53 protein-coding genes, 1 tRNA gene and 1 pseudogene (1 of these 55 running past the window's edge) are annotated in these 56,894 nt (G+C 70.0%); 34 read left to right on the forward strand and 21 right to left on the reverse strand.

Annotated elements, in window-relative coordinates; translation table 11 throughout:
* Positions 1–656, forward strand: the 3' portion of a protein-coding gene (locus OHA64_RS32345; protein ID WP_405619122.1) for a styrene monooxygenase/indole monooxygenase family protein. It extends 598 nt beyond the left edge of the window; the window shows 656 of its 1,254 coding nt (coding positions 599–1,254); the start codon falls outside the window, past its left edge; the stop codon is at positions 654–656.
* A 334-nt stretch (positions 657–990) separates the two neighbouring features.
* Here OHA64_RS32345 and OHA64_RS32350 read toward each other — a convergent pair whose 3' ends face one another.
* The 8 genes from OHA64_RS32350 to OHA64_RS32385 form a co-directional block, all read right to left on the reverse strand.
* Positions 991–2,013, reverse strand: a complete 1,023-nt coding sequence (locus OHA64_RS32350; protein ID WP_405624212.1) for an NlpC/P60 family protein — start codon at positions 2,011–2,013, stop codon at positions 991–993.
* Between the two features lie 212 nt (positions 2,014–2,225).
* Positions 2,226–2,519, reverse strand: coding sequence for a hypothetical protein (locus OHA64_RS32355; RefSeq protein ID WP_405619124.1), 294 nt, complete (start codon positions 2,517–2,519; stop codon positions 2,226–2,228).
* Between the two features lie 57 nt (positions 2,520–2,576).
* Positions 2,577–3,230 carry a TetR/AcrR family transcriptional regulator gene (locus OHA64_RS32360; RefSeq protein WP_405619126.1) on the reverse strand — a complete coding sequence of 218 codons (654 nt, stop codon included), beginning with the start codon at positions 3,228–3,230 and terminating at the stop codon, positions 2,577–2,579.
* Between the two features lie 76 nt (positions 3,231–3,306).
* Positions 3,307–4,245, reverse strand: coding sequence for a diiron oxygenase (locus tag OHA64_RS32365; protein WP_405619128.1), 939 nt, complete (start codon positions 4,243–4,245; stop codon positions 3,307–3,309).
* 178 nt (positions 4,246–4,423) lie between these two features.
* The gene (locus OHA64_RS32370; RefSeq protein WP_405619130.1) at positions 4,424–5,881 is read right to left on the reverse strand and encodes a peptidoglycan D,D-transpeptidase FtsI family protein; all 1,458 of its coding nucleotides are present in this window, start codon (positions 5,879–5,881) and stop codon (positions 4,424–4,426) included.
* Positions 5,878–7,260 carry an FtsW/RodA/SpoVE family cell cycle protein gene (locus OHA64_RS32375; RefSeq protein ID WP_405619132.1) on the reverse strand — a complete coding sequence of 461 codons (1,383 nt, stop codon included), beginning with the start codon at positions 7,258–7,260 and terminating at the stop codon, positions 5,878–5,880. Before OHA64_RS32375 ends, OHA64_RS32370 begins: the two co-directional genes overlap by 4 nt.
* A gap of 43 nt (positions 7,261–7,303) precedes the next feature.
* Entirely contained in the window at positions 7,304–8,008 is a 705-nt protein-coding gene (locus OHA64_RS32380; protein ID WP_405619134.1) for an SH3 domain-containing protein, read from the reverse strand.
* Between the two features lie 241 nt (positions 8,009–8,249).
* A complete protein-coding gene (locus OHA64_RS32385) occupies positions 8,250–8,756 on the reverse strand; it encodes a dual specificity protein phosphatase family protein (RefSeq protein WP_405619136.1) in 507 nt (168 codons plus the stop codon).
* Positions 8,757–8,891: 135 nt separating this feature from the next.
* On the opposite strand from OHA64_RS32385, the gene OHA64_RS32390 reads away from it, so the two are divergent.
* The gene (locus OHA64_RS32390; RefSeq protein WP_405619138.1) at positions 8,892–9,698 is read left to right on the forward strand and encodes a nuclease-related domain-containing protein; all 807 of its coding nucleotides are present in this window, start codon (positions 8,892–8,894) and stop codon (positions 9,696–9,698) included.
* A gap of 729 nt (positions 9,699–10,427) precedes the next feature.
* Here the strand turns inward: OHA64_RS32390 and ligD are convergent.
* Complete coding sequence (gene ligD, locus OHA64_RS32395; protein WP_405619140.1) at positions 10,428–11,309, reverse strand: non-homologous end-joining DNA ligase; 882 nt, start codon at positions 11,307–11,309, stop codon at positions 10,428–10,430.
* A 72-nt stretch (positions 11,310–11,381) separates the two neighbouring features.
* Between ligD and OHA64_RS32400 the strand changes: the two genes are divergently transcribed.
* On the forward strand, positions 11,382–12,443 hold the full coding sequence (locus OHA64_RS32400; RefSeq protein ID WP_405619142.1) for a Ku protein: 1,062 nt from the start codon (positions 11,382–11,384) through the stop codon (positions 12,441–12,443).
* A gap of 239 nt (positions 12,444–12,682) precedes the next feature.
* Here the strand turns inward: OHA64_RS32400 and OHA64_RS32405 are convergent, their stop codons facing one another.
* The 4 genes from OHA64_RS32405 to OHA64_RS32420 all read right to left on the reverse strand — a co-directional run bounded on the left by OHA64_RS32405 (position 12,683) and on the right by OHA64_RS32420 (position 16,182).
* The gene (locus tag OHA64_RS32405; protein ID WP_405619144.1) at positions 12,683–13,183 is read right to left on the reverse strand and encodes a peptidylprolyl isomerase; all 501 of its coding nucleotides are present in this window, start codon (positions 13,181–13,183) and stop codon (positions 12,683–12,685) included.
* A 145-nt stretch (positions 13,184–13,328) separates the two neighbouring features.
* The gene (locus OHA64_RS32410) at positions 13,329–14,654 is read right to left on the reverse strand and encodes an acyltransferase (protein WP_405619146.1); all 1,326 of its coding nucleotides are present in this window, start codon (positions 14,652–14,654) and stop codon (positions 13,329–13,331) included.
* 235 nt (positions 14,655–14,889) lie between these two features.
* Positions 14,890–15,546, reverse strand: a complete 657-nt coding sequence (locus tag OHA64_RS32415; RefSeq protein ID WP_405619148.1) for a DUF3105 domain-containing protein — start codon at positions 15,544–15,546, stop codon at positions 14,890–14,892.
* A 93-nt stretch (positions 15,547–15,639) separates the two neighbouring features.
* Positions 15,640–16,182, reverse strand: a complete 543-nt coding sequence (locus OHA64_RS32420) for a hypothetical protein (RefSeq protein WP_405619150.1) — start codon at positions 16,180–16,182, stop codon at positions 15,640–15,642.
* A gap of 146 nt (positions 16,183–16,328) precedes the next feature.
* Here OHA64_RS32420 and OHA64_RS32425 point away from each other — a divergent pair, with 146 nt between their 5' ends.
* Positions 16,329–17,063, forward strand: coding sequence for a ferritin-like domain-containing protein (locus OHA64_RS32425; RefSeq protein WP_405619152.1), 735 nt, complete (start codon positions 16,329–16,331; stop codon positions 17,061–17,063).
* A gap of 117 nt (positions 17,064–17,180) precedes the next feature.
* On the opposite strand, the pseudogene OHA64_RS32430 reads toward OHA64_RS32425, so the two are convergent.
* From OHA64_RS32430 to OHA64_RS32440, 3 genes and pseudogenes are all read right to left on the reverse strand, one after another.
* Positions 17,181–17,363: pseudogene (locus OHA64_RS32430) on the reverse strand (helix-turn-helix domain-containing protein); the annotation flags it as partial.
* A gap of 358 nt (positions 17,364–17,721) precedes the next feature.
* Complete coding sequence (locus OHA64_RS32435) at positions 17,722–18,414, reverse strand: hypothetical protein (RefSeq protein ID WP_405619154.1); 693 nt, start codon at positions 18,412–18,414, stop codon at positions 17,722–17,724.
* A 315-nt stretch (positions 18,415–18,729) separates the two neighbouring features.
* Positions 18,730–18,801, reverse strand: a tRNA-Arg gene (locus tag OHA64_RS32440).
* Positions 18,802–19,091: 290 nt separating this feature from the next.
* On the opposite strand from OHA64_RS32440, the gene OHA64_RS32445 reads away from it, so the two are divergent.
* From OHA64_RS32445 to OHA64_RS32565, 25 genes are all read left to right on the forward strand, one after another.
* A complete protein-coding gene (locus OHA64_RS32445) occupies positions 19,092–19,637 on the forward strand; it encodes a response regulator (protein WP_405624213.1) in 546 nt (181 codons plus the stop codon).
* Positions 19,638–19,948: 311 nt separating this feature from the next.
* Entirely contained in the window at positions 19,949–21,127 is a 1,179-nt protein-coding gene (gene nrtL / locus OHA64_RS32450; protein ID WP_405619156.1) for an ArgS-related anticodon-binding protein NrtL, read from the forward strand.
* Positions 21,128–21,176: 49 nt separating this feature from the next.
* Positions 21,177–22,568, forward strand: a complete 1,392-nt coding sequence (gene lysA / locus OHA64_RS32455; protein WP_405619158.1) for a diaminopimelate decarboxylase — start codon at positions 21,177–21,179, stop codon at positions 22,566–22,568.
* Positions 22,569–22,765: 197 nt separating this feature from the next.
* Positions 22,766–24,055 carry a homoserine dehydrogenase gene (locus OHA64_RS32460; protein ID WP_405624214.1) on the forward strand — a complete coding sequence of 430 codons (1,290 nt, stop codon included), beginning with the start codon at positions 22,766–22,768 and terminating at the stop codon, positions 24,053–24,055.
* 6 nt (positions 24,056–24,061) lie between these two features.
* A complete protein-coding gene (gene thrC / locus OHA64_RS32465; RefSeq protein WP_405619160.1) occupies positions 24,062–25,120 on the forward strand; it encodes a threonine synthase in 1,059 nt (352 codons plus the stop codon).
* 313 nt (positions 25,121–25,433) lie between these two features.
* Positions 25,434–26,363, forward strand: a complete 930-nt coding sequence (gene thrB / locus OHA64_RS32470; RefSeq protein ID WP_405619162.1) for a homoserine kinase — start codon at positions 25,434–25,436, stop codon at positions 26,361–26,363.
* Between the two features lie 423 nt (positions 26,364–26,786).
* Positions 26,787–28,850 carry a transcription termination factor Rho gene (rho, locus tag OHA64_RS32475; protein WP_405619164.1) on the forward strand — a complete coding sequence of 688 codons (2,064 nt, stop codon included), beginning with the start codon at positions 26,787–26,789 and terminating at the stop codon, positions 28,848–28,850.
* 371 nt (positions 28,851–29,221) lie between these two features.
* Entirely contained in the window at positions 29,222–30,355 is a 1,134-nt protein-coding gene (locus OHA64_RS32480) for an LCP family protein (RefSeq protein WP_405619166.1), read from the forward strand.
* 160 nt (positions 30,356–30,515) lie between these two features.
* Positions 30,516–30,737: a 50S ribosomal protein L31 gene (gene rpmE, locus OHA64_RS32485; protein WP_405619168.1), complete on the forward strand. Its 222-nt coding sequence runs from the start codon at positions 30,516–30,518 to the stop codon at positions 30,735–30,737.
* Positions 30,738–30,843: 106 nt separating this feature from the next.
* Positions 30,844–31,920: a peptide chain release factor 1 gene (gene prfA / locus OHA64_RS32490; protein ID WP_405619170.1), complete on the forward strand. Its 1,077-nt coding sequence runs from the start codon at positions 30,844–30,846 to the stop codon at positions 31,918–31,920.
* Positions 31,921–32,026: 106 nt separating this feature from the next.
* The gene (gene prmC, locus OHA64_RS32495) at positions 32,027–32,866 is read left to right on the forward strand and encodes a peptide chain release factor N(5)-glutamine methyltransferase (RefSeq protein ID WP_405619172.1); all 840 of its coding nucleotides are present in this window, start codon (positions 32,027–32,029) and stop codon (positions 32,864–32,866) included.
* A gap of 76 nt (positions 32,867–32,942) precedes the next feature.
* The gene (locus tag OHA64_RS32500; RefSeq protein ID WP_405619174.1) at positions 32,943–33,590 is read left to right on the forward strand and encodes an L-threonylcarbamoyladenylate synthase; all 648 of its coding nucleotides are present in this window, start codon (positions 32,943–32,945) and stop codon (positions 33,588–33,590) included.
* Positions 33,587–34,258 carry a protein-tyrosine-phosphatase gene (locus OHA64_RS32505; RefSeq protein ID WP_405619176.1) on the forward strand — a complete coding sequence of 224 codons (672 nt, stop codon included), beginning with the start codon at positions 33,587–33,589 and terminating at the stop codon, positions 34,256–34,258. Before OHA64_RS32500 ends, OHA64_RS32505 begins: the two co-directional genes overlap by 4 nt.
* Positions 34,259–34,413: 155 nt before the next feature.
* Positions 34,414–35,655, forward strand: a complete 1,242-nt coding sequence (gene glyA, locus OHA64_RS32510; RefSeq protein ID WP_405619178.1) for a serine hydroxymethyltransferase — start codon at positions 34,414–34,416, stop codon at positions 35,653–35,655.
* 129 nt (positions 35,656–35,784) lie between these two features.
* On the forward strand, positions 35,785–37,122 hold the full coding sequence (locus tag OHA64_RS32515) for an MraY family glycosyltransferase (RefSeq protein WP_405619180.1): 1,338 nt from the start codon (positions 35,785–35,787) through the stop codon (positions 37,120–37,122).
* Positions 37,123–37,411: 289 nt separating this feature from the next.
* Positions 37,412–37,825 carry a hypothetical protein gene (locus OHA64_RS32520; RefSeq protein WP_405619182.1) on the forward strand — a complete coding sequence of 138 codons (414 nt, stop codon included), beginning with the start codon at positions 37,412–37,414 and terminating at the stop codon, positions 37,823–37,825.
* A 225-nt stretch (positions 37,826–38,050) separates the two neighbouring features.
* Positions 38,051–38,872, forward strand: coding sequence for a F0F1 ATP synthase subunit A (gene atpB / locus OHA64_RS32525; RefSeq protein ID WP_405619184.1), 822 nt, complete (start codon positions 38,051–38,053; stop codon positions 38,870–38,872).
* Positions 38,873–38,946: 74 nt separating this feature from the next.
* Entirely contained in the window at positions 38,947–39,177 is a 231-nt protein-coding gene (atpE, locus tag OHA64_RS32530) for an ATP synthase F0 subunit C (protein ID WP_405619186.1), read from the forward strand.
* A 41-nt stretch (positions 39,178–39,218) separates the two neighbouring features.
* Positions 39,219–39,764, forward strand: coding sequence for a F0F1 ATP synthase subunit B (locus OHA64_RS32535; RefSeq protein ID WP_405619188.1), 546 nt, complete (start codon positions 39,219–39,221; stop codon positions 39,762–39,764).
* Positions 39,761–40,576: a F0F1 ATP synthase subunit delta gene (locus OHA64_RS32540; RefSeq protein ID WP_405619190.1), complete on the forward strand. Its 816-nt coding sequence runs from the start codon at positions 39,761–39,763 to the stop codon at positions 40,574–40,576. Before OHA64_RS32535 ends, OHA64_RS32540 begins: the two co-directional genes overlap by 4 nt.
* A gap of 124 nt (positions 40,577–40,700) precedes the next feature.
* Positions 40,701–42,290: a F0F1 ATP synthase subunit alpha gene (atpA, locus tag OHA64_RS32545; protein ID WP_405619192.1), complete on the forward strand. Its 1,590-nt coding sequence runs from the start codon at positions 40,701–40,703 to the stop codon at positions 42,288–42,290.
* Between the two features lie 21 nt (positions 42,291–42,311).
* On the forward strand, positions 42,312–43,229 hold the full coding sequence (locus OHA64_RS32550; RefSeq protein WP_405619194.1) for a F0F1 ATP synthase subunit gamma: 918 nt from the start codon (positions 42,312–42,314) through the stop codon (positions 43,227–43,229).
* Complete coding sequence (atpD, locus tag OHA64_RS32555) at positions 43,229–44,665, forward strand: F0F1 ATP synthase subunit beta (protein WP_405619196.1); 1,437 nt, start codon at positions 43,229–43,231, stop codon at positions 44,663–44,665. The genes OHA64_RS32550 and atpD overlap by 1 nt, the downstream gene beginning before the upstream one ends.
* 130 nt (positions 44,666–44,795) lie before the next feature.
* Complete coding sequence (locus tag OHA64_RS32560; protein ID WP_405619198.1) at positions 44,796–45,170, forward strand: F0F1 ATP synthase subunit epsilon; 375 nt, start codon at positions 44,796–44,798, stop codon at positions 45,168–45,170.
* A gap of 145 nt (positions 45,171–45,315) precedes the next feature.
* A complete protein-coding gene (locus OHA64_RS32565) occupies positions 45,316–45,762 on the forward strand; it encodes a DUF2550 domain-containing protein (RefSeq protein WP_405619200.1) in 447 nt (148 codons plus the stop codon).
* Between the two features lie 84 nt (positions 45,763–45,846).
* Here OHA64_RS32565 and OHA64_RS32570 read toward each other — a convergent pair whose 3' ends face one another.
* The 3 genes from OHA64_RS32570 to OHA64_RS32580 form a co-directional block, all read right to left on the reverse strand.
* The gene (locus OHA64_RS32570; protein WP_405619202.1) at positions 45,847–47,670 is read right to left on the reverse strand and encodes a glycosyl hydrolase family 18 protein; all 1,824 of its coding nucleotides are present in this window, start codon (positions 47,668–47,670) and stop codon (positions 45,847–45,849) included.
* Positions 47,671–47,786: 116 nt separating this feature from the next.
* Entirely contained in the window at positions 47,787–48,428 is a 642-nt protein-coding gene (locus tag OHA64_RS32575) for a response regulator (protein ID WP_405619204.1), read from the reverse strand.
* Positions 48,429–48,441: 13 nt separating this feature from the next.
* Complete coding sequence (locus tag OHA64_RS32580) at positions 48,442–49,758, reverse strand: sensor histidine kinase (protein WP_405619206.1); 1,317 nt, start codon at positions 49,756–49,758, stop codon at positions 48,442–48,444.
* A gap of 89 nt (positions 49,759–49,847) precedes the next feature.
* Between OHA64_RS32580 and OHA64_RS32585 the strand changes: the two genes are divergently transcribed.
* Together OHA64_RS32585 and OHA64_RS32590 are read left to right on the forward strand one after the other, a co-directional pair.
* Positions 49,848–50,435, forward strand: coding sequence for a hypothetical protein (locus OHA64_RS32585; RefSeq protein WP_405619208.1), 588 nt, complete (start codon positions 49,848–49,850; stop codon positions 50,433–50,435).
* Positions 50,432–50,629: a DUF5708 family protein gene (locus OHA64_RS32590; protein WP_405619210.1), complete on the forward strand. Its 198-nt coding sequence runs from the start codon at positions 50,432–50,434 to the stop codon at positions 50,627–50,629. The genes OHA64_RS32585 and OHA64_RS32590 overlap by 4 nt, the downstream gene beginning before the upstream one ends.
* A gap of 29 nt (positions 50,630–50,658) precedes the next feature.
* Here the strand turns inward: OHA64_RS32590 and OHA64_RS32595 are convergent, their stop codons facing one another.
* Positions 50,659–51,231 carry a cob(I)yrinic acid a,c-diamide adenosyltransferase gene (locus tag OHA64_RS32595; RefSeq protein ID WP_405619212.1) on the reverse strand — a complete coding sequence of 191 codons (573 nt, stop codon included), beginning with the start codon at positions 51,229–51,231 and terminating at the stop codon, positions 50,659–50,661.
* Between the two features lie 498 nt (positions 51,232–51,729).
* On the opposite strand from OHA64_RS32595, the gene OHA64_RS32600 reads away from it, so the two are divergent.
* The 3 genes from OHA64_RS32600 (at position 51,730) to OHA64_RS32610 (ending at position 55,946) form a co-directional block, all read left to right on the forward strand.
* A complete protein-coding gene (locus tag OHA64_RS32600) occupies positions 51,730–52,578 on the forward strand; it encodes a 3-hydroxyacyl-CoA dehydrogenase family protein (RefSeq protein WP_405619214.1) in 849 nt (282 codons plus the stop codon).
* Positions 52,579–52,751: 173 nt separating this feature from the next.
* The gene (locus tag OHA64_RS32605) at positions 52,752–53,075 is read left to right on the forward strand and encodes an STAS domain-containing protein (RefSeq protein ID WP_031040714.1); all 324 of its coding nucleotides are present in this window, start codon (positions 52,752–52,754) and stop codon (positions 53,073–53,075) included.
* A 267-nt stretch (positions 53,076–53,342) separates the two neighbouring features.
* Positions 53,343–55,946 carry an ATP-binding protein gene (locus OHA64_RS32610; RefSeq protein WP_405619216.1) on the forward strand — a complete coding sequence of 868 codons (2,604 nt, stop codon included), beginning with the start codon at positions 53,343–53,345 and terminating at the stop codon, positions 55,944–55,946.
* A 69-nt stretch (positions 55,947–56,015) separates the two neighbouring features.
* On the opposite strand, the gene nucS is transcribed toward OHA64_RS32610, so the two are convergent.
* Positions 56,016–56,687, reverse strand: coding sequence for an endonuclease NucS (gene nucS / locus OHA64_RS32615; protein ID WP_356763840.1), 672 nt, complete (start codon positions 56,685–56,687; stop codon positions 56,016–56,018).
* Positions 56,688–56,894: the final 207 nt, after the last annotated feature.

The raw sequence follows: 56,894 nt of genomic DNA on the forward strand, positions 1-56,894 counted from the left end.
TGGTCCCCGGGGTCGGCGAGCTGTTCGTCATGCCGACGCTCACCACCTCCGGACGCGCGGACATCCTCTTCTGGGAGGGCATACCCGGCGGCCCGCTGGACGTCTTCAACGGCGTCAAGGACCCGGCGCAGCACCTCTCCCTGACCCTGGAACTCATGGAGAAGTTCGTTCCCTGGGAGTACGCGCGGACCACGAAGGTCGAACTGACCGACGCCGGTGGTGTGCTGGCCGGCCGCTACGCCCCCACCGTCCGCAACCCGGTCGGCCGGCTCCCCGGCGGCGGCCTCGTCCTCGGCGTCGCCGACGTGGTCGTCGCCAACGACCCGATCACCGGACAGGGCTCCAACTCGGCGTCCAAGTGCGCCGCCGCGTATCTCGCGTCCATCCTCGAACACGGGGAGAAGGAGTTCGACGAGGCCTGGATGCGCGGTACCTTCGACCGGTACTGGGAGACGGCCCAGCATGTGACCAAGTGGACCAACGCGATGCTGGCTCCGCCGCCGGAGCACATCCTGAACCTGATCGGCGCGGCGGGCCAACTGCCCCCGGTCGCCGACCGGTTCGCCAACGGGTTCAACGATCCTGCGGACTTCGAGAACTTCTTCTATGAGCCGGAGAAGACGGGTGCGTATCTGGCCTCGGTCACCGGAGCCTGACAAGCTCCTGACCAGCGATCCGGCAGTGGTCATTGGTCGTTGTTGGCCGTTGTCGGCTGGCCTCGGACGGCCCACGGACGGCCCCGGCCGTGAGTGACTGCTGCCGTTGACGTGAGTCCTGACGGCGAAGGCCCCCAGCCTTGATCCGCTGGGGGCCTTCGCTGTTGGGGCGCGGTTGGATCCGGACCTCCGACATCCACCTTGTACGGGCGGACCTGATCGGCATCCGGGATGACCAGTTCACCCCGGCTGGGGCGGCAGCCCAGCTCAGCCACGCAGGTGTAGTCACGACGCCGAACTCCACGAGCCGCATGCTCACGACTCGGCACCCGCCCTAGTCGCCCTTGGGTCGCGGCGGGTCGTCCGGGCGTACGGCGCCCAGGATCGGGTTCGAGGCGATGGGGGAGAGCTTGACCCTGGTGCCCGGGCGGGGCGCCTGGACCACCTGGCCCTTGCCCACGTACATCGCCACGTGGGTGGCCTCGGGGAAGTAGATCACCAGGTCGCCGGGCCGCAGTCGGTTCAGGGGGATCCTCGGCAGCCGGGCCCACTGCTCCTGGCTGGTGCGCGGGATGGGGACCCCGGCGCTCCGCCATGCCTCGGACGTCAGGCCCGAGCAGTCGTACGACTTCGGGCCCTCCGCGCCCCACTCGTACGGCTTCCCGAGCTGCCCTACGGCGTACCGCACGGCCCTGTCTCCCTTGCCCGACGGCTTGTCGTCGTCATTGAGGGTGCCGGAGGACATGAGCTTCTCCTGCGCCTTGTCGACACCGTCCTTCTCGAACTCGGCGAGCGCGGTGAGCTGCTGCGGGGTGAGGGAGGACAGGAGCCCCTCGACGCTCCTGAGGCGTTTGCCGACGTCGTCGCGGACCTTCTGCTGCCGTGCGGCGAGGGTGAGTTGGTCGTCCAGGGCCTTGCGGGCCTGGCGGGCCAGGTCGTCGGCCTTCTTCTCGCTGCCGACCAGGCGGCCCACCGTCTCGGACCGCTCCCGGGCCAACTGGCCGATCACATGGCCCTGGTCGAGGGCGTGCTGGGGATCGCGGGCGAGGAGGAGGCGGACGTACGGGGAGAGGCCGGTGGTGCTCTGGTACTGCTGCCGGGCCAGCCGGCCCGCCGCGCCCCGGCTGTCGTGCAGGGAGAGCCGGGCCAGGGCGAGAGCGTTCTCCAGCCGCTCGGTCTCGGCGCGCTGCCTCGTCAGCTGTTCCTCGGTGGTGTTGTACGTCTCGGTGGCCTTCTCCGCCTCCCGGTAAAGGCGCTGAAGGTCCGTCAGCAGCTCGGGCAGGGAGCGGTTGCCGGGTCGGGCGGGGTCCGGTACGGCTGTCGCGGGCAGCGGGGCGAGGACGGTTCCGGCCGCCATCGCCGCCGTCGCGGCCATACATACCAGACGTAGAAACCTTTCTGACACGCCATCACCTCCGGTGCGCGGTACGCGGCCCTTCCGCGGAGCTCCGCATCGCGAGCATGTGACGTGTTCCGGAGGTTCGCGCGCGGGGTGTGGGCGGTTCGGCGCAACGCGGTCACCCGTCGGTGTCGCACCGCTTGCCGCCCGGCGTGCCGTCTGGTGTGGCGTCAGGCCCGGTCTCCGGTCGGGCCGCCGGAGTCCGGTTTCGACCAGGGCCACCTCAGCCTGCTGTCCTGCTTCCCCTCCGGGTCGTGCACGTACTTCCAGCCCTGGGGAAGGCCGAGGCGTTTGCTGTGGCCGCGCGGGGTCCTCTGGTAGACGAGCACGGTGGGCGGGCCGCCGGCGGCGTCCGGGACGGGGATGCGGTACGTCTTGGGCGGGTGCCCGGTCGGACCCAGCAGGACGGGCAGGACCCGGCCGTCCATGGGGCCGCCCTCGAAGGGGGTGTCTTCGCTCTTCACCGCACCAGTGTCAGCCATCCGCCCCGCACCGGTGTCAGCCATCCGCTCCGCGCGGGGTCAGCCGTCCGCCAGCAGGTCCTCGACCAGTGCCGAGGTCTGCGGGTCGCGGCGCGCGGTCACCGAGAGCACCGCCACGAACTGTTCCACCAGCCAGTCCCGCAGTTCGTCGGCGGGCGGCTGCTTGTCCTCGTCCAGCCAGATGAGCGAGGCCGCCTCCACCGCGGTGATCCACATCCGGACGGTCATCCGCAGCCGCGAGCCGGGCTCCGTGACCCGCAGATGGCTGAGGATGTGCTCGGCCGCTGCCCTTCGTACGCCGTCCACGATGGCGGTCGTACGGGAGGTCTCGACGACGCTGCCGCCCTGGAGCAGGGCGCTGAATCCGGCGTCGTGCTGGTCGACGAAGGTGAGGTAGCGGTCCAGGGCGTGGGCGAGGCGGTCGAGGAGGAGGCCCTCGCGGGGCTCGTCGAAGCACTGCCGGAGTTCCTCGGCGGCGGACCTGAGGGCGGCTTCGTAGAGTTGCTGCTTGCCGCCCGGGAAGTACCGGTACACCAGGGGCCGCGAGACCCCGGCCGCCTCCGCCACGTCGTCGAGCGAGACCTCCTCGGGCGCCCGGTGGGCGAAGAGGGACAGCGCGGCGTCGAGGAGCTGACTGCGGCGCTCCTCGACGCTCAGACGGCGATAGGCGGGGGTGGGGGCGGAGGGGGTCATGACGGGCAGCGTAACCGGTGACGCCGCGTCACTACCCGGACGAACAGGCCACTACCTGGCCAAAATGACGGTTCCCCTAGGCCAGCAGCCCGGACGACCGCCACAGCCGCCGCCCCACGCCCCGCAGCACCCCGATGTCGTCCAGGAAGTCGGTGAGGCGCTTGGCTCCCGTCTGCATGATCTCCCGGCGGTGGTCGCTCGCCCGCACCTGTGCCAGGGCCTCCCGCCGGTCCAGGCCCACATTCGTGTAGACCTCGGGATTGACGAACGCCACGGAGAAGACCCGTGCGAACTCGCCGGACGTGACGCGGGTGAACCCCTGCGACCACCTCGGCGCGGTCACCATCTGGCGGCGCAACTCCTCGCGGGCGTACCGCACATGGCGCGCCTCCTCCACCACGTGGATGCGGGTCACCCCCCGGATCAGGGGCTGGACCCGCTCGTCGGGGAAGGTCAGCCGCTGCATCCAGTCGAGGACCTCCTCGCCGAGCAGGGTGGCGGTGAAGGAACCCGGGGTGGTGGAGATGGTCTTGAAGAGCCGTCCCAGGTGCTGATGGGCCCGGCTCACCGGGTACCAGGGCGTGCCGCCCCGCGCGATCAGCCGGGCGAACATCCTGGAGTGCCGGCACTCGTCCTCGATCTCGGTGAGCGCGTACCGCACGTGGGCGCTCGTCGCCGCCTTGTCGTAGATGTGGCGTACCAGCAGTTGCATCAGGATGATCTCGAACCAGATGCCGAGCGAGGCGAGCGCCGCGGCCTCGTGCTGGGAGAGCAGGATCCGCTGCTCCTCGCTCATCCGCCGCCACAGCGGGGTGTCGTACAGCGAGACCAGTTCCGGCGGCCAGAACCACTTGCCCTCCTCGAAGGGCGCCTCCCAGTCGAGCTCCTGGTCCGGATCGAAGGAGTGCTTGGCGGAAGAGGCGAGCAGCCGCTCGGCCACCTGCTCCCGGTCCTTGAGCAGGCCGAGCGCGTCACGCAGGCCGGCGAGCGCGTCGGCTTCCGTCAGGGTCGTCATGGCTGGGTCACCTCGTTACCGGGGGTCACATCGTCCGGGTCTTATGAGACTGCCTGTCAGCAAGCTCGTCAATCCCCTGCGCGTGACTTCCGCGCGCGACGTGCCGACCCCGCGCGCGACGAGTCGATCCCCGGGCCGCTCCCTGTCCGGCAGCGCCGACGGCGGTACCGGCGGATGCCTACGACGGGTTCAGCACCGCCTCCATCACCGCCCGCGCGATCGGCGCGGCCATCCCGCCGCCCGTGATGTCCCCCCGGGCCTCCGACGCGTCCTCCACCACCACCGCCACCGCGACCTTCGGTTCGAGGTCGGTGTCGGCCTGCGCCCAGGACACGAACCAGGCATACGGCATACCGGAGTTGAGGAGGCCGTGCTGGGCGGTGCCGGTCTTGCCGCCGACGATGGCGCCCGGGATGGCGGCGTTGGTGCCGGTGCCCTCCGTCACCACCTGGGTCATCAGCTCCTTCAGACGGGCCGCCGTCGACGGTTGCATCGCCTGCCGGACGGTGCGGGACCCGGCCGTCCCCACCGTCGACCCGCCCGCCCGGAGCGTCCGCTCCACCAGATACGGCTCCCGCACCAGCCCCCGGTTGGCCACGGCCCCGGCGACCATCGCCATCTGCAACGGCGTGGCCCGGGTGTTGTACTGGCCGATCGACGACAGCGCCAGCTGCGCCCTGTCCAGCGTCGTGTCGAAGGTGCTGCGCGCCACCGGGAACGGAACCCGCAGCCCCGTGTTGAAGCCGAAGGCCTGCGCGGTGGCCGCCATGTCCCGCACGCCCACATCCACGCCGAGCTTCGCGAACACCGTGTTGCACGACCACTTGAAGGCCTCCCGCAGCGAGAGGTCGACGCAGCCGTCGGACTCGTTCGTCAGCCTGGTCGTCGTCCCGGGCAGGGTGTAGGGGGCCGGTGAGCGGGTCGGCTCGTCGAGGTCCGTGATCACACCCGCGTCCAGTGCGGCGGCCGCGGTGACCACCTTGAAGGTCGAACCCGGCGGATACGTCTGCCGCGCCGCCCGGTTGAGCATCGGCTTGTCCGCGTCACGGTTGAGCCGGTCCCAGGACCGGGCCACTCCCGCGTCGTTCCCGGACAGCGCCGCGGGGTCGTACGACGGGCTCGAGACCAGCGCCAGAATCCGCCCGCTCGACGGCTCGATCGCCGCCACCGCGCCCTTGCGTCCGGCCAGCCCCCGGTACGCCGCCCGCTGCGCGGCCCGGTCGAGGGTCGTCACGACGTCGCCCCCCGGGTTCCGCGCGCGCGTGACGTCGTTCCACAGCGGGAACGGCGACAACATCGGATCCGCGCCGGACAGGACACCGTCCTGCGTGTGCTCCAGGAGACTCGTCCCGTACTCCTGCGAGGCGAAGCCGGTCACGGGCGCGAACATCGGGCCGTCGGTGTACGTCCGTTCGTAGCGGAGCTGCTCCTTGGTGTCCCGGGATCCGGTGACCGGCTTGCCGCCGACCAGGATGTCGCCGCGCGGCTGGCCGTAACGGGCGATGTCCAGGCGGCGGTTGGCCGCGTTCTCGTTGTAGGGGCGGGCCTGGAAGACCTGCACGCGGGTGGCGTTGACCAGGAGCGCCAGCAGCAGCAGGGCGCAGAAGACGGCGGCGTGCCGGATGTGCCGGATCAAGGGATCACCCGCTCGGGGTCCTCGTTCTCGGCACGGCCGCGGGCCGAGTCGCTCACCCGGATCAGCAGGGCCACGATCGCCCAGTTGGTGACGACCGAGGAGCCGCCCTGGGCCAGGAACGGCATCGCCATGCCGGTCAGCGGGATCAGGCCGGTCACCCCGCCGGCGATCACGAACACCTGGAGCGCCACGATCGACGCCAGCCCGACCGCGAGCAGCCGGCCGAAGGGGTCGCGCAGGCACAGGCCCGCCCGGTAGCCGCGCTCCACCAGCAGGCCGTACAGCAGGAAGATCGCGGACAGGCCCGTCAGGCCCAGTTCCTCGCCCGCCGTGGCCAGGATGAAGTCCGACTTCACGGCGAAGCCGATGAGGACGGAGTGGCCGAGTCCGAGGCCGGTGCCGGTCACCCCGCCCGCCGCGAACGCGAACAGGGACTGTGCGAGCTGGTTCGGCCCCTGGCCCGCCTCGATCGAGGCGAACGGGTCCAGCCAGTCCTCCACCCTGACGTGCACATGTGGTTCCAGCCAGCTGACGGCGACCGCGCCGAGCGAGGCCAGCAGCAGACCGACCGCGATCCAGCCGGTGCGGCCGGTGGCGACGTACAACAGGACGACGAACAGGCCGAAGAACAACAGCGAGGTCCCGAGGTCGCGTTCCAGTACGAGCACGCCGACACTCACCAGCCAGACGGCGACGATCGGGCCGAGGACCCGGCCGGTCGGCAGCTGGATCCTTCTGAAGCGCCAGATCTGGCGCCCGGCGTACGCCAGCGCGTTGCGGTTGGCCGCCAGATACGCGGCGAAGAACACCGCGAGCAGCACCTTCGCGAACTCGCCCGGCTGGATGGAGAATCCGGCGATCCGGATCCAGATGCGGGCGCCGTTCACCGCCGGGAAGAAGATCGGCAGGGTGAGCAGGGCGAGGGCGGCGGTCACGCAGACGTACGCGTAGCGCTGGAGGACGCGGTGGTCGCGCAGCAGGAGCACGACCACGATGAACAGGGCCACACCGAGGGTGGACCACACCAGTTGGGTGGGCGCCGCCCGGTCGCCGGGCGTCTCCAGGTCGAGGCGGTAGATCAGGACCAGGCCGAGGCCGTTGAGCAGCACGCCGATCGGCAGCAGCAGCGGGTCGGCGCAGGGCGCGCGCAGCCGTACCGCGCAGTGCGCGAGCAGCGCGAGCACGCCGAGCCCGGCGCCGTAGCCTGCGGCGCCGGGCGGGACGGTGCCGTTCCTGGCGAAACCGACCGCGCAGTAGCCGTACACGGACAGCGTCACGGCGAGGACGATGAGGGCCAGTTCGATGCCGCGACGCCGGGGGAGGAGTACGGCGGGCAGGGGTGGGTCCGCTGTCCGCACGGTGGTTCCGGCCTTGATCATGTCCGGAACCTACCCAAATGGCGCTGCTTGTCTTCCTTCGCCATCAGCACCAGCGTGGCGCGGACCCGACGTTGTCGATGTACCGGGCCGCGCCCCAGGCCCAGGTGCCGTCCGTGAGGAGGTACCAGAGCGGGTTGCCGTCGACGGTCTCGCCGCCGGTCTTGCAGAAGATCGAGACGATCTCGCCCTTGTGGGCGTACCGGATGATCTGGCCGCCACGGTCGGGACGGGCACGCAGGGCGAGCGTGCTGGCTGTGACCCGGCCCTTGTACAGGGACTGGGTGTTGTTGCTGTTGTTGGCGTTTTCGTTGGTGTTACTGCCGGTGTTGCTGCCGGTGTTGCTGCCGGTGCCGGTGCCGGTGCCGGTGCCGCTGTTGCCGCCGTTGTCGTATCCGTTGTCGTTGCCGGTCTGGTTCCAGTTGCCGCCGGCCTGATTGCTGCCGGTCTGGTTGCCACCGCTCTGGTTGCTGCCGGCTTGGTTGCCACCGCTCTGGTTGCTACCGGCTTGGTTGCTGCCGGTCTGGTTGCCGCCGGCCTGATTGCTGCCGGTCTGGTTGCCACCGCTCTGGTTGCCGCCGGCCTGGTTGCCGCCACCCTGGTTCCAGGTGCCGTCGTTGCCGCTGGTCTGGCCTCCTTGGCCGTTCCAGTCGTCGTCCGCGATGGCGGGGGCGGCCATGGTCGCGACGGCCAGGGTGCCGACGGCGGTCGCTATGGCGAGGCGGTGGGTGAGGGAGGAACGCAGGGACATGGGAGTACCTCCATGAGGGGCGAAGCGGTCGTAACCTGACTTATCGCCACATTAGGAGTGGTGATCGCGCGGCGCCCCTCACGCTGCGCCATCGGGGAGGCCGGCCCCGCAGGCCGTCGCTGAGGCAGCGTCAGTGAGGCACACGCCCCGCGGCATGCCCGGCCGGGCCGGAACCTTCCTGCGGGGGTCGCCGAACCGTGCGCCCGGGTGGCCCCCGCTGATCCGCCTCGGGAAGAAACGATTACTCGGCGAGCTCCTCCAGCAGCCTGGCCGTCGGCAGTCCCGCCTTCAGGTACTCGACGAACAGCTCGTTGTGCAGCGCCCAGGGCGAGCGGCGGGCCCGTATCAGCCGTATCGCCTCGTCCGCCGAGCGGCCCTGGCGGATCAGGGCGTGCGCGACGACCAGCCCCGAGCGGTTGTAGCCGTGATAACAGCGGACGAGGACCTTGCGGCCCTGGTCCAGCGCCTCGCACGCGGCCCGCGCGAGTCGGATCACCCCCGCGAGCTGGGTGCCGTCCAGTGGCCCGTCGGGAATCGGCCACACATGGTGCTCGACGCCCGGGTCCGGCCCGTGGCCCGGCAGTCTCAGCAGGGTCTGCACGAGGTCGAACTCGCCTGTTACGACGGCGAACTGGATCTGCCCCGGTCGGCTCGCGAACTCGTGCCCGCCCATCCACAGACCGGGCACGATCTCGTTCCACGGACTGTCCGGAGCGGGTACGTCGGCTTGCTTCCTGCGCGTGCGCAACGGCGCCTCCCCAAGCCTCCGCCAACTCACACCCATGGGCCGACAGAACCTACCCGGGTCAACCCCTCCTCAAAGGTAACCGGCTTCTTGCGACGGGAGCACCCCGCCTGTTCCCATGGGTAGGGGTGATGGTGCATGAGCGGACTGCGCGTCGTACCGACCTGGAACCACGGTCAGGAGAGGCTCTACGTCTGCCTCACGGACGGCAGGAACATCGCCTGGTACGACCGTGAGGCAGCCCGGATCAACCTGCTCAGCGAGGACCGCAGACAGGATGTGCTCGACGTTCTCGGGCCCTTCCTGACCGGAACGGTGGCCGTGGGCCCGCCCCCGGTGCCGACCCCCGCGGAACTGGCCCGGCTGTCCCTCCATCCCGACGACGACCTGGCGCCCAACCGCCCCGGCGAGGCGCTCCAGATCGCCCTGGACCGCGACCCGGGGCCCGCGCACCGGCTGCGCCCCGACCCGCGCCGCCGGGCCCTCGCGGCCGAGCAGGCGGTGGGGGAGGCCCTGGACCGGCTGGACCGGGCGGGTTGGCGCGCCCTGCACTCGATCCCGCTGCCCGGCGGCGACCGCGTCCACCATCTGGTGATCGGTCCCGGCGGTCTGTTCGCCGTCCACACGCTGTACGCCCACAAACAGCGGGTCACGGTCGCCGACCCCATGGTCGCGCTGGGCCGCCGCGAACCGCGTCCGCTGCTGCGCCGCGTCCGCGCCGACGCCGACCGGGCCTCCTACGCCCTGACGGCCGAGGTCCGTCCGGTCCTCGCGCTGGTCGGCCCCGCGGACGTTTCGGTCACCGCTCCGCCGAGCGAGGTCCGGGTGCTGACGTCCACGGAACTCGACGGCCTCGCCCGCACCGGCGGCGTCCTCAAGCCGGCGGATGTGGAGACGCTGCACGCGATGGCGCGAGACCGCCACACGTGGGCCTCCGGCGGTTGAGCCGTTTTGCGGTGCGGGTTCTTTGTGGTGCGGGTCCTTTGCGGTGCGGGTTGTGGTGCGGGTCGGATGGGGTGGTCGTTGCCGGGGGCTGCCCCCCCCGACCCCCGCTTCGGCCCTGAAGGGCCTCGTCCTCAAACGCCGGACGGGCTGCATGGTGACCGCGTGGGCTGGCTGGTGGCCGGGCGGACTGCAAGGAGGCGGGCAGCTACTCCGTCAGCCCCGTCGGCGAGGCCGCCGGGCAGGCTGGGAGGCTCGGGGCGGCTGGATGGTGGCGGGGCGAGCAGGAAAGGTGGGGGAGGCCGCCCGTCGACCCCGTCGCGACCCCGTCGGCCTCGTCGGCAACCGCCGGGCGGCCCGTCGGACTGGTCGGCACACCCGCGATCCCGTCGACCTGGTCGGCAACCTGCCAGGCGCCGACCTCGTCGGGCAACCGCCGGGCGGCCCACCGACCTGGTCGGCACACCCGCCGCCCCGCCGACCTCGTCGCCCCGCTCCCCGCACGCCACCCCGCTGACCCCGTCTGCAACCGCGGGCGGCCTGGAAGAGGGGCAGCCCCTCAGCCGCCCCCGGGCCGCCTCCCCCCGTCGGCAACCGCCGGGCACGCTGGAAGGTGACCGGGCACGCTGAAGGGTCACCTGGCAGGCGGAAGGTCACCAGGTGGGGTGGAAGGTCACCAGCCGGGTGGGGTGGAAGGTGACCAGCCGGTTCGGAGTGCGGACGGGCGCGGTGTCAGGGCAGCGAGCCTGCGCGCTCGCCGTCGAGGAGGGGGGCCAGCAGGTCGCCGTGGTCCTGTACGCGGGGGGCGATGTCCGGGGCCTGGAAGGCCAGCTGTGCGGGGGTGCCGCACTCCTCGACCTCCGTCCAGGTCACCGGTGCCGACACCAGCGGCTCGGCCCGGGCCCGCAGGGTGTACGGCGTGGCCGTGGTCTTGCGGGCGGCGTTCTGGCTCCAGTCGACGAACACCTTCCCCGGCCGGAGGCTCCGCGTCATCCGGTGGACGACGAGCCGGGGAAGCGCCCGCTCCGCCTCCACCGCCAGCTGCTTGGCGTAGTCCGACACCTGATCGGACGAGCTCTGCCGGACCGCCGCCAGTAGGTGCAGGCCCTTCGAGCCGGCGGTCTTAGGGAACGCCTCGATCCCGTCCGCCGCGAGCCGCTCCCGCAGCCAGAGCGCGACCTCGCAGCACTCGACGATCGTCGCCGGCGCACCCGGATCGAGGTCGAACACGATCCGGTCGGCCTCGCCGGGCGCGTCGATCAGCCACTGGTGGGTGTGGAACTCGGTGACCAGGTTCGCCGCCCACATCAGGCTCGCCAGGTCCTGCACCAGCACCATCCGGGACGGCCCCTCGGAGCGGGGCACCTCGGCGGTGGTGACCCAGTCGGGCGTACCCGGCGGGATGTTCTTGGTGAAGAACACCTCGCCCTCCGGGCCGTCCGGATAGCGCAGGAAGGACACCGGCCGGTCACGCAGGTGGGGCAGCAGAACCTCGGCGGTGGTCGCGTAGTAGTGGAGCACCTCGCCCTTGGTGAAGCCGGTCGCGGGATACAGCACCTTCTCCAGATTGCTGAGCGCGAGCCTTCGCCCCTCCACCTCAGTGATCGGCGTCATACGATGAGAATCCCAGACATTTATCTGAAAGTGGATGTAACTCATCGCAAACCGATCGAAAGGGTGCTGCACGTGCGATCCATCTGGAACGGCGCCATCTCGTTCGGCCTGGTCAGCATCCCGATCAAGCTGGTGAACGCGACCGAAAGCCACTCGATCTCCTTCCGCCAGATCCACACGGAGGACGGCGGCCGTATCCGTTACCGCAAGGTGTGCGAACTGGACGACCGCGAGGTCACCCAGTCGGAGATCGGCAAGGGCTACGAGGACGCGGACGGCACGATCATCCCGATCACCGACGAGGACCTGTCCCACCTGCCGCTCCCGACGGCCAAAACGATCGAGATCGTGGCCTTCGTGCCGGCCGACCGGATCGACCCGCTCCAGATGGACGCCGCGTACTACCTCGCGGCGGGCGGCGCTCCCGCCGCCAAGCCGTACACCCTGCTGCGCGAGGCACTCAAGCGCAGCCAGAAGGTCGCCATCGCCAAGTACGCCCTCCGTGGCCGGGAACGCCTCGGCATGCTGCGCGTCGTGGACGACGCCATCGCCCTGCACGGACTGCTGTGGCCGGACGAGGTCCGCGCCCCCGAGGGTCTCGCCCCCGACACGAAGGTCACCGTCAACGACAAGGAACTCGACCTCGCGGACGCCCTCATGGACACCCTCGGTGAGATCGACCTGGACGACCTGCACGACGAGTACCGCGAGGCCCTGGAGGAGGTCGTCGCCGCGAAGGCCGCCGGGGAGGCCCCGCCCGAGGCGCCCGAACCGGCGAAGGGCGGCAAGGTCCTCGACCTGATGGCCGCCCTGGAGAAGAGCGTGCGGGACGCCAAGGAGGCGCGTGGGGAGGAGGCGGCGCCCGAGGAGTCCGCGGAGGTCAGACAGCTGCCGGCCCGCAAGTCGGCGCGGGCGACCCCCAAGCAGGCGGGCGGCAAGAAGTCGACGTCGACAGCGAAGAAGACCGCCGCGAAGAAGACGACGGCGGCGGCGAAGAAGACGACGGCGAAGTCGGCGCAGGGGGCCAAGAAGACGGCGTCGGCCGGCAGCACGACGAAGAAGGCGGCGAAGAAGACGACGGCCGCGAAGAAGACGGCGGCGAAGAAGACCGCGGCCCGCAAACGAACCGCATGACCCGCGCACCGCGCGCACGGATTGACCCGCGCACCGAGTGACGCGCACCGGGTCGCCCCACGCACCGCACGACCTGCCTACCGCGTGCCCCACGTGCCCCGCGCGCACCGCTTGACCTGCGTACCGCGTACCCGGCGCGCGTCGCTTGACCCGCGCACACCGCTCGACCTGCGTACCGCGTCAGCGGCGTGCCCGCGGCCGCAGGTCGCGTCGGCAGCCCGTCGCGCGCTGTCGTCCCGTCAGCCGAGAACCTTGGCGGACTCGATGATCACGGGCTGGGTGGGCACGTCCTGGTGGCCGCGGCTGCTGCCCGTGCGCACGTTCTTGATCTTGTCCACGACGTCCTGGCCCTCGCTGACCCGGGCGAAGACGGTGTAACCCCATCCGCTCGGCGTCTTCGCCGTGTAGTTGAGGAACTCGTTGTCGGAGACATTGACGAAGAACTGCGCGGTCGCCGAGTGCGGGTCGCTGGTGCGCGCCATCGCCACGGTGTACGCGGCGTTCTTCAGCCCGTTGTCGGCCTCGTTCGGAACCGGCGCCAGGGTGGGCTTCTGCGCCATCTCCGCGGTGAATCCACCGCCCTGCACCATGAAGCCGTCGATCACGCGGTGGAAGATCGTGCCGTCGTAGTGGCCGTTACGGACGTACGTCAGGAAGTTCTCGACGGTCTTGGGGGCCTCGGCATCATGAAGTTCGAGAACGATACGGCCGAAGTTCGTGGTCAGCTCGACGCTGGACATGTAATTCGTCCCTTTCTGGCGGGTCTTGGCCGCAGTATCTTGTCACACAGCCCCCACCGCGCCCGGCGGCCGGGCTGACCAGACACCTTGCTGGACGCCTCACCGGACGTCTCACCGGACGCCGCGCCTGACATCCGACCGGACGTCAGGCGGCCCCCTCCAAGGAGCTCTTGGCGGCAGTCCCGTCCGGCTGGACCGGGGCCGGCCGAGGTCCGGGCAGCAGCACCAGCGCCACACCGACGGCGAGTCCCACCGCGGGCAGCACCGGGAACCGCCCGTCCTGCGTGAACCCCTGTACCGCGAACCGGCTCAGCACGGCGACACACGCGACCAGCCCCAGCCACAGTGTCCAGGCCCGGCGCGGACCGGCGTCCGGACGGACCCGTTCGTACGCGGCCGACAGCCCCCGTTCCAACGGCCGCAGCGCCGACAGCACCCCGGCCATGACGGCCCCGAGCACCAGCAGCCACGGCACCCGCAGCCCCCACCACGCCGCGGACCCGTACGCCGGCTCGGGCGCGAGGCCGGTCAGGTAGAACGCGCCGGCGATCACCAACACCGGCAGCATGTGCCACAGATACAGGGTCATGCTGGCGCCGGCCACCGAGCGCACCGGCCGCCACACCCGCTCCCGCGCCAGCCCCCGCCGCACCGCGGGCGCCACCAGCAGACACGCCCCGACCTGCGCCACCGCCCACGCAAGCATCGCCGCCGAGGGCGGATCGGTGTTGCCGGGCTGCTGCCCCCTCACCAGGATCAGACTGACGGGGAAGGGGCCGGGGCCGACCAGCAGCGCGAAGGCCAGCCCGCCGCCCGAGGCCAGCAGGGCGGGCACCGCCCGGCCCCTGCCCAGCAACCCGTCCCGCCAGCAGAACCCCAGCTGGTAGGCGACGCCCCACACGAGCACGTAGTTGAGCGGCCCGACGTACGACAGGCCCCCCGCGACCACGACGGCATCGGTGACCAGCGCGACCGCGCCCATCACGACCGGAACGCGCGGCCCCCAACGCCGATGTGCCGTGTGCAGCACGGGCGTCAGCGCGCCGAGCACGAGATACACCGGCAGAAACCAGAACTGCATGGCCATGGCCCACCCGACGAGCGACAGGGTGTACGGATCCACGCCCACGCCCGCCGCGATGCCCACGGCGAGCAGTACGAGCCCGCTGTACGCACCCGCCGGAAGCAGCAGCCGCACCGACCGTCGCCGCACCCACCCCGTGGCCGTACCGCCCGACGCCCGCTCCCGCTCCCAGGAGCCGGCCGCTCCGTGGCCACCGGCCAGGAAGAACAGCGGCATGATCTGGAACACCAGGGTCAGCCACTGGGTCCAGGGCACGACCGCGAGCAACTCCGGCGCGTCGATCTCCCCGTCGGATCCGTGCACCAGGCCGGTGATCAGCCAGTGCCCGAACACCACGAGCACGATCGCCCAGGCGCGCAGGGAGTCGACGTACCGGTCTCTGTCCATACGTCGTGATGCTGCCGATTCACCCGCGCCATCGAGCCGAAAAGACCGTGCCGCAACCAACCCGTGCCCGGCCCGACACCGGACCACCCGGGCTGTGCTGCCATCAGGTCATGGACGGCGTGAACGGCATGGACGGCGTGAACGGCATGGACGGCGCCGGGGGTGAGTCGAGGAGCGGGCCGGGCCGGGCCCGAGACCATAGGACGACCGGCCCACTCCTCCCGCGTCCGCCCGCTCAGGTCGCCTTCAGCCCACCCGAGCAGGGGGCACCTGGCTCCGGGGTCTGCGCGCCCTGGACGTACTTGCCGAGGAACTTTTGAACCCTGGGGTCGGACGCGCTGAAGACCGTGAGCTGACGGCCCCAGGCCGAGAGCATGACCGCCCCGGCCTGGTCCTTTTCGGGGCTCATCAGCGTGTACGGCGTACTGCCCACCTTGTCGGCGAGCTTCTTCACGTCGGCGTCAGACGCCTTGTCGTTGTACGTGATCCACACCGCCCCGTGTTCGAGCGAGTGGACGGCGTTCTCGTGCGCGACGGCCTTGGTGTAGACGGTGCCGTCGCAGGTCATCCACGCCTGGTGGTGATCACCGCCGACGGGCGGCTTCATCGGGTACGAGACGGTGCTGGTCACATGGTTGCGGCCGAGCTTCTTGGCCTCCCACGTCTTCTCGCCGCGCACCGGCTCCTTCGCCGCGGCGGCCTGCTGCTCCTCCTTCTCGTTGGCGCTGTTGAGCGCGTATGCGCCCCAGCCGACGAGCCCGGCGACGATCACCGTACTGAGACCGATGGTGAGGATCCGGTTGCGCCGCTCGCGGGCTCGCTCGGCCCGGCGCATCTCCTCTATCCGCTCCTTGCGGGCCGAAGAGGCCGCCTTCTTGCTGGTCTTGCTCATGGGTACGTCCTTCTCCCCGCCGCGCGGTGCGATGACGCGGCGGTACGTGGGTGCAGGGGTGACGAGGGCCCGCGTGGGTGAGCGGGAGTCCGCCTACGTCCGCTGCACCTGAAGGACGTGCAGATCGGGAGCGCCCCGGCTGGGCGGAGGGCCGGGCCAGACCCGCCCTTCCGCGGCGGCAGGGCGCGGCAGCCGGGGGAGGAGGGCCGACAGCGCCTGGACGGTGCCGGGGAGCGTCGTCCGTACGGGATGCAGGGCTGCGTGCTGGGACCGGGTCCAGCACGGAGTGCCCGCGGGACAGTCGTGCGGGTGCTCCGCGGCTACGACGCGGTGGGCGCCCTGGGCGCGGGGCTGATCCCCTGCGCGCTGGTCGACGCTGCCGCGCCCCGCCGACACCTGCGTGCCGATCGCGGCTGCCGAAGCCGAGCCGCCGGAAGCCCGTCGCTGTTCTTGCGCCTGCGTCTGCGTCTGCGTCTGTTGCCGTGCCTGTTGCTCCGCCTGTTCCCGGTGCCCCGCGTCCGCGCACACCACCAGCGAGCCGAGCAGCACACCCATCACACCCAGCACACCCAGCACACCCCAGAGCAACGCGAGGAACGCCCCCCGCGCCCCGCGCTGCTCCGTCCGGCTGTTCATCACGGAGATGTTATGCGGTACCTGTGCACCCCGTCCTCGGTGACCGGGCGACCGCCCGCGGTGGACAGCAGTGGAACGGTTCGGTGTCCGTCTGCGTCGTCCCTCACCGGGGCACGGTGGCCGTGCCCCGGAAGAGGGGAGACCGAGTGCATACGGGCGACTTCGCCAAGTGGACAACGCGGTTCGAGGACGAGCGCGAGCGCAGACGCGCCCAGGGTGATCCGGACTGGGGGCGAAGCGCGACACTGCATCCGGCGGTGTGGGCCAGCATCCAGCGCTTCCAGGTCGGCGAGGACGGCGACGGCGCCAACCTCGTCGGCAAAGCGGACCAGGCCGGCGATGCCGACTACGCGCAGGCGGTCCGGCTCTTCATAGCCGAGGAGCAGAACCACGCACGTCTCCTTGCCCGGCTGCTGGCCGCCGGGGGCATGCCGACGTTGTCCGGCCACTGGAGCGACACGGTCTTCGTACGGCTGCGGCGTCTCATGGGCCTACGCATGGAACTGCTGGTGCTGATGATCGCGGAAGTGGTGGCGCTGCGTTACTACCGGGCGCTGCGCGACGGCACCGACGACTCGCTCACCGCGGACGTGGCAGGGCGGATCCTGTCCGACGAGCAGCGTCACGTCCCGTTCCACTGCGAGCGACTGCACGCCTCTCTCGCAGAGCTGCCCCGCGCAGTGCGCCGCCCGGTGATGGCCCTGTGGCGACTTCTTCTGCTCGCGGCCTGTCTCGTCGTCGCCGCCGACCACGGTCCGGCACTGCGCCGACTCGACCTCGGGCGCCTGCGTTTCGTGGCCGATGTCATGACCTCGTCCCGCACGGTGGTCGCCGCGGTGCTGGTGCCCCGCCCGGACGCATCGAGGCAGGCTGGGGCGTAGGGCAGGCGACCTGAAACAGGGGCCGGCTGATGAACGGCTGAAGCGGTACGCCGAGACGGGCACGCCCATCATGTCGGACTGCTCATGTCGGACTGCTCATGTCGGACAGCGACGACGTCAGAGGTCCTTGGCGGGCCAGTCCAGCAGTCGCGCGCCGATGACCGCCGTCTGGAGCATGTAACGGTGGGCCGGATCGGCGGGGTTGGCACCGGTGAGTTTGTGGATGCGCTCCAGCCGGTAGGTCAGCGCGCGCACGCTGAGGGTGAGGCGGCGGGCGGCCTCGGCGGCCACGCATCCTGCGCCACACCTGCGTCACGAGGTGGCTGAATGCCGGCGTCCCCGTGGCCGAGGTCGCCAGTCGGGTCCGCAACTCGCCCGAGGTGATCCACCGTGTCTACGAGGGGTGCATCTACGGCCAAGAGGAGCTCATGAATAAGAAGATCGAACAGGAACTCGACTGGCCTGGAGGTGAGTGACGCCAGAGCGGGCAGGTGCGGGTACTTCCATGCGATGGCTGCGAGTGCGCGGTGGTAGTCGGCTCACCGCGGTCCACGGATCGGCCGCTATCCGCAGCGCAATCCGGTCCCACATCACATCAGTGATCACGAATCGGATGTATGGATCCAATCAGGTCACCAACCGATCAAAGAGGCACACTCTAATACCAGACGGTCAGGATGTCGGCCTGGCGAACCTCGGCGTCGTCGTCCTCTTTATAGAGGATCGTCCAGGGCTTGGTGGATCGATCCGGCTCGCCCGCCGCGCTGCCGATCAGGGGACCTGTTCCCTTCTGGCAGCGCCAGTTGACTCGTTGGTTGGCCACGGTGGACGTTGCTCCGCCGGCGAAGCTGCAGCGAAGCGTGACCCCGCCCTTCGGCGTTTTGATCTCCAAAGCCCACGGCTCGGGCTTCGGTTTTTCGCTGCTCGGCGGGGCGTGCGCCGTCACCTTGCTGATCACGGTCACCTCCGGGTCCCATGGGGAGCGGAGGCAAGCAACGGTGAGTGCATGCGACCAGCAGGGATCGAAGAGCTCGCCAGCAGTGACGCATCTCAGCGCCTCTGGATCGGCGGAGAAAACGGAGTTGGTCGGGCATTCACCGGTCTGCACCTTGCGCGCAGCCCTGTACTTGGGTTGGAGGTTCCCGTTCTCGGCGAAAGGCAGGATGTACCGCTTGCTGGTGGGGCTTGGAGGGTTCGACGGTCCGTCATCGTTGAGCAATCCGCTCAGCCAGGCCACGAGAACGCCGCTGATCACCGCAGCTACCACGCCGGCGAGCCACTTCCATACGGCATGCTTCCTCGGTGCCGCTGAACCACTAGGGGAAGACTCGCTATCGGCTGCATCCGTCACAGCAGACACCATCGCCCATGCGTCGTGCCCAAAGCTGTATTTCCGGTCATGCCTGACAAAAGTGCCGCCGCCCAGGCTACTAGCCAGGGAGACCGAATCTGGTTCGGTGAAGGAGCGGGCCTCGATGAGTAGAAGCCTCAGTAAGGCGACCTCCCGCCGAACGCTGCGCACCTGATGGCGTCAGGCATCTATCGCAGGTCTATCGCGATCAGCGCGTAGCAACGACAAGGAGCCGGACCCAGTGAGACTGGGTCCGGCTCTTGATGTCTGGCACTTCAGCAGGTCAGCGGGATGATCACGCTGTTCCGGCTTCTGTGCCCCCGGCAGGATTCGAACCTGCGCACACGGCTCCGGAGGCCGTTGCTCTATCCCCTGAGCTACGGGGGCGTGTCGGCGGCTGAGCGCTTGCTCGCGGCGACGGGTAGAACACTACCAGCTCCGTCAGGGTGTTCAGGAACGGGTTTTGTGGGGTCGGGCGAGGCCACGTCGTCGCTCGTGGGGCGGTTGCTGGGGCTCGGCGTGGAGAGAGTCGCTCGCTCTGAGGGGGAGTAGGGGTCGACGTGGAGGAGGGGCGCCCGCGCGGGGTGGACGTGGGCCCTACGCGGGGGAGGGCGCAGGGTGGACGTGGGGCTGGCGTGGAGGAGGGTTGCCCGCACGGGGTGGAACACGGGGTGGAAGTGGGGAAAACCCGGACGCGGTGGCCGGTCCCGACCTACTCTCGAGTTGTGTCAGGCGCGTCTGGCCGGGTGCTTGTTGTGGACGACAACAAGGTCATCCGGCAGCTGATCAGGGTCAATCTCGAACTGGAGGGTTTCGAGGTGGTGACCGCGGCCGATGGTGCCGAGTGTCTGGATGTCGTTCATCAGGTTCGGCCCGATGTGATCACCCTCGATGTCGTCATGCCTCGCCTCGACGGGCTCAGGGCAGCGGCCCGGCTGCGTTCCGATCCGCGCACACGCCATCTGCCAATCGCCATCGTCAGCGCGTGCACGCAGTACGAGGTCGAGACCGGGCTCGACTCCGGTGTCGACGCATTCCTCGCCAAGCCCTTCGATCCTGCCGAACTCGTGCGTCTCGTACGGCAGTTGATCGCGGAGGGGAGGGGTAGGGGTGTCGCGGACGGGTCTACGGAGGGGCATACGGAGGAGTCCGCGTTCGACGGCATTCTCGGGACCGCCGGAGAGGCCGAGCCTGCCGAGAGGGCCGGGCGGGCCGGCGGCTGATCGATCTTGTCGCCATCACCGTCGGCGGCAACTGGAATCGGCAACCGTGTCGGCACCGGCACCGGCACCGGCACCGGCGAAGGCTCGGTGGGGTTCTGTGCCTGCCGGCGGCTGACACCGGCGGCTACACCGGCAGGAACTACTGCCCGTCCGACCAGTCCTGTCACATCACCTCCCGGCCTGCCCCGCGCCCACCTCGCCCTCACCCTGTCCGCGTTCCCCGCCCGCGCTCTCCGTCCCCACCGTCCACATCCCGGACCCCACTCAAATCAGCTCGCCCACCCACCCCCCTCCTCCCCTACGCTGGCCCCGTGACCCCCGTCGAGCTCTCCCGTACCGTGCTGCGCGCGGTGCGTCGGGCTGTGGACGTGGGGGAGCTGAGCGTGACCGTTCCGGAGCGGGCCGTGGTGACGGTGCCGGGGCCCGGGGGCTGTGGGGACTACGCCACCAACATCGCCCTTCAGCTGGCGCGGTCGGCCGAGCGGACTCCCCGGTACGTCGCCGAGATCCTCCGAGGCCATCTGCTCAGTGACGACGCCACCGACGCCACCGAAGCCACGGACGACGGCACCACCGACGCCACCACCCACGGCGTCGACCACCTCAGCACCACCAGCCCCATCGCCGACGTCGTCATCACCGGCCCCGGCTTCCTGAACATCCGCCTCCGCGGCACCGCTTCCGCCGCCCACGTCGACGAGATCCTGCGGAAGGGGCAGAAGTACGGGCACGGCGACGCGCTCACCGGGCGGCTCCATCGACTGCACGCCGCCCACGAGGTCCGGGCGCTCGTCGTCGCCGACGCCACCGCACGCCTCCTGCGCGCCCAGGGCGCACTCGTCCGCGTCACCTGTGAGGCCCGCCCCGCCCGCCCCGAGCCGGAGTGGGAGATGGGTCTCGGCGTCCACGTCGACGCGTACGCCATCCCGGACCGCCAGGCCGCAATCCCCGCCGAGCGCCCGCTCGAGCCCCCGGTGGGGTCCCCGGCCCCCCTCGAAATCGATGTGCGTCCCGTCCCCGCCCCCGCCGACCCGACCCCCCTCGGCCGTGACGCCGCCCGCTGGGCCCTCCTCCACCCAGCCGCCCACGACCGGCCCCGGATCAGCGACGAGCACCTCGTCCAGCGCGAGAGCAACCCGCTCTTCCGTGTCCGCTACGCCCACGCCCGCACCCGGGCCGTCGGCCGCAACGCCGCCGACCTCGGTTTCCACGCCGAACCCGGCGACGTACCGGAAGACCTGACGGGCGTCCTCGCCGACCACCCCCGAATCCTCGCCGCGGCCGCCGCGCACCGCGCCCCGGACCGTCTCGCCCGGCACCTCGTCACCGTCGCCGATGCCGTCCTTCCCTTTCTCCTCACCGTCCTTCCGCGCGGCGAGGAGAAACCCTCGGCCGCCCACCGTGCCCGGCTCGCTGTTGCCGAAGCCGCCGGGACGGTGCTGGCCGGTGGCCTGACCCTGCTCGGCATCGACGCACCTGATCACCTGTGAGACAGCGCACAGAGACGCAAAGAGACGCACAGAGAGTCCACGAAGAGCCATGAGTCGTTCCGCACACCCCGCCGGGCCCCGTCACGCCGATGTGTATCCCGAGGGGCACTACTCCGCCCCGCCCGCCGACCTCAACGCCCTCGACCCGAAGGTGTGGGCCCAGACCGTCGGTCGTGACCAGGGCGGCGTCGTCACCGTCGGCGGCGTCGACGTGAAGAGCCTCGCCGAACAGCACGGCACCCCCGCCTACATCGTCGACGAGGCCGACTTCCGCGCCCGGGCACGGGCGTGGCGCGGTGCCTTCGGGGCCGACGCCGACGTCTTCTACGCCGGCAAGGCGTTCCTGTCCCGGGCCGTGGTCCGCTGGCTGCACGAGGAAGGGCTCAACCTCGACGTCTGTTCCGGCGGCGAACTCGCCACCGCCCTCTCGGCCGGCATGCCCGCCGACCGCATCGCCTTCCACGGCAACAACAAGTCGTCGGAGGAGATCCAGCGGGCCGTCGAGGCCGGTGTCGGGCGGATCGTTCTCGACTCCTTCCAGGAGATCGTCCGCGTCGCCCACATCGCCCAGTCGCTCGGCATCCGGCAGCGCGTGCAGATCCGTGTCACCGTCGGAGTGGAGGCGCACACGCACGAGTTCATCGCCACCGCCCACGAGGACCAGAAGTTCGGCATTCCGCTCGCGGGCGGGCAGGCCGCCGAGGCCGTACGGCGTGCGCTGCAGCTGGACGGGATCGAGGTGATCGGGATCCACAGCCACATCGGGTCCCAGATCTTCGACATGTCCGGCTTCGAGGTCGCCGCCCACCGGGTCGTCGGGCTGCTGAAGGACATCCGCGACGAGCACGGGGTCGAGCTGCCGGAGATCGACCTCGGTGGCGGGCTCGGCATCGCGTACACGAGCGACGACGACCCCAGCGAGCCCCACGAGATCGCCAAGGCGCTCACCGAGATCGTCACCCGTGAGTGCGAGGCCGCCAGGCTGCGCACGCCCCGTATCTCCGTCGAACCCGGGCGGGCCATCGTCGGTCCCACCGCCTTCACGCTGTACGAGGTCGGCACCATCAAGCCCCTCGACGGACTGCGGACGTACGTCTCCGTCGACGGCGGCATGTCCGACAACATCCGTACCGCGCTGTACGACGCCGAGTACAGCGTCGCCCTGGTCTCCCGCACCTCCGACGCGGAGCCGATGCTCGCCCGCGTCGTCGGCAAGCACTGCGAGAGTGGGGACATCGTCGTGAAGGACGCGTTCCTGCCGGCCGACCTGGCACCGGGTGACCTGATCGCCGTACCGGCGACGGGTGCGTACTGCCGGTCGATGGCCAGCAACTACAACCACGTGCTGCGGCCGCCCGTCGTGGCGGTCAACGACGGCGAGTCCCGCGTCATCGTCCGGCGGGAGACGGAGGAGGACCTGCTGCGCCTCGACGTCGGGTGATCCACCTGGAAAGCGTCGGGTGAATCCACCTGGAGCGTCGGGTGATCCGCCCGGACGACACGGGGCGGAAGATCTCCTGTCTTCCGCCCCCGTACAAATGAAATAGATGTCTCACGATCCGGACATGGGATAGAAAGTCCCGTCCGGTGAGTGAGACTGGAGCAACCGTAGACGGTATGAGGAAACGAGGTCGGATGATGCGTACGCGTCCGCTGAAGGTGGCGCTGCTGGGCTGTGGAGTGGTCGGCTCAGAGGTGGCGCGCATCATGACGACGCACGCCGACGACCTCGCCGCCCGGATCGGCGCCCCCGTGGAGCTGGCAGGCGTGGCGGTCCGCCGGCCCTCCAAAGTCCGGGACGGCATCGACCCCGCCCTCGTCACCACCGACGCGACCGCCCTCGTCAAACGCGGCGACATCGACGTGGTGGTGGAGGTCATCGGGGGGATCGAGCCCGCCCGTACGCTCATCACCACCGCCTTCGAGCACGGCGCCTCCGTCGTCTCCGCCAACAAGGCGCTGCTCGCCCAGGACGGCGCCGCCCTCCACGCCTCCGCCGAGGACCATGACGCGGACCTCTACTACGAGGCCGCCGTCGCCGGCGCGATCCCGCTGATCCGGCCGCTGCGCGAGTCCCTCGCCGGCGACAAGGTCAACCGGGTGCTCGGCATCGTCAACGGCACCACCAACTTCATCCTCGACAAGATGGACACCACGGGGGCGGGGTACCAGGAGGCCCTCGACGAGGCCACCGCGCTCGGGTACGCCGAGGCCGACCCCACCGCCGACGTCGAAGGTTTCGACGCCGCCGCCAAGGCCGCCATCCTCGCCGGGATCGCCTTCCACACGCGGGTGCGTCTCGACGACGTCTACCGCGAGGGCATGGCCGAGGTCACCTCCGCCGACTTCGCCTCGGCGAGGGAGATGGGCTGCACCATCAAGCTGCTCGCCATCTGCGAGCGGGCCGCGGACGGCGCGTCCGTCACCGCGCGCGTGCACCCCGCGATGATCCCGCTGTCCCACCCGCTGGCCTCCGTGCGCGGCGCGTACAACGCCGTGTTCGTCGAGTCCGACGCCTCCGGCCAGCTGATGTTCTACGGCCCCGGTGCCGGCGGCGCCCCCACCGCCTCCGCCGTGCTGGGCGACCTCGTCGCCGTCTGCCGCAACCGGCTCAACGGCGCCACCGGACCCGGCGAGTCCGCCTACGCCGCGCTGCCCGTCTCGGGCATGGGCGAGGTCGTCACGCGGTACCACATCAGCCTCGACGTGGCGGACAAACCGGGAGTTCTCGCCCAGGTTGCCACCGTGTTCGCCGAGCACGGCGTGTCGATCGATACGGTTCGCCAGCAGGGGAAGGACGGCGAGGCGTCCCTCGTCGTCGTCACGCACCGCGCGTCCGACGCCGCCCTGGGCGGCGTCGTCGAGGCGTTGCGCAAGCTCGACACCGTGCGTGGTGTCGCCAGCATCATGCGGGTTGAAGGAGAGTAACCAGCAATGACCCACCAGTGGCGCGGAATCATCGAGGAGTACCGGGAGCGGCTGCCGGTATCCGACACCACGCCGGTCGTGTCGCTCCGCGAGGGCGGTACGCCCCTCGTCCCCGCGCAGGTGCTCTCCGAGCGCACCGGCTGCGAGGTCCACCTCAAGGTGGAGGGTGCCAACCCCACCGGCTCCTTCAAGGACCGCGGCATGACCATGGCCATCACGCGGGCCAAGGAGGAGGGCGCGAAGGCGGTCATCTGCGCCTCCACCGGCAACACGTCCGCCTCCGCCGCCGCGTACGCGGTGCGCGCGGGCATGGTCTGCGCCGTGCTCGTTCCGCAGGGCAAGATCGCGCTCGGCAAGATGGGCCAGGCCCTCGTGCACGGCGCGAAGATCCTCCAGGTCGACGGCAACTTCGACGACTGCCTCACCCTGGCCCGCGCGCTGAGCGACAACTACCCGGTGGCGCTGGTGAATTCGGTCAACCCGGTGCGCATCGAGGGTCAGAAGACGGCCGCCTTCGAGATCGTGGACATGCTCGGCGACGCGCCCGACATCCACGTCCTCCCGGTCGGCAACGCGGGCAACATCACCGCGTACTGGAAGGGGTACAAGGAGTACGCCGCCGACGGCATCGCCGCGAAGACCCCCCGTATGTGGGGTTTCCAGGCGTCCGGCAGTGCTCCGATCGTGCGCGGCGAGGTCGTCAAGGACCCGTCGACCATCGCGACCGCCATCCGGATCGGCAACCCCGCGTCCTGGCAGTACGCCCTGGCGGCGCGGGACGAGTCGGGCGGCTCCATCGACGAGGTGACGGACCGTGAGATCCTGCGTGCCTACCGGCTGTTGGCCGCTCAGGAGGGTGTCTTCGTCGAGCCGGCGTCCGCCGCGTCCGTCGCCGGTCTGCTGAAGGCCGCCGAGCAGGGCAAGGTCGATCGGGGACAGAAGATCGTGTGCACCGTCACCGGCAACGGCCTCAAGGACCCCGACTGGGCCGTCGCGGGCGCCCCGCAGCCGGTCACCGTCCCGGTCGACGCGGCGACGGCCGCCGAGCGCCTGGGCCTTGTCTGACCTGAGGGACGACCTGAGGGACGACCTGAGGGACGACCTGTGCGATGACCTCTGGGGACGGGTAACCGTCAGAGGGGGTGCACAGGGGGCTTACGACACGCATCGTGCGCCTCCTGTGCGCCCTATGTCGCCACAGAACCTTCCTTCGATAGGCTGTACCGAACCCGCCCGCCGCATATGCCTCGCATACGGCCGGGTGCCGCGCCGTCTCCGCGGCCCGGAAGCGGTCCCACGGTTCCCAGAGGTCCCCAGGACCTCATGCACGTATCGAACGTCTTCGACAGTTCCGCAGCTCAAGGAGAGTCATCGAGCGATGGCCGGTCCAGCTTTCCGCGCCGCCGCCGTCCGGGTGCGCGTCCCCGCCACCAGCGCCAACCTCGGTCCGGGCTTCGATGCCCTCGGCCTGTCGCTGGGGCTCTACGACGACGTGGTCGTCCGGGTGGCCGACTCCGGGCTGCATGTCGACATCGCGGGAGAGGGCAGCGAGACGCTCCCCCGTGACGAGAACCACCTTCTCGTACGGTCCTTGCGCACCGCCTTCGACCTGCTGGGCGGGCAGCCGCGCGGCCTGGAGATCGTCTGCGCGAACCGTATTCCGCACGGCCGTGGCCTGGGGTCCTCCTCGGCCGCCATCTGCGCAGGCATCGTCGCCGCGCGCGCCGTGACCATAGGCGGCGACTCCCGGCTCGACGACGCGGCGCTCCTGGAGCTCGCCACCGAGATCGAGGGCCACCCCGACAATGTGGCGGCCTGTCTGCTCGGCGGTTTCACGCTCTCCTGGATGGAGGCCGGAGCCGCCCGGGCGATCAGGATGGAGCCCGCCGATTCCATCGTTCCGGTGGTTTTCGTGCCCGGTAGGCCGGTCCTGACGGAGACCGCGCGCGGACTGCTGCCACGCACCGTGCCGCACGTCGACGCCGCCACCAACGCGGGCCGGGCGGCCCTGCTCGTCGAGGCCCTGACCAGGCGCCCCGAGCTGCTGCTGCCCGCCACCGAGGACCGGCTCCACCAGGAGTACCGCGCACCGGCCATGCCGGAGAGTACGGCGCTGGTGGAGCGGCTGCGGGCCGACGGAGTCCCGGCAGTGATCTCCGGTGCGGGACCGACGGTACTGGCCCTCGTCGACGAGGACAGTGCCGACAAGGTCGCCCATCTGGCGGGCGAGGGCTGGGCCGCGAACCGGCTCAAGCTCGACCCCCGGGGCGCGGGCGTGATGCCGCTCGCGACCGCCGGGGACGTGTGACGCGACAGGTGGAATCCGGCGGCGCTCGCCGGATTTCGAGAGGGGGAATGTTTGTTGGATCCGGTAGTGTTAACCTCAAGTCTGCACCCGACCCCACCATGGCGAGGTGCTTCGTGTCCCCGTCCGGGACAGACATCCTTCCGGGAGCCTCCCAAGCCGCACTGTGTTGAGTACGCCGTACGCGGGCAGTACGTCGTACGGCAGCACTGAGCGACTTGCCGGGCACGCTCCGGAACCGGTGCGACCAAGCAAAGTGACACAGACACTCAGTGCCACGGCTTTCGGAAGCGCCGTCATCACATTCCTCCGCCGCTTAGGCGGACCACCGCCCCGGCAGGGTCCACACAGCAAGGACCACTGTCGGACAGCACAAACGGTCGCCGAGCCAGACAGGCCGACGTCCGCTCCAGGGAAGGACCCTTCGTGAGCGACACCACCGATCTGATGGGCGCACGTGTCGAGGAGACCGCTGCCGCGCCCGCCACGGACGCCTCCGCGCCTGCCACCGGTGCCGGCTCCCGGCGGCGCCGCGGTACCGGCCTCGACGGCATGGTGCTGGCCGAGCTGCAGCAGGTCGCATCCGGCCTCGGCATCAGGGGCACCGCGCGTATGCGCAAGAGCCAGCTGATCGAGGTCATCAAGGAGGCGCAGGCGGGTGGGGGCGCCCCGGCCGCGACGGCCGACGTCGCCGAGACCAAGCCGAAGCGCCGGGCCACCTCCAAGGCCCGTACCGGCGACGACACCGCGTCGGTCGCCGAGAAGAAGGCGGCCGCCAAGGCCGAGGCGCCCGCCGAGAAGGCCGTGGCCCAGCAGCAGATCGAGATTCCCGGCCAGCCGGCCGGCGGCCCCTCCCGTGGCGAAGCCGAGCGTGGGGGAGACGACGCTCCCGTGGAGCGCCGCCGTCGCCGTGCCACCGCCGAGGCCGGCAGCCCCGAGACGGTCGTCGCCGAGGCCAAGAGCGAGTCCAAGGCCGAGGCGCCCGCACAGACGCAGCCGCAGGGCGACACCAAGGGCGGCGACGCCGATGGTGCCGACGGCCGCCGTCGCGACCGCCGTGAGCGCGGCCGGGACCGCGACCGCGACCGCCGTGGCGGCAAGGGCGACGAGCAGCAGGGCGGCCAGGGCGGCCAGGGCGGTGGCCAGCAGCGCCAGGACCGTCAGGACCGCCAGGACCGTCAGCAGCAGGGCGGCGGACGGCAGGACCGCCAGGACCGCCAGCGTGACAACGGCCCGCAGGACGACGACGACTTCGACGGCGGGCGCCGGGGCCGCCGCGGCCGTTACCGGGACCGTCGTGGCCGCCGTGGCCGTGACGACGTGGCGCCCGAGCCGCAGCTCAACGAGGACGACGTCCTGATCCCCGTCGCGGGCATCCTGGACATCCTCGACAACTACGCCTTCATCCGTACGTCGGGCTACCTGCCCGGCCCCAACGACGTGTACGTCTCCCTCGCCCAGGTCCGCAAGAACGGCCTGCGCAAGGGCGACCACGTCACCGGTGCCGTGCGTCAGCCCAAGGAGGGCGAGCGCCGCGAGAAGTTCAACGCGCTGGTCCGCCTGGACTCCCAGAACGGCATGGCGCCCGAATCCGGGCGCGGGCGGCCGGAGTTCAACAAGCTGACGCCGCTGTACCCGCAGGACCGGCTCCGCCTGGAGACCGACCCGGGCGTGCTGACCACCCGCATCATCGACCTCGTCGCGCCGATCGGTAAGGGCCAGCGCGGTCTGATCGTGGCCCCGCCGAAGACCGGCAAGACCATGATCATGCAGGCGATCGCCAACGCGATCACGCACAACAACCCCGAGTGCCACCTGATGGTCGTCCTGGTCGACGAGCGTCCGGAAGAGGTCACCGACATGCAGCGGTCGGTCAAGGGCGAGGTCATCTCCTCGACCTTCGACCGCCCGGCCGAGGACCACACCACGGTCGCCGAGCTCGCCATCGAGCGTGCCAAGCGTCTGGTGGAGCTGGGCCACGACGTCGTCGTGCTGCTCGACTCGATCACGCGTCTGGGCCGTGCGTACAACCTCGCCGCGCCCGCCTCCGGCCGCATCCTGTCCGGTGGTGTCGACTCGACCGCCCTGTACCCGCCGAAGCGCTTCTTCGGTGCGGCCCGCAACATCGAGGACGGCGGCTCGCTGACCATCCTCGCCACCGCGCTGGTGGACACCGGGTCCCGCATGGACGAGGTCATCTTCGAGGAGTTCAAGGGCACCGGCAACGCCGAGCTCAAGCTCGACCGGAAGCTCGCCGACAAGCGCATCTTCCCGGCGGTGGACGTCGACGCGTCCGGCACCCGTAAGGAAGAGATCCTGCTCGGCAGCGACGAGCTCGCCATCACCTGGAAGCTGCGCCGGGTGCTGCACGCGCTCGACCAGCAGCAGGCGATCGAGCTGCTGCTCGACAAGATGAGGCAGACGAAGTCGAACGCCGAGTTCCTGCTGCAGATCCAGAAGACGACGCCGACGCCGGGCAACGGTGACTAGTCGCCCTCGGGTATGACGAAGGGCCGTCCCTGGCACGGGGGCGGCCCTTCGTGCTGCGCGGGATCGCACTCACCCGAACCGCTCGGTAACCCGGTCGTGGGCGAGACCTTTGCCACAAGGATCTTGGTGGATGGCGATTTCCCGCCGTGCCGCATCTTTGGCCGAAACTGCAGGTGAACGGTGTTTGACCGGAAGTATCCGTTACGCGTCGTGGTGGCCGGGCCACAGGGCGATCACAGTGCGTTGTGCAACCCTTTCCCGAGTTCCGCCGTCTGACCAGGCGGAGCGACGATGGTGCGGTACGGGTCCTCCGCGACCGCGCCTGACCCTGAAAGCAGGGGGTAACCGACCGGACGAGATTCGAGGAGCACATGTCCGCCGAGAGCACGCCGGAACCCGGCATACCGGGAGACGCCGGCACCACAGGCCGCCACCGAGCCAAGGGCAGCCGCCGCAAGCCCCGTGGAAAACGCAAGGGTGTCCTGGTCATGGCCTGGACCGCGGCGGGCATCGTCGTACTGGGCGGCACCGGAGCCGGCTATCTGTACTTCAAGCTCAACGGCAACATCAAGAGCGTCGACATCGACTCCGTCCTCGGCACCGACCGCCCCACCAAGGCCGACAACGGCTCCGAGAACATCCTCGTCCTCGGCTCGGACACCCGCTCCGGCAGCAACAAGAAGCTCGGCGGCGGCACCGACGACGGCAGCGCGCGCTCCGACACCGCGATGGTCGTCCACGTCTACGAGGGCCACAAGAAGGCCAGCGTGGTCTCCATACCGCGCGACACCGTCATCGAGCGCCCCGAGTGCACCGACGCCAAGGGCGTCGAGCACGACGCCGCGTCCGGCGTGATGTTCAACTCCGCCTACTCCACCGGCGGTGCGGCCTGCGCGGTGAAGACCGTCGAGTCCCTCAGCGGCATCCGCATGGACCACTACCTGGAGGTCGACTTCAGCGGTTTCCAGAAGCTCATCGACGAGCTCGGCGGGGTCGAGGTCACCACCACCAAGGCCATCAAGGACCCCGACAGCCACCTCGACCTGAAGGCCGGCAGGCACGAGCTCGACGGTGAGCAGGCCCTCGGCCTGGTCCGCACCCGGCACGGCGTCGGCGACGGCTCCGACCTCGGCCGCATCCAGCTCCAGCAGGCCTTCATCAAGGCACTGATCAACCAGGTCAAGCACGTCGACCTGTTCGGCAACCCCAAGAACCTGTACAACCTCGCCAACACCGCGACGAAGACCGTGACGACCGACTCCGACCTCGGCTCGGTCAACTCGCTCATGTCGTTCGCCGGCGGTCTCAAGGGCATCAGCTCCTCGAACATGGAGATGGTCACGATGCCGGTCCAGTACGACCCGGCCGACCCGAACCGCGTGATCGTCCAGAAGAGCAAGGCCAAGCAGGTGTGGACGGCTCTGGAGAACGACCGGGCGATCCCGAAGTCGGCCACGAAGGGCAACGCCAAGGGTGACGCCGCAGGCGTCGTGACCTCGTCCTAGCCGGAGGTATGTGCGCCCCCGCAGGCCCTGGGGAATAGAACGGCACCTCCCCCGGTTTTGGGGGATGCGCCCAGTCCTGGCAGACTGGTACGTCGGTCCCGGTTCACGCTTCCGCATCGTGCGGTCGCGACCCGGCGCCCTCCCGAAACTAGGAGACACCTTGAAGCGCGACATCCACCCCGAGTACGTCGAGACGCAGGTCAGCTGCACCTGTGGCGCGTCGTTCACCACCCGTAGCACGATCTCCAGCGGTGCCATCCGTGCCGACGTCTGCTCCGAGTGCCACCCGTTCTACACGGGCAAGCAGAAGATCCTCGACACCGGTGGCCGTGTGGCCCGCTTCGAGGCCCGCTTCGGCAAGGCCGCCGGCTCGAAGAAGTAGCGAGCCCCAATTCGCCGGTCCACGGTCGCGCCCCTTTTCCGGGCGCACCGGGACCGGCGTTTTTGGTCGCCCGCCGTTCCCTTCACCGCAGTATCAGGAGCCCAAGATGTTCGAGGCCGTCGAGGAACTCGTCGCCGAGCACGCCGACCTGGAGACGAAGCTCGCCGACCCGTCGGTCCACTCCGACCAGGCCAACGCCCGCAAGCTGAACAAGCGTTACGCCGAGCTCACCCCGATCGTCGCCACGTTCCGCTCCTGGAAGCAGACCGGCGACGACATCGAGACCGGGCGCGAGTACGCGGCCGTCGACTCCGACTTCGCTGCCGAGGTCAAGGAGCTGGAGAAGCAGCGCGAGGAGCTGACCGAGAAGCTGCGTCTGCTGCTCGTACCGCGCGATCCCAGCGACGACAAGGACGTCATCCTCGAGATCAAGGCGGGCGCGGGCGGCGACGAGTCCGCCCTGTTCGCCGGCGACCTGCTGCGGATGTACCTGCGCTACGCCGAGCGGGTCGGCTGGAAGACCGAGATCATCGACGCCACCGAGTCCGAGCTGGGCGGCTACAAGGACGTCCAGGTCGCCGTGAAGACCAAGGGCGGCCAGGGTGCCACCGAGCCCGGCCAGGGCGTCTGGGCCCGCCTGAAGTACGAGGGCGGGGTGCACCGCGTGCAGCGCGTGCCCGCGACCGAGTCCCAGGGCCGTATCCACACCTCCGCGGCCGGTGTCCTCGTCACGCCCGAGGCGGAGGAGGTCGACGTCGAGATCAACGCGAACGACCTCCGCATCGACGTCTACCGCTCCTCCGGGCCCGGCGGCCAGTCGGTCAACACGACCGACTCCGCGGTGCGTATCACGCACGTTCCCACCGGAGTCGTCGCCTCCTGCCAGAACGAGAAGAGCCAGCTGCAGAACAAGGAGCAGGCGATGCGTATCCTGCGCTCCAGGCTGCTCGCAGCGGCGCAGGAGGAGGCGGAGCGGGAGGCCGCCGACGCCCGCCGCAGCCAGGTCCGCACCGTCGACCGCTCCGAGAAGATCCGCACGTACAACTTCCCGGAGAACCGCATCTCGGACCACCGCGTCGGCTTCAAGTCGTACAACCTGGACCAGGTCCTGGACGGCGAGCTCGACGCGGTGATCCAGGCCTGCGTCGACGCGGACTCGGCAGCGAAGCTGGCGGCCGCGTGAGCGCGTAAGGACGTATAAACGCGTAAGGACGTACCCACGCACGAGTACGACACGGAGGACCTGCGTGCAGCAATCATTTGGGGGGCGACCCCCAAACCCCCGAGGCGTGCTGCTCGCTGAGGTAGCCCAGGCCACCCAGCGGCTGGCCGACGCCGGCGTGCCCTCGCCGCGCAACGACGCGGAGGAGCTCGCCGCGTTCGTGCACGGCGTGAAGCGGGGCGAGCTGCACTCCGTGAAGGACTCGGACTTCGACGCCCGCTACTGGGAGGTCATCGCCCGGCGCGAACAGCGCGAGCCGCTCCAGCACATCACCGGGCGGGCCTTCTTCCGCTACCTGGAACTCCAGGTCGGGCCCGGCGTGTTCGTCCCGCGTCCGGAGACCGAGTCCGTCGTCGGGTGGGCCATAGACGCCGTCCGCGCGATGGACGTCGTCGAGCCGCTGATCGTCGACCTGTGCACCGGCTCCGGCGCGATCGCGCTGGCCCTCGCCCAGGAGGTCCCGCGCTCCCGGGTGCACGCCGTGGAGCTGTCCGAGGACGCCCTGCGGTGGACGCGCAAGAACATGGAGGGGTCCAGGGTCGATCTGCGTCAGGGCAACGCCCTGGACGCCTTCCCGGACCTCGACGGCCAGGTCGACCTGGTCATCTCCAACCCGCCGTACATCCCGCTCACCGAATGGGAGTACGTCGCTCCCGAGGCGCGGGACTACGACCCCGAACTCGCCCTGTTCTCGGGGGAGGACGGCCTCCACCTGATCCGCGGCATCGAGCGCACCGCGCACCGGCTGCTGCGTCCCGGCGGCGTCGTCGTCATCGAGCACGCCGACACCCAGGGCGGCCAGGTGCCGTGGATCTTCACCGAGGAACGGGGCTGGGCCGACGCGGCCGACCACCCCGACCTCAACAACCGCCCGCGCTTCGCGACCGCCCGCCGGGCGACCCCTTGAGAACTCCCGTGAGACCCCCGCAGACTCTCGACCCGCAGCTGTACGTGTACTTCGTGTACGAGGAGGCCCGCTAGACATGGCTCGGCGATACGACACCAATGACGCGACCGACCGCACGACCGGTCTGCGGGAAGCCGCGTCCGCCGTCCGCCGTGGCGAGCTCGTGGTGCTGCCGACCGACACGGTGTACGGCATCGGCGCCGACGCGTTCTCCTCGGAAGCGGTGCACGACCTGCTGGAGGCCAAGGGCCGCGGCCGCAACATGCCCACCCCTGTCCTCATCGGCTCCCCGAACACGCTGCACGGCCTGGTCACGGACTTCTCGGAGATGGCCTGGGAACTGGTCGACGCGTTCTGGCCGGGCGCGCTCACGCTGGTCGCCAAGCACCAGCCGTCCCTCCAGTGGGACCTCGGCGACACCCGTGGCACGGTCGCCGTCCGCATGCCGCTGCACCCCGTCGCCATCGAGCTGCTGACCGAGTTCGGCCCCATGGCGGTCTCCTCCGCGAACCTGACCGGCCACCCCGCGCCGGAGGACTGCGACGCCGCCCAGGAGATGCTCGGCGACTCCGTCTCCGTCTACCTGGACGGCGGTCCGACCCCGGGCAACGTGCCGTCCTCGATCGTCGACGTCACCCGCGAGGTTCCCCTGCTGCTGCGCGCGGGCGCGCTCTCCGCGGAGGAGCTCAGGAAGGTCGTACCCGACCTCGAGGTGGCGAATTGACGGCCCCTGACGCGGGGCGTGGCATATGGAACGGGGAAGAGACGCGGACCTTCACAGGTCTTCCGCGTGACAGCTTCCGCATCCTCCACGTCAGCACCGGCAACGTGTGCCGCTCGCCGATCACCGAGCGGCTGACCCGTCATGCCCTGGCGGACCGGCTCGGCGACCCCCTGTGGGGCGGGCTGATCGTGGAGAGCGCGGGCACCTGGGGCCACGAGGGCGCGCCCATGGAGGCCAACGCCGAGGCGGTCCTCGCCGACTTCGGCGCCGACGCCTCCGGCTTCACCGGCCGGGAACTGCTCGACGAGCACGTCATCATGGCCGACCTGGTCCTGACCGCGACCCGCGACCACCGCGCCCAGGTCATCTCCATGGGCCACTCGGCGGGCCTGCGCACCTTCACCCTGAAGGAGTTCACCCGCCTGGTGAAGGCCATAGACCCGGCGACCCTGCCGCCCCTGGAGGACGGCATGGTGGCCCGCGCCCGCGCCCTGGTCCGCGCGGCGGCGGCGCTCCGCGGGTGGCTGCTGGCCCCGACGGCGGAGGCGGACGAGGTCTACGACCCGTACGGAGCCCCGCTGCCGTTCTTCCGCTCGATCGGGGACGAGATAAACCAGGCGCTGGACCCGGTGGTGACGGCGCTGACAGGAGTGCCCGCGCGCACCTGACGTGGCGGGAGGCGGGCCGGGGAAGGGCACAACCGGCCGCCGGATCCGATGGTCACCGTCCTCACCGGCGTCTCCGGGAACGCGCGACAACCGAGCACCCCACCCGTCCCGGGCCTACATTGGACGTACGCCATCGTCGACGCCCGGAGTCCACCATGTCGGTCACCCATGCCCCAGAGACCGTCGACGTCCTGCGGCGGCAGGACCCCGAGCTGGCCGAGATCCTGCTCGGGGAAGCGGACCGGCAGGCGACGACGTTGCAGCTCGTCGCCGCCGAGAACTTCACCTCGCCGGCCGTGCTGGCCGCCCTCGGCTCACCCCTCGCGAACAAGTACGCGGAGGGATACCCGGGGGCCCGGCACCATGGCGGCTGCGAGATCGTGGACGTCGCCGAGCGAATCGCCGTGGAGCGGGCCAAGGCGCTGTTCGGGGCCGAGCACGCCAACGTGCAGTCGCATTCGGGCTCGTCGGCCGTGCTGGCCGCGTACGCCGCGCTGCTCAGGCCCGGTGACACCGTCCTCGCCCTCGGGCTGCCCTACGGCGGCCATCTCACGCACGGTTCGCCCGCCAACTTCTCCGGCCGCTGGTTCGACTTCGTCGGGTACGGGGTGGACGCGGAGACCGGGCTCATCGAACACGAGCAGGTACGCACGCTCGCCCGGACGCATCGGCCCAAGGCGATCGTGTGCGGGTCCATCGCCTATCCCCGGCACATCGACTACCCCTTCTTCCGCGAGGTCGCCGACGAGGTGGGTGCCTATCTGATCGCGGACGCCGCCCATCCCATCGGGCTCGTCGCCGGGGGAGCGGCGCCCAATCCGGTGCCGTACGCCGACGTGGTGTGCGCCACCACCCACAAGGTGCTGCGCGGTCCGCGCGGCGGCATGATCCTGTGCGGGGCCGACCTGGCCGAGCGGGTCGACCGGGCGGTGTTCCCGTTCACCCAGGGCGGTGCCCAGATGCACACCATCGCCGCCAAGGCCGTCGCGTTCGGCGAGGCGGCGACGCCGGCCTTCACGGCGTACGCCCACCAGGTGGTCGCCAACGCGCGGGTGCTGGCGGCCGGGCTGGCCGCCGAGGGGCTCGTGGTCACCACCGGGGGGACCGACACCCATCTGGTGACCGCCGACCCGGCGCCGCTGGGCGTCGACGGACGCTCCGCCCGCGGTCGTCTCGCCGCCGCCGGCATGGTGCTCGACTGCTGTGCGCTCCCGCACGCCGACGCCCGTGGACTGCGCCTGGGCACGGCCGCCGTGACCACACAGGGTATGGGCGAGAGGGAGATGGCCCGGATCGCGGCGCTCTTCGGAAACGTGCTCAGGGGCGAGACCGAGAGCCAGCGCGCTCGTGAAGAAGTGCGGGAGTTGGTCGGCGGATTTCCCCCCTATCCCGGCTGAGCGGGGGTAGGCGCAAATCCGTACACAGCCACACGTGCAACCATCGTCGCTACCCGGAAGTCCCCAACGGTATGCGCGCATCGCTAGTGTGTGGGGCTGAGATGGCCAGCGAGACCTGTGGGGAAGCCCGTGCGTGAATACCTGCTGACGCTCTGCGTGACGGCCGCGGTGACGTATCTGCTGACAGGGCCGGTACGGAAGTTCGCGATCGTGGCCGGAGCGATGCCGGAGATCCGGGCACGTGACGTGCACCGGGAGCCCACTCCGCGGCTCGGCGGGATCGCCATGTTCTTCGGTCTGTGCGCGGGGTTGCTGGTCGCCGACCACCTCGCCAACCTCAACGAGGTCTTCTCCAAGTCCAACGAGCCCCGGGCCCTGCTCTCCGGGGCGGCCCTGATCTGGCTGATCGGTGTCCTGGACGACAAGTTCGAGATCGACGCCCTGATCAAGCTGGGCGGCCAGATGATCGCCGCCGGCGTGATGGTCATGCAGGGTCTCACCATCCTGTGGCTGCCCGTCCCGGGCGTCGGGTCGGTCGCGCTGACCCAGTGGCAGGGCACCCTGCTGACGGTCGCGCTCGTCGTCATCACCATCAACGCGGTGAACTTCGTGGACGGCCTCGACGGCCTCGCCGCCGGCATGGTGTGCATCGCGTCGGCCGCGTTCTTCCTGTACGCCTACCGCGTCTGGGTGTCGTACGGCATCGAGGCCGCCGCCCCGGCCACGCTGTTCTCGGCGATCCTGATGGGCATGTGCCTGGGCTTCCTGCCGCACAACATGCACCCCGCGCGGATCTTCATGGGCGACTCCGGTTCGATGCTCATCGGCCTGGTCCTGGCCGCCGGTGCCATCTCCATCACCGGGCAGGTCGACCCGGACGCGCTGAAGCTGTTCGCCGGTTCCGAGCAGGCGGCCGTGCACCAGACGGTCCCCGTGTACATCCCGTTGCTGCTGCCGCTCACGATCATCGCGATCCCGGCCGCCGACCTGGTGCTGGCCATCGTGCGCCGCACCTGGCGCGGGCAGTCGCCGTTCGCGGCGGACCGGGGACACCTGCACCACCGCCTGCTGGAGGTCGGCCACTCGCACAGCCGCGCGGTGCTGATCATGTACTTCTGGTCGGCGCTGATCGCCTTCGGCGCGCTCGCCTACTCGGTCAACTCGGCGTCCATGTGGATCGTTCTGGGCGTCGTCTTCCTCAGTGCGATCGGGCTCCTGCTCCTGCTGCTGCCCCGCTTCACGCCGCGCGCCCCGCGCTGGGCCGAGAACCTCCTGCCGCCGCGCTACCGCCGTCGGCGGCGGACCGTCGAGGACGTGGTGCCGCCGACGACCGTGGTGGAGGACGAGGAGAGCCGTACCCCGGTGGTCGCGGGAGTGGCGGGCGTCAACGGGGCGACCGCCCTCGGCGCTCGTTCGCACGTGCTGGACGGGCGCGGGCCGGGGCGTCGCGCTGACGTCACAAGGTAAGAATCTGACTAGAGCATTGCCAACTCGTGGGGAAACAAAGCTCCCCAATACCAGACAAGTCACCCCGGATTCTGCACAGACGCGCACTGTCACTCTCATGTGTGACAGCGAGCACACCCACTTGGTAAAGACCGCATCAAATAGTTTGTGATACGGTTCACGAGAACCCGGATAGAGCCAAAGGACCGCAGTGCGACGGTCCATTGGTGCGAGGTCTCGACACTCGGCCCGGGGTCTACGCTCGTCCATGACGACACCCCTGCCCCCCTGCGAAAGCGGAGTTGCCGCCATGCCGTCCAACGACGTCCGGATCCTCCTCCAGGCCGCTGTACCCACAGCTGCCGTCGGCGCGATTGCCGCCGTCGTCAGTGGTGTGGTCATCGGTGGCAAGGGAGCGGTCGGAGCCGTCGTCGCGACGCTGGTCATCATCGTCTTCATGGGGCTGGGTCTTTACATTCTGCAGCGCACTGCCAAATCGCTTCCGCACCTCTTCCAGGCGATGGGCCTCATGCTGTACGCGACCCAGATCCTGCTGCTGTTCGTCTTCATGGCCGCGTTCAAGAACACCACGCTCTTCCACCCCAAGGCCTTCGCGTTCACGCTGGTCGCCGGCACCCTCGCCTGGATCGCCGCGCAGACCCGTGCGCACATGAAGTCCAAGATCCTCTACGTCGAACCCGAGAAATCGGGGCACTCGTCGTGAGGGGTAGGGCCGGAATAAAGGCGCACGAGATCTCCTGCTATCGTCCGGTGCCAACTGCGGCATCGCGGGCGCGGGCATCTGAGCTGACGCCTGCTCAATCGCGAGGCTTGATGCCCAACAGCCGCCCCCACATCCGAAACACCAGTCCCGTGCCGAACTGCGGCTGCGTGCCGCGCCGACACAACGAGGTTGCCGTACCTATGCGTCACGCTGAAGGAGCCCGCGGTGAGTGCTGACCCGACGCAGGTGCTCGCCTTCGAGACCGATTGCCACATCTTCAATGGTTGTGGCTTCCCCTCTCCCGGCCTGCACTCGTTCCTGTTCGAGCCCATGTGGGGCGACGCGGACAGCAACGTGTACTTCAACAAGACGATGCTGCTGGCGCTCCTCGGGTCGATCATCATCGTCGGCTTCTTCTGGGCCGCCTTCCGTAAGCCGCAGGTCGTCCCCGGCAAGCTCCAGATGGTGGCCGAGGCGGGCTACGACTTCATCCGGCGCGGGGTCGTCTACGAGACGATCGGAAAGAAGGAAGGCGAGAAGTACGTACCGCTCATCGTCTCGCTCTTCTTCTTCGTCTGGATGATGAACCTCTGGTCGATCGTCCCGATCGCCCAGTTCCCGGTCACGTCGATCATCTCGTACCCCTTGGTACTGGCACTGATCGTCTACGTGCTGTGGGTCTCCCTGACCTTCAAGCGGCACGGTTTCGTCGGCTTCTTCAAGAACGTCACGGGCTACGACAAGTCGCTCGGCGCGGTACTTCCGCTGGCGATGCTGATCGAGTTCTTCTCGAACCTGCTGATCCGCCCGTTCACCCACGCCGTGCGACTCTTCGCGAACATGTTCGCCGGTCACACCCTGCTGCTGCTCTTCACGATCGCCAGCTGGTACCTGCTGAACGGCATCGGGATCGCGTACGCGGGTGTCTCGTTCGTGATGACCGTCGTGATGACCGCCTTCGAGCTGTTCATCCAGGCCCTGCAGGCGTACGTGTTCGTCCTGCTGACCTGCACCTACATCCAGGGCGCCCTGGCCGAGCACCACTGAGCCACCGCACCCGACCTCCACAAGTCGTCCGGTGGCCAACCCCCACCGGTCCGTAAAGAAAAGGAAGAACTGGCATGACCCAGACCCTTGCTGCTGTCGAAGGCTCCCTCGGCTCCATCGGTTACGGCCTCGCCGCGATCGGCCCCGGCGTCGGCGTCGGCATCATCTTCGGTAACGGCACCCAGGCCCTCGCCCGTCAGCCCGAAGCGGCCGGCCTGATCCGCGCCAACCAGATCCTCGGCTTCGCGTTCTGTGAGGCGCTGGCCCTGATCGGTCTGGTCATGCCGTTCGTCTACGGCTACTGATCGCTGATCCCAGACCAGCCGACTAGACGAAAGGCATATACATGAGCCCGCTGCTCACGGTCGCGGCTGAGGAGATGGAAAATCCCCTCATCCCCCCGATCCCCGAGCTTGTCATCGGCCTGATCGCCTTCGTCATCGTCTTCGGCTTCCTCGCCAAGAAGCTCCTCCCGAACATCAACAAGGTTCTGGAAGAGCGCCGCGAGGCCATCGAGGGCGGTATCGAGAAGGCCGAGGCCGCCCAGACCGAGGCCCAGAGCGTGCTTGAGCAGTACAAGGCTCAGCTCGCCGAGGCCCGTCACGAGGCCGCGCGTCTGCGTCAGGAGGCGCAGGAGCAGGGTGCCACGCTCATCGCCGAGATGCGCGCGGAAGGCCAGCGGCAGCGCGAGGAGATCGTCGCCGCCGGTCACGCCCAGATCGAGGCCGACCGCAAGGCCGCCTCGTCGGCGCTGCGCCAGGACGTGGGCAAGCTCGCCACCGACCTGGCCGGCAAGCTCGTCGGCGAGTCCCTCGACGACCACGCCCGGCAGAGCCGCGTCATCGACCGCTTCCTCGGCGAGCTCGAGGAGAAGGCCGAGGCCGCGCGATGAACGGAGCGAGCCGCGACGCCCTGGCAGCCGCACGTGAGCGACTCGACGCGCTGACGGACTCCACGTCCGTGGACGCCGGCTCGCTCGCCGACGAGCTGGCCGCCGTCACCGCGTTGCTCCACCGCGAGGTGTCGCTGCGTCGGGTCCTGACCGACCCGGCACAGGCCGGTGAGGCCAAGGCCGAGCTGGCCCAGCGCCTGCTCGGCTCCCAGGTCGGCGGTCAGACCGTCGACCTGGTGTCCGGACTGGTCCGTTCCCGTTGGTCGCAGTCGCGCGACCTGGTGGACGCGCTGGAGCTGCTGGCGGCCCTCGCCGACCTCACCGCCGCGCAGAAGGCGGGCACGCTCGACAGCGTCGAGGACGAGCTGTTCCGGTTCGGCCGGATCGTCTCCTCGAACACCGGGCTGCGCGCCGCGCTGACCGACCGCAAGGCCACCGTCTCGGCCAAGGGCGAGCTGCTGCGCAGCCTCCTCGGCGGCCGGGCCGCCCCGACCACCGAGCGTCTGGTGACGCGCCTTGTCGCCGCGCCGCGGGGACGTAGCCTGGAAGCGGGACTCGAGTCCCTGTCCAAGCTGGCCGCCGACCGCCGGGACCGCATGGTGGCCGTCGTCACCTCGGCGGTTCCGCTGAGCGACCCGCAGAAGCAGCGCCTGGGCGCCGCCCTCGCGAAGCTCTACGGCCGCACGATGCACCTCAACCTGGACGTGGACCCCGAGGTCCTCGGCGGAATGCGGGTGCAGGTCGGCGACGAGGTCATCAACGGTTCCCTCGCGGACCGCATCGAGGACGCCGGCCGCCGACTGGCGAGCTGACCGCAACTTAATAGCAGTACGTACGTGATGACGGCCCATGTTGGGCCGTGCAGAAGAATCCTGGGGGTCGCCCCCAGACCCCAAAGTGAAACTTCGGGCCCAACAAGGAGAGCAGGGAACCCAGATGGCGGAGCTCACGATCCGGCCGGAGGAGATCCGGGACGCGCTGGAGACCTTCGTCCAGTCGTACAAGCCGGACGCGGCCTCGCGCGAGGAGGTCGGTACGGTCAGCCTTGCCGGCGACGGCATCGCGAAGGTCGAGGGCCTGCCCTCGGCCATGGCCAACGAACTGCTGAAGTTCGAGGACGGCACCCTCGGCCTCGCGCTCAACCTGGAAGAGCGCGAGATCGGTTGCGTCGTCCTCGGTGAGTTCAGCGGCATCGAGGAGGGGCAGCCGGTCACCCGTACCGGCGAGGTGCTCTCCGTGGCTGTCGGCGAGGGTTACCTCGGCCGCGTCGTCGACCCGCTCGGTGCCCCGATCGACGGTCTCGGCGAGATCGAGACGTCCGGCCGCCGCGCCCTCGAGCTGCAGGCTCCGGGCGTCATGGCCCGTAAGTCGGTGCACGAACCGATGGAGACCGGCTACAAGGCCGTCGACGCGATGACCCCGGTCGGCCGTGGCCAGCGTCAGCTGATCATCGGTGACCGCCAGACCGGCAAGACCGCCCTGGCCGTCGACACGATCATCAACCAGCGCGACAACTGGCGCTCCGGCGACCCGAAGAAGCAGGTCCGCTGCGTCTACGTGGCCATCGGTCAGAAGGGCTCGACCATCGCCTCCGTGCGTGGCGCCCTCGAAGAGGCCGGCGCGCTGGAGTACACGACCATCGTCGCCGCCCCGGCGTCCGACCCGGCCGGCTTCAAGTACCTGGCGCCGTACACCGGTTCGGCCATCGGTCAGCAGTGGATGTACGAGGGCAAGCACGTCCTCATCATCTTCGACGACCTCTCGAAGCAGGCCGACGCCTACCGCGCCGTGTCGCTGCTGCTGCGCCGTCCGCCGGGCCGCGAGGCCTACCCGGGCGACGTCTTCTACCTGCACTCCCGTCTGCTGGAGCGCTGCGCGAAGCTCTCCGACGACCTGGGTGCCGGCTCGATGACCGGTCTGCCGATCGTCGAGACGAAGGCCAACGACGTCTCGGCGTTCATCCCGACCAACGTCATCTCCATCACCGACGGCCAGTGCTTCCTGGAGTCCGACCTGTTCAACGCCGGTCAGCGTCCGGCCCTGAACGTCGGTATCTCGGTCTCCCGCGTCGGCGGCTCCGCGCAGCACAAGGCGATGCGCCAGGTGGCCGGCCGGCTCCGCCTCGACCTCGCCCAGTACCGCGAGCTGGAGGCGTTCGCCGCCTTCGGTTCCGACCTGGACGCCGCGTCGAAGTCGCAGCTGGAGCGCGGTCAGCGACTGGTCGAGCTGCTCAAGCAGCCGCAGTACCAGCCGATGCCGACCGAGGACCAGGTCGTCTCCGTGTGGGCCGGTACCACCGGCAAGATGGACGACGTACCGGTCGCCGACGTCCGCCGCTTCGAGAAGGAGCTCCTGGAGTACCTGCACCGCAAGGAGCAGGGCCTCATGACCTCCATCAAGGAGGGCGCGAAGATGTCGGACGACACCCTCACCGCCATCGCGGACGCCATCGCCGAGTTCAAGAAGCAGTTCGAGACCTCGGACGGCAAGCTCCTCGGCGAGGACGCCCCGGCCGCGGCCAAGTGACGTAAGGAAGGGACCTGACTCATGGGAGCCCAGCTCCGGGTCTACAAGCGTCGCATCCGATCCGTCACCGCGACCAAGAAGATCACCAAGGCGATGGAGATGATCGCCGCCTCGCGTGTCGTCAAGGCGCAGCGCAAGGTGACGGCCTCCGCGCCGTACGCGACCGAGCTCACCCGCGCGGTCACGGCGGTCGGTACCGGTTCGAACACGAAGCACCCGCTGACCACGCAGGCCGAGACGGTCGTGCGGTCCGCGGTCCTGCTTCTGACCAGCGACCGCGGTCTGGCCGGCGCCTTCAACTCCAACGCCATCAAGGCCGCGGAGAAGCTGACCGAGCGCCTGGAGCGCGAGGGCAAGCAGGTCGACACGTACATCGTCGGCCGTCGTGGCCTCGCCCACTACAACTTCCGTGAGCGCAAGGTCGCGGAGTCGTGGTCCGGGTTCACCGACGAGCCGACGTACGCGGACGCCAAGAAGGTCGCGGCCCCGCTGATCGAGGCCATCGAGACGGACACGGCGGACGGCGGTGTGGACGAGATCCACATCGTGTTCACCGAGTTCGTGTCGATGATGACGCAGACGGCGCTCGACGACCGGTTGCTGCCGCTCAGCCTCGACGAGGTGGCTCAGGAGTCCGCGGCGAAGGACGAGATCCTTCCGCTGTTCGACTTCGAGCCGTCGGCGGAGGACGTCCTCGACGCCCTGCTGCCGCGCTATGTGGAGAGTCGCATCTACAACGCGCTGCTCCAGTCGGCCGCCTCCAAGCACGCCGCGACGCGGCGCGCGATGAAGTCGGCGACCGACAACGCCGGAGAGCTCATCGAGACCCTCTCCCGCCTTGCCAACGCGGCCCGCCAGGCCGAAATCACCCAGGAAATCAGCGAGATCGTCGGTGGCTCCGCAGCCTTGGCCGACGCGACCGCGGGGAGTGACAGGTAATGACGACGACAGTTGAGACGGCCGTTGCCACGGGCCGCGTCGCCCGGGTCATCGGCCCGGTCGTCGACGTGGAATTCCCCGTCGACGCCATGCCGGAGATCTACAACGCCCTTCACGTCGAGATCTCCGACCCGGCCGAGGCCGGTGCGAAGAAGACGCTGACCCTGGAGGTCGCCCAGCACCTGGGTGACGGCCTGGTCCGCACGATCTCGATGCAGCCCACCGACGGTCTGGTCCGCCAGGCCCCGGTCACCAACACCGGCACGGGCATCACCGTTCCGGTCGGCGACTTCACCAAGGGCAAGGTGTTCAACACCCTCGGTGAGGTGCTGAACGTCGACGAGACCTACGACGGTGAGCGCTGGTCCATCCACCGCAAGGCACCGAACTTCGACGAGCTCGAGTCGAAGACCGAGATGTTCGAGACCGGCGTCAAGGTCATCGACCTGCTGACCCCGTACGTCAAGGGCGGCAAGATCGGTCTGTTCGGTGGTGCCGGCGTCGGCAAGACGGTGCTCATCCAGGAGATGATCTACCGCGTCGCCAACAACCACGACGGTGTCTCCGTGTTCGCCGGTGTCGGCGAGCGCACGCGTGAGGGCAACGACCTCATCGAGGAGATGGCGGACTCGGGCGTCATCGACAAGACCGCCCTTGTCTTCGGTCAGATGGACGAGCCCCCGGGCACCCGTCTGCGCGTGGCCCTCGCGGGTCTGACCATGGCGGAGTACTTCCGCGATGTGCAGAAGCAGGACGTGCTGTTCTTCATCGACAACATCTTCCGCTTCACGCAGGCCGGTTCCGAGGTCTCGACCCTGCTCGGCCGCATGCCCTCCGCGGTGGGTTACCAGCCGAACCTGGCCGACGAGATGGGTCTCCTCCAGGAGCGCATCACCTCGACCCGTGGTCACTCGATCACCTCGATGCAGGCGATCTACGTCCCCGCGGACGACCTGACCGACCCGGCCCCGGCCACCACCTTCGCCCACCTCGACGCGACGACGGTTCTCTCCCGTCCGATCTCCGAGAAGGGCATCTACCCGGCCGTGGACCCGCTGGACTCCACGTCCCGCATCCTGGACCCGCGCTACATCGCGGCGGACCACTACAACACCGCGATGCGCGTCAAGACGGTCCTCCAGAAGTACAAGGACCTCCAGGACATCATCGCGATCCTCGGTATCGACGAGCTGGGCGAGGAGGACAAGCTCACCGTCCACCGTGCCCGTCGCGTGGAGCGCTTCCTGTCCCAGAACACCCACGTCGCCAAGCAGTTCACCGGCGTCGACGGGTCGGACGTCCCGCTGGAGGAGTCGATCACCGCGTTCAACGCGATCATCGACGGCGAGTACGACCACTTCCCGGAGCAGGCGTTCTTCCTGTGCGGTGGCATCGAGGACCTCAAGGCCAACGCCAAGGAGCTGGGCGTCTCCTGAACTGAGGGTTCAGAATTCTGAGCTCTGAGCTCGTGTGAGGGGGCGGGCGCGTCCCGCCCCCTCATTCACGCCCACTAGACTTGTAACCAACACCCGGCACAACCGCCGGGTGGTGACCCGAGGAGCCACCTTGGCTGCTGAGCTGCACGTCGCGCTGGTCGCGGCCGACCGAGAGGTCTGGTCCGGCGAGGCCACCCTGGTCGTCGCGCGCACCACGTCCGGCGACATCGGCGTCATGCCCGGTCACCAGCCGCTGCTCGGTGTGCTGGAGTCGGGCCCGGTGACCATCCGTACGAGTGATGGTGGAACGGTCGTCGCCGCTGTGCACGGCGGTTTCGTCTCGTTCGCCGACAACAAGCTGTCGCTGCTGGCCGAGATCGCGGAGCTGTCCGACGAGATCGACGTCCAGCGCGTGGAGCGTGAGCTGGAGCGCGCGAAGGCGGAGGGGGACGCTTCCGCCGAGCGTCGCGCCGACGTACGCCTGCGCGCGGCGGCAGCACGCTGACCCGCCACGTCACGCGATGACGTCACTCAGCCGCGGCTGGAACCGGAGCGATCCGGTACCAGTCGCGGCTGAGGTGAATGTGGGTGTTTTTTCCATTCCGTTACCGAGAAATCCGTAACCGAGGAGACGAGGAGGGTCGGTGTCGATGGTCCTCGCTCTGACTGTGTGCGGATTGGTCGTGGCCCTGGTGGTCATGGGGCTGTTCGTCTTCGGCCTGCGCCGCAGGCTCATCCAGCGTTCCGGCGGCACCTTCGACTGCAGTCTGCGCTGGGACGTGCCGGAGAAGTCCGACACCAGTGGCAAGGGCTGGAGCTACGGCGTCGCCCGCTACAACGGCGACCGAGTCGAGTGGTACCGCGTCTTCTCCTACGCCTACCGCCCGCGCCGCGTCCTGGAGCGCGCCGCCATCGAGGTCGCCGGCCGCCGTCTCCCCGAGGGCGAGGAGGAGCTGGCGCTGCTCTCCGACGCCATCATCCTCACCTGTCTGCACCGGGGCACGCGTCTCGAGCTCGCGATGAGCGAAGACGCGTTGACCGGTTTCCTCGCGTGGCTGGAGGCGGCCCCGCCCGGACAGCGAGTAAATGTGGCCTGAAAGGCCCCATTTACTCGCTGGGTGGGGGTCCCCCCGGACGAAGTCTGGGGGAGCGTCAACGTCGCCTGACAGCGTCCAACTGCCTTACGACAGCCCGCTGTTGATGGCGTTCACCAACTCACCGTTGCCGGTGTCACCGCTGAACTCCCAGAAGAACGCGCCGCCCAGGCCCTGGTTCTTGGCCCAGGTCATCTTCCCGGCGATGGTCGAGGGAGTGTCGTACGACCACCAGTTGTTGCCGCAGTACGCGTAGGCCGTGCCCGCGATGGTGCCGGTGGCCGGGCAGGACGTCTTGAGCACCTTGTAGTCCTCGATGCCCGCCTCGTACGTGCCGGGTGCCGCGCCGGTCGCCGTGCCGCCCGGGGCGGACTGGGTGACGCCGGTCCAGCCGCGGCCGTAGAACCCGATGCCGAGCAGCAGCTTGGCGGACGGGACGCCCTTCGACTTCAGCTTGGCGATCGCGTCGGCGGAGTTGAAGCCGGCGGTCGGGATACCGGAGTACGAGGTCAGCGGCGAGTGCGGGGCGGTCGGGCCGTCCGCGTCGAAGGCGCCGAAGTAGTCGTACGTCATCACGTTGTACCAGTCGAGGTACGAGGAGGCGCCGCCGTAGTCGGCCGCGTCGATCTTGCCGCCGGAGGAACCGTCGGCGGTGATGGCGGCGGTGACCAGGTAGTTCGGGCCGAACGCCGAGCGCAGGCCCTGCATCAGGTTCCTGAAGGCCGCGGGGCCCGAGGTGTCACAGGTCAGGCCGCAGGCGTTCGGGTACTCCCAGTCGATGTCGATGCCGTCGAAGACGTCGGCCCAGCGGGGGTCCTCCACGACGGACTTGCAGGAGGCGGCGAAGGCGGCCGGGTTGGCTGCGGCCTGGGCGAATCCGCCGGAGTAGGTCCAGCCGCCGAAGGAGTACAGCACCTTGATGTGCGGGTACTTGGCCTTCAGCTGGCGCAGCTGGTTGAAGTTGCCGCGCAGCGGCTGGTCCCAGGTGTCGGCGGTGCCGCTGACGGACTGGTCGGCGGTGTACGCCTTGTCGTAGGCGGCGTAGGTGTCGTCGACGGTGCACTTGCCGTCCTTGACGTTGCCGAACGCGTAGTTGATGTGCGTGATCTTGGAGGCCGAGCCCGAGGTCACCAGGTTCTTGACGTGGTAGTTGCGGCCGTAGACGCCCCACTCGGTGAAGTAGCCGAGCTTGACCTTGTCACCGGTCGGCGGCGGGTCGGTGGTGCCGCCGGTGGTGCGCACGGCGACCGCCGCGCTGACCGGGCCGGTCTGGTCGGCGGTGTCGCGGGCCTGGACGGTGTAGGAGTAGGCGGTGCCCGCTGTCAGACCGGTGTCGGTGTACGAGGTGGTCGTCACGGTGGCGATCTTCGCACCGTCGCGCAGCACGTCGTAGTTCTTGACGCCCTTGTCGTCGGTGGCAGCGCTCCAGGCCAGCTTCACCGAGCTGTTGGTGATGCCGGACGCGGTGGGTTTGCCGGGGGCGGAGGGGGCCGCGTCGCCGGGTACCGTGCCGCCGTCGCAACTGCCGCCGTTGAGCTTGCAGTTGGCGGGGGACCCGGAGCCGGTGCCGTTGAAGCCGAAGGAGACGGAGGCTCCGGGGGCGAGGGAGCCGTTCCAGGACTTGTTCTTCGCCGTCCAGTGGGTGCCTGAGGAGGTGACGTCGGCGTCCCAGGCGGAGGTGACGGACGTGCCGGCGGGGAAGTCCCACTCGACGGTCCAGGAACTGAGGGCGGTGGTGCCGGTGTTCTTCACCGTCCACTTGCCCTCGAAGCCGGAGCCCCAGTCCTGGGTCTTGGCGTAGGTGGCGGTCGAGCTCGTCGCGGCCTGGGCGGGGCTCGCGAGCCCGACCAGCCCGGCGAAGGGGAGAAGCAGGGTCGCGAACCCTGCGGCGGCTCGGTGTCTGAAGCGCATGCGGCGCCTCCTCGGGGATTGGGGGCGTGGCTGAGCCTTCACGCCCACGGTGCCGCGAGAATAGAAAGGTCTGGACCACGGGTCAATAGGTCTGGACCAGTCTTCATGGCGACGAGTCAGATTCCCAACTCCTGTGCCAGTACCGCAGCTTGGACCCGACTGCGCAGCTCCAGCTTCCCCAGGAGACGGCTGACGTGCGTCTTCACGGTCGCTTCGGCCATCGTGAGACGGGTGGCGATGTCCGCGTTGGACAGCCCCTCGCCCAGGCAGGACAGCACCTCGCGTTCGCGACGGGTGAGGCCGTCCAGGACGGCGGGGTCGGCGACCGGCTGCCGTACGGGCTTCGCCGCGAACTCGGCGATCAGACGTCGGGTGACGGCCGGGGCGATCAGGCCCTCCCCGCGACCCACCGCGCGGACCGCCTCCAGCAGGTCCTTCGCCTCCGTGTTCTTGAGCAGGAACCCGGCCGCGCCGGCGCGCAGCGCACCGAAGACGTACTCGTCGAGGTCGAACGTGGTCAGGACGAGCACGTCGGCCAGCTCCTCGGCGACGACCTGCCGGGTCGCCGACACCCCGTCCAGACGCGGCATCTGAATATCCATCAGCACCAGATCGGGCCGCAGCTCCCGGGCCAGCGCCACCGCCTGCTCGCCGTCTCCCGCCTCGCCGACCACCTCGATGTCGGGGGCGCTGCGCAGGATGAGGACGAGTCCGGCGCGGACGGCGGACTGGTCCTCGGCGACGAGGACACGGATCATGCGGGTTCACCTTTCACGCGGTCTTCGGGGGCTCTCGGGGACGGTTCCACGCGGGGTCCGCGTCCGTGACGGGCAGGGCGACGCGTACGGCCCAGATCTTGCCGTCCGCCGAGTCCTCCGGACCGGCCTCGAAGGTGCCGTGCAGCAGGGCGGTCCGCTCCCGCATGCCGACGAGCCCCGCGCCCGAGCCGGGGGCGCTCGGCCCGTCCCGGTCACCGTACGGGCTGGTCACCTCGACCGTGAGCGAGTCGTCCGGCTGCTGGGCCACGGTCACCGTGACGCGGCCGGGGCAGGCGTGCTTGAGGGCGTTGGTGAGGGACTCCTGCACGATGCGGTACGCGGCGAGCTCGACCGGGGCGGGGATCTGGCCGTGCGTGGTGTCGGGGAGGGTGTCGAGGGTGACGTCGAGGCCGTTGCCGCGGGCGCCGACGACGAGCGCGGCGAGTCCGTCCAGCGTCGGGGTCGCGGCGGGCTCGCTGTCGCCGTCGCGCAGGATCCCGATAAGCCGCCGCATCTCGGCGAGGCCCCCGACACTGTTCTCCCGGATGACGGCGAGCGCCTCCCGGGAGGTCTTCGCATCGTCGATGGAGAGCGCGGCGGTGGAGTGGATGGCGATCGCGGAGAGGTGGTTGGCGACCATGTCGTGCAACTCCCTGGCCATCCGGGCCCGTTCGGCGACCACCGCCTGGGTGCGGTCCACCTCGGCGAGCAGCGCCGTCTGCTCGGCACGCAGCCGGGCGGCCTCGGCCGCGTCGCGGTGGTTGCGGACGATCAGCCCGGTGGACGCGGGAGCGAACGACACGAGGCCGACGGTCACCCCGATCAGCAGCGCCTCGGGCACCCGCCACACCGCGAACGGGACCAACGTCCCGACCACCGCGAGCAGCCCGGTGATCCGGGGGATGCGGCGGGCCGACGCGGGCGTGCCGTACAGGACGGCCGCGTACATCAGGTCGGTGTACATCAGGATCGTGAACAGATTCCCCTGGGTGACGAGGTCCAGGACCACCGCGGCCGTACCGACCAGCAGGGCCGTGCGGGGAGTGGTCCGGCGCAGCACCTCGCAGCCGGCCGTGACGGCGAGCGGCAGCAGGATCACCCAGCGCCCGCCGAGGAGCACCATCGCATAGTCGGCCGGCCGGACGCCCAGGCCGATGCCCCACAGGAGCAGCCCGCTGAGCAGCCCGGACACCGCGACGTACACGTCGAATCGGGGTGGGCGGGATGGACGGGACGGGCGGGGCGAGTGGGGTCGTCCGGGGGCCATGTCTCCATCCAACACGGCCCGCGCGGCGGACGCCTGATCCCCGGGAACGGTCCCGCACTGCATCTTTCGATGTAGCGGAGGTTCGTCACCGGCGACGACGATCCGGGCCGCCTTCGGCGGGAGCCTGAACAGGAGACCGAGAGGAGCGAACCGTGATCGTCGCCTTGATCGTCGCCTGCGAGATCGGCTTCTGGGTGCTGCTGGCCGCCGGTCTGGCCTTCCGGTACCCGCTGCGGATGCCGCGCACCGGCATGGCGCTGCTGCTGTGCGAACCCCTGCTGGAGGTCGTGCTGCTGGTCGTCACCGCGGTCGACCTGAAGAACGGGGCGGACCCGAGCGGGAAGCACGGTCTGGCCGCCCTCTACATCGGCTACACGGTCGGACACGGCCACCGCACGGTGAAGTGGCTCGACGGTCACGCCGCCCACCGGCTGGCCGGAGCGCCCAAGCCCGTCGGACCGCCGCGCCACGGGATGGCCCGGGCCCGGCACGAGGGCACGGTGTGGCTGGGCACGCTGATCGCCGCCGCCGTCGCGACGGGCCTGCTCCAGATCGCGGTCTGGTACGTCGACGACGCATCCCGCACCGGCCCCCTGGAGAGCTGGCGCTACACCGCGTGGCGGGCTGCCGCCATCCACGGCCTGATCGCGCTGACGTACGTGATCTGGCCGAAGAAGGGCCCGGGCGCGCGGGAGGCGGAACACCGGACAACCCTCACGAAGGAGAGCACACGGCGATGAGCAAAGCGACGCGAAACCTGCTGGAAGGCGCCGGCACCCTCGTGGTCGGCCTGGTGCTGTGGCTGTTCACCGGGGATGTGGAGGTCCCCTTCGTGACCTTGACGAAGGTCGGCGTGGTGATGATGTTCGTCGGGGGCGCACTCGTCCTGACGGGCGGCTACCAGGCGCTGCGCCCGTCGGCGGAGGACCGCTAGCGTCAGCGCTCCCCGCCGGTCGCCTTGGCTCAGCGCTCCCCGCCGGGGACCCACAGCACGTCCCCGACCTCCTTGTTCGCCGCCCTCGCAAGAATGAACAGGAGGTCGGACAGCCGGTTGAGGTAGGTCGCGGTGAGTGGGTTCATCGTCTCGCCGTGGGCCTCCAGCGCGGCCCAGGTGGAGCGCTCGGCCCGGCGTACGACCGTGCAGGCCTGGTGGAGCAGGGCCGCGCCGGGGGTGCCGCCCGGGAGGATGAAGGAGCGGAGCTTCTCCAGCTGCTCCAGGAAGCGGTCGCAGTCCGCCTCCAGCTTGTCCACGTAGAACTGCTCGACCCGCAGCGGCGGGAACTCCGGATCCTCCACGACCGGCGTCGACAGGTCCGCGCCCACATCGAACAGGTCGTTCTGGACGCGGGTGAGTACCTTGACGATCTTCTCGTCCAGGTCGCCCAGCGCGATCGCCGTGCCGAGGGCCGCGTTCGCCTCGTTGGCGTCCGCGTACGCGGAGATCCGCAGATCGGTTTTGGCGACCCGGCTCATGTCGCCGAGGGCGGTGCTGCCCTGGTCGCCGGTCCTGGTGTAGATGCGCGTCAGATTGACCATGGGTTCAGCGTAGTTATGTACCGGACGTCCGGCAGGTCCGTGTGCTCACGGTCACGGACAGCGCGGCGAAGCCGAAGGCCATCGGAGCGCCGTACGGCACGGAGCGGACGGCGGAGGTGGCGCCACTTCCCACGCACCCCCCGAAAGGGCTGATCTCCGGTCGGATCGCACCAGTTCACCGAACCGTGCGCGTCACCGTCCGGCCATGAGACGGCCGCCCGGCGCAATCCGGACGAAGGGGTGCGAGTGGCACGCGTACTTCTCGGCGGCATCGAGGAGCTGTTGGGCCGGAAGGCGCCCAACTACGCCGTCCGTGGGGTCGAATGACCCGCGCCGGTGTGATGTCCGTCAGATGAGACGTGACGCGCATTACTTACCGGTCACACCGCCCTTCACGAGCGCTAGGGTCCGCCGGAGAGGCAAACATGAACAGCGTGTGAGCGCCCGTGTGCAGTCATGTGAGCGCTCGTGTGCAGCCATTCGAAGGGGAGTCGCACAGTGGCACGGAAGCTTGCCGTCATCGGGGCCGGCCTGATGGGTTCCGGTATCGCCCAGGTCTCCGCGCAGGCGGGCTGGGACGTCGTACTGCGCGACGTCACCGACGAGGCGCTGAAGCGCGGCACCGACGGCATCAAGGCCTCGTACGACAAGTTCGTCGGCAAGGGCAGGCTGGAGGCGCACGACGCCGACGCGGCCCTCGCCCGGATCACCGCGACCACCGACCTGGACGCCGTCGCCGACGCGGACATCGTCGTCGAGGCCGTCTTCGAGAAGCTCGAAGTCAAGCACGAGATCTTCCGCGCGCTCGACAAGATCGTCCGCGCCGACGCGGTCCTCGCCTCCAACACCTCCGCGATCCCGATCACCAAGATCGCGGCCGTGACGGAGCACCCGGAGCGCGTCGTCGGCGCGCACTTCTTCTCGCCGGTCCCGATGATGCAGCTGTGCGAGCTGGTGCGCGGCTACAAGACGAGCGACGAAACCCTCGCCACCACGCGGGAGTTCGCCGAATCCGTCGGCAAGACCTGCATCGTCGTCAACCGGGATGTGGCCGGCTTCGTCACGACCCGTCTCATCTCGGCGCTCGTCGTCGAGGCGGCCAAGCTCTACGAGTCGGGCGTTGCCACCGCCGAGGACATCGACCTCGCCTGCAAGCTGGGCTTCGGTCACGCGATGGGCCCGCTGGCCACGGCGGACCTCACCGGCGTCGACATCCTGCTGCACGCCACCAGCAACATCTACACCGAGTCCCAGGACGAGAAGTTCGCGCCGCCGGAGCTGATGCGCCGGATGGTGGACGCCGGTGACATCGGACGCAAGAGCGGGCAGGGCTTCTACAAGCACTGAGAGCTCTGAAACCGCACAGGCCCCTGGCGCATCACACGCCCGGGTGAATTCGATATCGGTTCGCTTACAGACGACAACCTCTGACGGCTTCCCGGCGTCAGAGGTTGCATCACCTGGCACACGGCAAGGCAACTCATTCGCGGAGCACGGCACGCACGCACAGGGGAGCGAGTATGTACATCAGGGGCGACCACGCCGAGCTGGTCGTCGGGGGCCGCCTCGACGTCCGCAGCGCGGCGGACGCCCGTACGGTCCTGCACTCGGCCGTCGACGACGGAGTCGGCGATCTGGTACTGGACCTGTCCGAGCTGGACTCCTGGGACGCCACCGGCCTCGGGGTGATCATGGGGGCGCACCGGCGGGCCGGCCGCTGCGGCCGACGGCTGGTCCTGCGCGACGTACCGCCGCAGATGCAGCGCCTGCTCGTCGCCACCAGGCTGCACCGCATCCTGGCGATCGAGGGCGGCATCGGCGTGGAGTCCCTGCCCCGGGTGTGACCGCCGAAGCGAGTGCGGTCCGGCGGGCGGGGGAAGGCTGATCGGTGCGTCACGAAACGTACGACCCGCGCAATCCTCATGAGACTGTGACGTCTCGGACGGCGCGGGGCCCCGGTCTGTCGGAGATACTGTGCGAAGGTTTAGGGTTCGGTCGCCCGCAGCGTGACAACCCTCGAGCGGGCCCGGACCAGAAGCGACAGCGCGGTGTGCAACAGGCCGGGAGGGGCCGGAGCTGGGCACACGACGCTTTTGGGGGGCTTGGACCTGATGGACCCTGACAACCGGGAACCTGAGGAGTACGGCCATGCCGGCGCCGGCCACGTGCCGCGCCCGCGCCCGCCCAGGGACTCCCTCACCTCCGACTTCGCACCGCAGGCGCCCGCACTCGCGCGCACGGTACGGCTCGTCACGGGCGACTACCTGCTCACCGTCAACCCCGTCGACGGCAGCGAGATCGAGGTCTGCCCGCCGGGCGAACGCCCCGGACGTCCCGAGAAGCTCACCGCGGCCGAGCGCGCCGAGTCCGCCCGCGCGGCCGGACCACCGGTCCCGCCCGGCCCGGCGTGGCCCGAGCTGCCGCTGCCGGCCCGCCAGGACGAGCGCGAACGCCTGGTACGACTGCTCGCCCGCGGCCGCTCCGTCCGCCTGACCGGCCCCGCCGGCTCCGGCCGCACCAGCCTCCTCGACCTCGTCGCCGAGGACTGCGCGGACCTCGCTCCCGACGGCGTCGTCCGCCTCAGCGGGATCCACCGCACCGCGAGCGAACTGCTGTACGACCTCTTCCGCTCCGTCCACAACGCGCCCCTGCACCGCCCGGACCGGGACGTGTTGCTCGGCCACGTCCGGGAGATCGGCGCGGTCGTCGTCCTCGACGACATCGAGTTCGGCGGATCCGCCCTCGACGAGCTGCTGGACGCCACGCCCGAGTGCGCCTTCCTGATCGCGGCCACGCCCGACGTGCCCGCCCCCTCCGCCGAGTCCGCGCTCGAAGAGGTCTTCCTCAGCGGACTGGAGCGCGCCGACGGGCTGGAACTCCTGGAGCGTGCCGTCGGCCGCGTCCTCACCGAGGAGGAGTCCAACTGGGCCGGCGACCTCTGGTTCGAGTCCGAGGGCCTGCCGTTGCGCTTCATCCAGGCCGGGGCCCTGCTGCGACAGCGTGACCGGCAGCGGGCCGGGGCCGTCGACGAGTTCGGTGTCTTCACGGACCTGGCTCCGGTCGACGCGCCCTTCGCCCCGCCGTTCGACCAGTCGTTCGATCGTCCGGTCGACCCGGACGACGCCGAGAACGTCCCCCTGCCCTCGCTCGGCGAGGCCGCCGCGCCCGCCCCGCTGCTCGCCGCCCGGCTCGGCGACTCGGCGCGCGCCACCCTGCGGTTCGCCGTCGCACTCGGCGGCGAGGTGCCCCACCAGGCGCACCTGCCCGCCCTGGTCGGCGACACCCACGCGGACGCCGCGCTGGGTGAGCTGGTCGGCTGCGGACTGGTCTCCCCGGCCGGCTCCCGCTACCGCCTCGCCGCCGGCGTCCAGACCCAGCTGGAGGCCGCCGGATACGGCGACGACACGGAGTCCCAGGCGCTCAGCGCCGCCCAGCACTACGCATGGTGGGCCGGTCACCCCTCGGTCACCCCGGAGCGCGTGTGCGCCGAGGCGGACGCCCTGCTCGCCGCCCTCGGCGTCCTCGTACCCGCCACCACCGCGCCCGCCGAGGGCGAGGAGAGCGGCACCGTGCAGCTGGCCCGCGCGGCGGCGCCCGCCTTCGCGGCCGGGCTGCACTGGGGCGCCTGGGAGCGGGCACTGCGTTCCGGCGCCGAGGCCTCCCGGCTCGCCGGCGAGGTCGCCGATCAGGCCTACTTCCACCACGAACTCGGCGTCCTCGCGCTGTGCGGCGGACAGCTCGACCGGGCCCGGGCCGAGCTGGAGACCTCCATCGGCCTGCGCGGCGCCCTCGCCGACAAGCGCGGCGCCGTCGCGGGCCGCCGCGCCCTCGCCCTGGTCGCCGACCGCTCCGGTACGGTTCCCGGCCTCCCCGCGATGATGGGGGAGGAGGTGCCCGACGCGCGGTACGAGGAGTCGCAGTCGCCCCCGGGCGGTGTTCCGGCGGCCTTCCCGCAGCTCCAGCCGCCCTCCGACAGCGGCACTCTGGTCACCTACAGCCCGTCCTCCGCCCCGCCCGGGTCGTCCGGGTCCTCCCGGGCCTTCGGCCTGTCCCCGTCGACGCACAAGGCACGGGGCGGCCTGCGCGGCCTGGCCCGGCGCAACCTCGTGGCGGCGGGCGCGGGCGCCCTGCTGGTGGCGGTGCTCGGCACGGTGGTGACCCTCGGAGCCACCTCCAACAACGACGCCAAACCACCGGCCGACCAGGTGGGCGTCAACCCGTCCGCCAGCCAGGGCGTGGACGACGGCAGCCTGGGCGCGGACGTCCCGAAGAACGACGACGGCAACGGCGACACCGGCAAGGCAACCAGCCGGCCGACCGACCCCGGCCCCGATGGCACCCTCGGCACCGCCGACGACCCGACGCCGACGGAACCGGCCAAGCCGTCCGACGACCCGAGCGGAACGAAGGGACCGAGCAACGGTCCCTCGACCTCGTCGAAGCCGCCGACGTCGCCCAGGCCGCCCACGTCGCCGTCGAAACCGCCGACGGACACCCCGACCGACTCGCCCACGGGCACGCCCACCGGCAGCCCGACGGGCACCCCCACGACCTCGCCCACGGGCACGCCCACCGGCACTCCGACGACACCCCCGGAGACCTCCGACTCGGCCAGCGGCCCCGCGACCTCCAGCGCGCCCGTGGAGACCAGCAGCTCCGCTGGCGCCCCGGCGACCGACGAGGCGGCACCGAGCAGCTCGGAGCCGGTGATCTGACACCCCGTACAGCGTGAAGGGCCCGGTCCACCAGCGGACCGGGCCCTTCGCGTCGTAGCGGAGCGTTGGTCAGAACAGCCGCAGCTTGTCGTCCTCGATGCCGCGCAGGGCGTTGTAGTCGAGGACCGCGCAGCCGATGCCGCGGTCTGTGGCCAGGACGCGCGCCTGCGGCTTGATCTCCTGCGCGGCGAAGACGCCGCGGACCGGGGCGAGATGGGGATCGCGGTTCAACAGCTCCAGATAGCGCGTGAGTTGCTCGACACCGTCGATCTCACCGCGCCGCTTGATCTCCACCGCGACGGTCTTGCCCTCCGCGTCCCGGCACAGGATGTCGACGGGCCCGATCGCCGTCATGTACTCGCGGCGGATGAGGGTGTAGCCCTCGCCGAGGGTCTCGATGCGGTCGGCGAGGAGTTCCTGGAGGTGTGCTTCCACGCCGTCCTTGATCAGGCCGGGATCCACGCCCAGTTCGTGCGAGGAGTCATGGAGGACTTCCTCCATCGTGATGATGAGCTTCTCGCCCGCCTTGTTGATGACGGTCCAGACGCCGTCCTCGTCGCCGGACCCCTCCTTCAGCGTGCAGGGCGGCGACATCCAGTTCAGAGGCTTGTAGGCCCGGTCGTCCGCGTGGATCGAGACGCTGCCGTCCGCCTTCACCAGGATCAGCCGGGGGGCCGAGGGGAGGTGGGCGGTGAGCCGGCCCGCGTAGTCGACGGAGCATCGGGCAATGACGAGACGCATGGTCGGCAACGCTACTCGACGGGCACAGGTGCACGCGATTCGGCCCGGTAAACCCCTGTTCGGTTGTGGCCGATTGTGTGCCCAATGAGGTCTCCGCATGTACGCATTCTGCTGGTGCCGTCACCGTCCGCTGCTTACCGTAGTAAACGGGAGGTCGCGAGTTGTGTACGCAGCGTGTTCGATATCGCGAACTCCCTTTATCTGTCA

It is taken from the genome of Streptomyces sp. NBC_00076 (assembly GCF_045041235.1).
In the GTDB taxonomy this organism is placed as follows: domain Bacteria; phylum Actinomycetota; class Actinomycetes; order Streptomycetales; family Streptomycetaceae; genus Streptomyces.

Excerpts from the sequence above, each read along its gene's own strand:
- OHA64_RS32350 (WP_405624212.1), bottom strand. The coding sequence starts at position 2,013 with ATGGCGGCCGGAACCGTCCTCGCCCCGCTGCCCGCGACAGCCGTACCG.
- OHA64_RS32360 (WP_405619126.1), bottom strand. The coding sequence starts at position 3,230 with ATGACCCCCTCCGCCCCCACCCCCGCCTATCGCCGTCTGAGCGTCGAG.
- OHA64_RS32365 (WP_405619128.1), bottom strand. The coding sequence starts at position 4,245 with ATGACGACCCTGACGGAAGCCGACGCGCTCGCCGGCCTGCGTGACGCG.
- OHA64_RS32375 (WP_405619132.1), bottom strand. The coding sequence starts at position 7,260 with ATGATCAAGGCCGGAACCACCGTGCGGACAGCGGACCCACCCCTGCCC.
- OHA64_RS32380 (WP_405619134.1), bottom strand. The coding sequence starts at position 8,008 with ATGTCCCTGCGTTCCTCCCTCACCCACCGCCTCGCCATAGCGACCGCC.
- OHA64_RS32390 (WP_405619138.1), top strand. The coding sequence starts at position 8,892 with ATGAGCGGACTGCGCGTCGTACCGACCTGGAACCACGGTCAGGAGAGG.
- ligD (WP_405619140.1), bottom strand. The coding sequence starts at position 11,309 with ATGACGCCGATCACTGAGGTGGAGGGGCGAAGGCTCGCGCTCAGCAAT.
- OHA64_RS32405 (WP_405619144.1), bottom strand. The coding sequence starts at position 13,183 with ATGTCCAGCGTCGAGCTGACCACGAACTTCGGCCGTATCGTTCTCGAA.
- OHA64_RS32410 (WP_405619146.1), bottom strand. The coding sequence starts at position 14,654 with ATGGACAGAGACCGGTACGTCGACTCCCTGCGCGCCTGGGCGATCGTG.
- OHA64_RS32415 (WP_405619148.1), bottom strand. The coding sequence starts at position 15,546 with ATGAGCAAGACCAGCAAGAAGGCGGCCTCTTCGGCCCGCAAGGAGCGG.
- OHA64_RS32420 (WP_405619150.1), bottom strand. The coding sequence starts at position 16,182 with ATGAACAGCCGGACGGAGCAGCGCGGGGCGCGGGGGGCGTTCCTCGCG.
- lysA (WP_405619158.1), top strand. The coding sequence starts at position 21,177 with ATGAGTCGTTCCGCACACCCCGCCGGGCCCCGTCACGCCGATGTGTAT.
- OHA64_RS32460 (WP_405624214.1), top strand. The coding sequence starts at position 22,766 with ATGCGTACGCGTCCGCTGAAGGTGGCGCTGCTGGGCTGTGGAGTGGTC.
- thrC (WP_405619160.1), top strand. The coding sequence starts at position 24,062 with ATGACCCACCAGTGGCGCGGAATCATCGAGGAGTACCGGGAGCGGCTG.
- thrB (WP_405619162.1), top strand. The coding sequence starts at position 25,434 with ATGGCCGGTCCAGCTTTCCGCGCCGCCGCCGTCCGGGTGCGCGTCCCC.
- OHA64_RS32480 (WP_405619166.1), top strand. The coding sequence starts at position 29,222 with ATGTCCGCCGAGAGCACGCCGGAACCCGGCATACCGGGAGACGCCGGC.
- prfA (WP_405619170.1), top strand. The coding sequence starts at position 30,844 with ATGTTCGAGGCCGTCGAGGAACTCGTCGCCGAGCACGCCGACCTGGAG.
- OHA64_RS32500 (WP_405619174.1), top strand. The coding sequence starts at position 32,943 with ATGGCTCGGCGATACGACACCAATGACGCGACCGACCGCACGACCGGT.
- glyA (WP_405619178.1), top strand. The coding sequence starts at position 34,414 with ATGTCGGTCACCCATGCCCCAGAGACCGTCGACGTCCTGCGGCGGCAG.
- OHA64_RS32520 (WP_405619182.1), top strand. The coding sequence starts at position 37,412 with ATGCCGTCCAACGACGTCCGGATCCTCCTCCAGGCCGCTGTACCCACA.
- atpE (WP_405619186.1), top strand. The coding sequence starts at position 38,947 with ATGACCCAGACCCTTGCTGCTGTCGAAGGCTCCCTCGGCTCCATCGGT.
- OHA64_RS32535 (WP_405619188.1), top strand. The coding sequence starts at position 39,219 with ATGAGCCCGCTGCTCACGGTCGCGGCTGAGGAGATGGAAAATCCCCTC.
- OHA64_RS32540 (WP_405619190.1), top strand. The coding sequence starts at position 39,761 with ATGAACGGAGCGAGCCGCGACGCCCTGGCAGCCGCACGTGAGCGACTC.
- atpA (WP_405619192.1), top strand. The coding sequence starts at position 40,701 with ATGGCGGAGCTCACGATCCGGCCGGAGGAGATCCGGGACGCGCTGGAG.
- OHA64_RS32550 (WP_405619194.1), top strand. The coding sequence starts at position 42,312 with ATGGGAGCCCAGCTCCGGGTCTACAAGCGTCGCATCCGATCCGTCACC.
- atpD (WP_405619196.1), top strand. The coding sequence starts at position 43,229 with ATGACGACGACAGTTGAGACGGCCGTTGCCACGGGCCGCGTCGCCCGG.
- OHA64_RS32565 (WP_405619200.1), top strand. The coding sequence starts at position 45,316 with ATGGTCCTCGCTCTGACTGTGTGCGGATTGGTCGTGGCCCTGGTGGTC.
- OHA64_RS32570 (WP_405619202.1), bottom strand. The coding sequence starts at position 47,670 with ATGCGCTTCAGACACCGAGCCGCCGCAGGGTTCGCGACCCTGCTTCTC.
- OHA64_RS32575 (WP_405619204.1), bottom strand. The coding sequence starts at position 48,428 with ATGATCCGTGTCCTCGTCGCCGAGGACCAGTCCGCCGTCCGCGCCGGA.
- OHA64_RS32580 (WP_405619206.1), bottom strand. The coding sequence starts at position 49,758 with ATGCAGTGCGGGACCGTTCCCGGGGATCAGGCGTCCGCCGCGCGGGCC.
- OHA64_RS32590 (WP_405619210.1), top strand. The coding sequence starts at position 50,432 with ATGAGCAAAGCGACGCGAAACCTGCTGGAAGGCGCCGGCACCCTCGTG.
- OHA64_RS32595 (WP_405619212.1), bottom strand. The coding sequence starts at position 51,231 with ATGGTCAATCTGACGCGCATCTACACCAGGACCGGCGACCAGGGCAGC.
- OHA64_RS32605 (WP_031040714.1), top strand. The coding sequence starts at position 52,752 with ATGTACATCAGGGGCGACCACGCCGAGCTGGTCGTCGGGGGCCGCCTC.
- OHA64_RS32610 (WP_405619216.1), top strand. The coding sequence starts at position 53,343 with ATGGACCCTGACAACCGGGAACCTGAGGAGTACGGCCATGCCGGCGCC.
- nucS (WP_356763840.1), bottom strand. The coding sequence starts at position 56,687 with ATGCGTCTCGTCATTGCCCGATGCTCCGTCGACTACGCGGGCCGGCTC.